The sequence below is a fragment of the Treponema bryantii NK4A124 genome, from assembly GCF_000421345.1.
Classification (GTDB): Bacteria; Spirochaetota; Spirochaetia; order Treponematales; family Treponemataceae; genus Treponema_D; species Treponema_D bryantii_B.
The window spans coordinates 1-41,955 of record NZ_ATWV01000018.1 but is presented as its reverse complement, the minus strand read 5'-3'; the positions used below and the strand labels follow the sequence as shown (position 1 = coordinate 41,955).

The 41,955-nt window shown below is 42.3% G+C and carries 35 protein-coding genes and 2 rRNA genes; 22 read left to right on the top strand and 15 right to left on the bottom strand.

Annotated elements, in window-relative coordinates:
- The 6 genes from G626_RS0113890 to G626_RS18370 form a co-directional block, all read left to right on the top strand.
- A 23S ribosomal RNA gene (locus G626_RS0113890) occupies positions 1-304 on the top strand; the annotation flags it as partial.
- Between the two features lie 101 nt (positions 305-405).
- A 5S ribosomal RNA gene (gene rrf / locus G626_RS0113885) occupies positions 406-517 on the top strand.
- Between the two features lie 465 nt (positions 518-982).
- Positions 983-2,389: an ATP-dependent 6-phosphofructokinase gene (locus G626_RS0113880; RefSeq protein ID WP_022933391.1), complete on the top strand. Its 1,407-nt coding sequence runs from the start codon at positions 983-985 to the stop codon at positions 2,387-2,389.
- A 182-nt stretch (positions 2,390-2,571) separates the two neighbouring features.
- Complete coding sequence (locus tag G626_RS0113875) at positions 2,572-3,669, top strand: glycosyl hydrolase family 8 (RefSeq protein ID WP_022933390.1); 1,098 nt, start codon at positions 2,572-2,574, stop codon at positions 3,667-3,669.
- A 104-nt stretch (positions 3,670-3,773) separates the two neighbouring features.
- A complete protein-coding gene (locus G626_RS0113870) occupies positions 3,774-6,638 on the top strand; it encodes a glycosyl hydrolase 115 family protein (protein ID WP_022933389.1) in 2,865 nt (954 codons plus the stop codon).
- Between the two features lie 29 nt (positions 6,639-6,667).
- Positions 6,668-7,255 carry a J domain-containing protein gene (locus G626_RS18370; protein WP_022933388.1) on the top strand — a complete coding sequence of 196 codons (588 nt, stop codon included), beginning with the start codon at positions 6,668-6,670 and terminating at the stop codon, positions 7,253-7,255.
- A gap of 115 nt (positions 7,256-7,370) precedes the next feature.
- Here G626_RS18370 and tyrS read toward each other — a convergent pair whose 3' ends face one another.
- Positions 7,371-8,603 carry a tyrosine--tRNA ligase gene (tyrS, locus tag G626_RS0113860; RefSeq protein WP_022933387.1) on the bottom strand — a complete coding sequence of 411 codons (1,233 nt, stop codon included), beginning with the start codon at positions 8,601-8,603 and terminating at the stop codon, positions 7,371-7,373.
- A 223-nt stretch (positions 8,604-8,826) separates the two neighbouring features.
- Positions 8,827-9,045 carry a translation initiation factor IF-1 gene (gene infA, locus G626_RS0113855; protein WP_022933386.1) on the bottom strand — a complete coding sequence of 73 codons (219 nt, stop codon included), beginning with the start codon at positions 9,043-9,045 and terminating at the stop codon, positions 8,827-8,829.
- Positions 9,046-9,194: 149 nt separating this feature from the next.
- On the opposite strand from infA, the gene G626_RS0113850 reads away from it, so the two are divergent.
- Positions 9,195-9,551, top strand: coding sequence for a TraR/DksA family transcriptional regulator (locus G626_RS0113850; protein WP_022933385.1), 357 nt, complete (start codon positions 9,195-9,197; stop codon positions 9,549-9,551).
- A gap of 90 nt (positions 9,552-9,641) precedes the next feature.
- Here the strand turns inward: G626_RS0113850 and G626_RS0113845 are convergent, their stop codons facing one another.
- Together G626_RS0113845 and G626_RS0113840 are read right to left on the bottom strand one after the other, a co-directional pair.
- Positions 9,642-10,526: a histidinol-phosphatase gene (locus G626_RS0113845; protein ID WP_022933384.1), complete on the bottom strand. Its 885-nt coding sequence runs from the start codon at positions 10,524-10,526 to the stop codon at positions 9,642-9,644.
- Positions 10,527-10,528: 2 nt separating this feature from the next.
- Positions 10,529-11,779 (bottom strand): response regulator, encoded by a 1,251-nt coding sequence (locus G626_RS0113840; protein WP_022933383.1) that lies wholly within the window; start codon positions 11,777-11,779, stop codon positions 10,529-10,531.
- Positions 11,780-11,943: 164 nt separating this feature from the next.
- Between G626_RS0113840 and groL the strand changes: the two genes are divergently transcribed.
- Positions 11,944-13,569: a chaperonin GroEL gene (groL, locus tag G626_RS0113835; protein WP_022933382.1), complete on the top strand. Its 1,626-nt coding sequence runs from the start codon at positions 11,944-11,946 to the stop codon at positions 13,567-13,569.
- Here groL and G626_RS0113830 read toward each other — a convergent pair.
- The 7 genes from G626_RS0113830 to hisG form a co-directional block, all read right to left on the bottom strand.
- Positions 13,566-14,285 carry a hypothetical protein gene (locus G626_RS0113830; protein ID WP_022933381.1) on the bottom strand — a complete coding sequence of 240 codons (720 nt, stop codon included), beginning with the start codon at positions 14,283-14,285 and terminating at the stop codon, positions 13,566-13,568. The genes groL and G626_RS0113830 overlap by 4 nt on opposite strands.
- A gap of 9 nt (positions 14,286-14,294) precedes the next feature.
- Complete coding sequence (locus tag G626_RS0113825) at positions 14,295-15,482, bottom strand: hypothetical protein (protein WP_022933380.1); 1,188 nt, start codon at positions 15,480-15,482, stop codon at positions 14,295-14,297.
- Positions 15,479-16,330: a hypothetical protein gene (locus tag G626_RS0113820; protein WP_156003361.1), complete on the bottom strand. Its 852-nt coding sequence runs from the start codon at positions 16,328-16,330 to the stop codon at positions 15,479-15,481. Before G626_RS0113820 ends, G626_RS0113825 begins: the two co-directional genes overlap by 4 nt.
- A gap of 60 nt (positions 16,331-16,390) precedes the next feature.
- Positions 16,391-16,840, bottom strand: coding sequence for a ribonuclease HI (rnhA, locus tag G626_RS0113815; RefSeq protein ID WP_022933378.1), 450 nt, complete (start codon positions 16,838-16,840; stop codon positions 16,391-16,393).
- On the bottom strand, positions 16,840-17,499 hold the full coding sequence (locus G626_RS0113810; RefSeq protein WP_022933377.1) for an SGNH/GDSL hydrolase family protein: 660 nt from the start codon (positions 17,497-17,499) through the stop codon (positions 16,840-16,842). The genes rnhA and G626_RS0113810 overlap by 1 nt, the downstream gene beginning before the upstream one ends.
- A gap of 64 nt (positions 17,500-17,563) precedes the next feature.
- Positions 17,564-18,178, bottom strand: a complete 615-nt coding sequence (gene hisB / locus G626_RS0113805) for an imidazoleglycerol-phosphate dehydratase HisB (RefSeq protein WP_022933376.1) — start codon at positions 18,176-18,178, stop codon at positions 17,564-17,566.
- 122 nt (positions 18,179-18,300) lie between these two features.
- Positions 18,301-19,173 carry an ATP phosphoribosyltransferase gene (gene hisG / locus G626_RS0113800; protein ID WP_022933375.1) on the bottom strand — a complete coding sequence of 291 codons (873 nt, stop codon included), beginning with the start codon at positions 19,171-19,173 and terminating at the stop codon, positions 18,301-18,303.
- Positions 19,174-19,380: 207 nt separating this feature from the next.
- On the opposite strand from hisG, the gene G626_RS17755 reads away from it, so the two are divergent.
- Together G626_RS17755 and G626_RS0113790 are read left to right on the top strand one after the other, a co-directional pair.
- Positions 19,381-20,814 (top strand): HD-GYP domain-containing protein, encoded by a 1,434-nt coding sequence (locus G626_RS17755; RefSeq protein ID WP_022933374.1) that lies wholly within the window; start codon positions 19,381-19,383, stop codon positions 20,812-20,814.
- Positions 20,811-21,302: a DUF456 domain-containing protein gene (locus G626_RS0113790; RefSeq protein WP_022933373.1), complete on the top strand. Its 492-nt coding sequence runs from the start codon at positions 20,811-20,813 to the stop codon at positions 21,300-21,302. The genes G626_RS17755 and G626_RS0113790 overlap by 4 nt, the downstream gene beginning before the upstream one ends.
- A gap of 122 nt (positions 21,303-21,424) precedes the next feature.
- Here the strand turns inward: G626_RS0113790 and G626_RS17985 are convergent, their stop codons facing one another.
- Together G626_RS17985 and G626_RS0113780 are read right to left on the bottom strand one after the other, a co-directional pair.
- Positions 21,425-21,583, bottom strand: a complete 159-nt coding sequence (locus G626_RS17985; RefSeq protein ID WP_022933372.1) for a rubredoxin — start codon at positions 21,581-21,583, stop codon at positions 21,425-21,427.
- 72 nt (positions 21,584-21,655) lie between these two features.
- Complete coding sequence (locus G626_RS0113780; protein WP_022933371.1) at positions 21,656-23,299, bottom strand: class I adenylate-forming enzyme family protein; 1,644 nt, start codon at positions 23,297-23,299, stop codon at positions 21,656-21,658.
- 183 nt (positions 23,300-23,482) lie between these two features.
- On the opposite strand from G626_RS0113780, the gene G626_RS0113775 reads away from it, so the two are divergent.
- From G626_RS0113775 to G626_RS0113750, 6 genes are all read left to right on the top strand, one after another.
- Positions 23,483-24,865 (top strand): TrpB-like pyridoxal phosphate-dependent enzyme, encoded by a 1,383-nt coding sequence (locus tag G626_RS0113775; RefSeq protein WP_022933370.1) that lies wholly within the window; start codon positions 23,483-23,485, stop codon positions 24,863-24,865.
- A gap of 99 nt (positions 24,866-24,964) precedes the next feature.
- Positions 24,965-26,752, top strand: coding sequence for a thiamine pyrophosphate-dependent enzyme (locus G626_RS0113770; RefSeq protein ID WP_022933369.1), 1,788 nt, complete (start codon positions 24,965-24,967; stop codon positions 26,750-26,752).
- A complete protein-coding gene (locus G626_RS0113765; protein ID WP_022933368.1) occupies positions 26,752-27,321 on the top strand; it encodes an indolepyruvate oxidoreductase subunit beta in 570 nt (189 codons plus the stop codon). The genes G626_RS0113770 and G626_RS0113765 overlap by 1 nt, the downstream gene beginning before the upstream one ends.
- A 114-nt stretch (positions 27,322-27,435) precedes the next feature.
- Positions 27,436-28,686 (top strand): SpoIIE family protein phosphatase, encoded by a 1,251-nt coding sequence (locus G626_RS0113760; RefSeq protein ID WP_022933367.1) that lies wholly within the window; start codon positions 27,436-27,438, stop codon positions 28,684-28,686.
- A 405-nt stretch (positions 28,687-29,091) separates the two neighbouring features.
- Positions 29,092-30,402, top strand: coding sequence for a phenylacetate--CoA ligase family protein (locus tag G626_RS0113755; protein WP_022933366.1), 1,311 nt, complete (start codon positions 29,092-29,094; stop codon positions 30,400-30,402).
- A 9-nt stretch (positions 30,403-30,411) separates the two neighbouring features.
- On the top strand, positions 30,412-30,843 hold the full coding sequence (locus G626_RS0113750; RefSeq protein ID WP_022933365.1) for an ACT domain-containing protein: 432 nt from the start codon (positions 30,412-30,414) through the stop codon (positions 30,841-30,843).
- Here the strand turns inward: G626_RS0113750 and G626_RS0113745 are convergent.
- Positions 30,840-31,952 carry a DUF362 domain-containing protein gene (locus G626_RS0113745; RefSeq protein WP_022933364.1) on the bottom strand — a complete coding sequence of 371 codons (1,113 nt, stop codon included), beginning with the start codon at positions 31,950-31,952 and terminating at the stop codon, positions 30,840-30,842. The two genes, G626_RS0113750 and G626_RS0113745, sit on opposite strands and share 4 nt — an antisense overlap.
- Before the next feature lie 122 nt (positions 31,953-32,074).
- On the opposite strand from G626_RS0113745, the gene fabF reads away from it, so the two are divergent.
- The 4 genes from fabF to fabV all read left to right on the top strand — a co-directional run bounded on the left by fabF (position 32,075) and on the right by fabV (position 38,204).
- Positions 32,075-33,325, top strand: a complete 1,251-nt coding sequence (gene fabF / locus G626_RS0113740; RefSeq protein ID WP_022933363.1) for a beta-ketoacyl-ACP synthase II — start codon at positions 32,075-32,077, stop codon at positions 33,323-33,325.
- Between the two features lie 77 nt (positions 33,326-33,402).
- On the top strand, positions 33,403-34,149 hold the full coding sequence (locus G626_RS0113735) for a hypothetical protein (protein ID WP_022933362.1): 747 nt from the start codon (positions 33,403-33,405) through the stop codon (positions 34,147-34,149).
- A 15-nt stretch (positions 34,150-34,164) separates the two neighbouring features.
- Positions 34,165-36,822 (top strand): hypothetical protein, encoded by a 2,658-nt coding sequence (locus G626_RS0113730; protein WP_022933361.1) that lies wholly within the window; start codon positions 34,165-34,167, stop codon positions 36,820-36,822.
- 128 nt (positions 36,823-36,950) lie between these two features.
- Entirely contained in the window at positions 36,951-38,204 is a 1,254-nt protein-coding gene (gene fabV, locus G626_RS0113725) for an enoyl-ACP reductase FabV (protein ID WP_022933360.1), read from the top strand.
- A gap of 90 nt (positions 38,205-38,294) precedes the next feature.
- On the opposite strand, the gene G626_RS17750 is transcribed toward fabV, so the two are convergent.
- Entirely contained in the window at positions 38,295-39,740 is a 1,446-nt protein-coding gene (locus G626_RS17750; protein ID WP_081647558.1) for a glycoside hydrolase family 16 protein, read from the bottom strand.
- A gap of 232 nt (positions 39,741-39,972) precedes the next feature.
- Here G626_RS17750 and G626_RS0113715 point away from each other — a divergent pair, with 232 nt between their 5' ends.
- Both G626_RS0113715 and G626_RS0113710 read left to right on the top strand, forming a co-directional pair.
- Positions 39,973-41,484, top strand: coding sequence for a hypothetical protein (locus tag G626_RS0113715; protein ID WP_022933358.1), 1,512 nt, complete (start codon positions 39,973-39,975; stop codon positions 41,482-41,484).
- A gap of 183 nt (positions 41,485-41,667) precedes the next feature.
- Positions 41,668-41,955: transposase (locus tag G626_RS0113710; protein WP_022930733.1), on the top strand; the 288-nt coding region annotated here is incomplete at its 3' end.

Genomic DNA, 41,955 nt, shown 5'->3' with positions numbered 1-41,955 from the left:
AGTTCGGTCCCTATCTGTTATGGGCGATGGAAGTTTGAGAGGAGCTGCTTTTAGTACGAGAGGACCGAAGTGGACGAACCTCTGGTTTACCAGTTATCCTGCCAAGGGTAAGTGCTGGGTATCTAAGTCCGGAAGGGATAACCGCTGAAAGCATCTAAGCGGGAAGCCCACCTCAAGATTAGACTTCCCTGGAACTTTAAGTTCCCTGAAGACTCCTGGGAGACTACCAGGTTGATAGGATGCAGGTGTAAGCGTCGTGAGGCGTTCAGCCGAGCATTACTAATAAGTCGTGAGACTTGGCCATATCATCGTTTCCGTTCATAAGAAACAAGACATCTTCTTAAATATCCGTCCTGCGTGCCTGCTTCGTGCAGCTTACGCACTTCGTTTTACTTTGTATTAAATGCTAGTGGCCATAGTGGAGAGGTAATACCCGTTCCCATTCCGAACACGGAAGTCAAGCTCTCTTACGCCGATGATACTGGGTCCGTCCCGGGAAAGTAGGTAGCTGCTAGCTTTTTTATTTAACAGCAATAATAATGTTTCGAGAAATCTTCCCGGGACGGACCGAACACTTTTAAGAGTTTATGAGCCATAGGTGAATTGAGACTTCGGGATTGTAACCGCGAGTTTTGATGCGCATAGCGCAGCAAAACTCGGTAGTGAGGGAGCCTGCGACCGAACGGAGAAAGTAGACCCTAAATCGGAGAGCCGTTAAAACGGACGCTCCAGTGGAGCGTTCGTTAGGCTCATCCGACTAATGGGGGTGGGAAGCTATGCTTCCCGCTGCCGAATTATAAGCCGATAATGCGCGCCAAGCATGGAGGGGTGCCGAAGGCAGCCACCGCAGGCGGAGCCGAGGAGGCCGAGCGAACAGCGAGCCCCGGAACGCGACCTTGGAAGATGATGCAGCGCCCATAATACCTATTGTATAAAAAACGTTTTCATTATATTCTATTATATCTATTTTTTGAGGTGTATTATGGCAGAAGAAAAATTTGATTTTACTATAGACAACTTGGGACCTTGTACTATTCCGTCTCCGATTAAGCTTTCTACAGTTCACGGAGATTATACTGCAAACTATGTAAGCGATGATTCTTATGTGCTTGCAAACGTAAATGTTTTTGACGTAAAGAAAGGCGTTGTTCTTGATTCTTCAAATCTTATGGAAAAGGCTGGTCCTCGTGAGAAGATTTATTTTGACCCAACTCACGCTAAGGCTGGTATTTGTACCTGTGGTGGTCTTTGCCCTGGTTTGAATGATGTTATCCGTGCAATTGTACGCTGTCTTAATACCCGCTATGGTGTAAAAACAATTAAGGGTTACCAGTATGGTTTCCGCGGATTCTTTGCTGAAAGCGGATATGAACCAATTGAGCTTGACCGCTATCTTATTGATGAAATCCACAAGATTGGTGGTACTTACCTCGGAACAAGCCGTGGTGGCGGACAGCGCGTTGAAGAAATCGTAGACTGCCTTGAGCGCGATGGAATCAACATGCTCTTTATTCTTGGTGGTGACGGTACTCAGCGCGGTTCTTATGATATTGCCTGCGAAGTTGAAAAGCGCGGTCTTAAATGCGCCGTTGTAGGTGTACCAAAGACTGTAGATAATGACCTTATGTTTATTGACCGCTCCTTTGGTTTTGAGACTGCTGTTCAGCGCGCTAAGGAAACTGTTGCCGCTGTTCACATGGAAGCAGCAAGCCAGATTAATGGTATTGGTCTTGTAAAACTTATGGGCCGCGAAGCTGGTTTTATTGCCGCTGCAGCAGCTCTCTCTAGCCACGAGACAAACTTCTGTCTTATTCCTGAAGTTCCTTTCGAAATGGAAGGTGAGCATGGCTTCCTTGCCTGCCTCGAGCGCCGTCTTGCAAAACGTGGACACGCCGTAATCGTAGTTTCAGAAGGTGCTGGTCAGGATCTTCTTCAGGCTACTGGTGCAACTGACGCTTCTGGAAACAAAAAGCTTTCTGATATTGGTGTATTCCTTAAGAGCGAGATTGAAAAGTACTTCAAGGCTAAGAATATCGAAATCAACCTTAAATATATTGATCCTTCATATCAGGTTCGTGCAAGCGTTACTACTGCAAGTGACTCTATTTACTGTGAGCGCCTTGGTAATAATGCAGTTCATGCTGCTATGGCCGGAAAAACAAAGTGTGTAATTGGTCTTGTTCACGACAAGTTCGTTCACCTTCCAATCAAGGCTGTAACTGCTCATCGTAACGCTGTTGATCCTGAAGGTTCACTCTGGCGTGATACTCTGGATGCTACTGGTCAGCCAATTCTTATGGTAAATGATATGGCTAAGGCTCAGGAAAAAATGGCTGCGGCTGTTGCCGGTGCTAAGAGCAAGCCTAGTGAGCAGAAAAAGTCTAAATAGATAAACAAACAGATATAAAAAAAATACCTGCGGCCCACGCGGTTAAGCTTATGCTGACAATTGGTCAGGCCAATTGCAGCATAACTTAAAGTGTGTTCCACAGGTATTTTTTTTGTGTTTTCCTATTTATTTAGGGTTTTTCTTTTATGGACGGAATAAGATAGTGGGATTATTCTGATACTATGAAAAGTATATTGGAAGAGTTTGGTTATTCGAAATTTGATATCGAAAACCGTGTGATTGAGTGCTGGAATAATATTTTCGATCAGAAAAATCCGAATCATTTTTATTTTGAAGCAGAAGATAATACCGGCTATATGGAAGACACCGGTAATGATGATGCACGTACTGAGGGCATGTCCTATGGTATGATGATGGCCCTTCAGATGAACCGAAAGGATATTTTTGACCGCATCTGGAAGTGGTCTAAGAAAAATATGTTTATGGAAAGCGGTCCTAACGCGGGATATTTCTGCTGGTCTAACAAGCCTGATGGAAGTAAGAATGCTGATGGTCCTGCTCCTGATGGTGAGGAATACTTTGCAATGGCTCTCTTCTTTGCTGCCCGACGCTGGGGTAATGGAGAGGGAATCTTCAATTATACTGAGCAGGGACGAGAGATTCTTAGAGTTGCAATTCATAGTGAAAATAAGATGTGGTTTGAAGAAAATCACCATATTCGTTTTGTACCTAACTGTCCTTTCACTGATCCTTCTTATCATCTGCCGCATTTTTATGAGCTCTTTGCTGAATATGCAGACCCATGTGACAAGGAATACTGGAAGGCTGCTGCTAAGGCCAGCCGTAAGTATCTCGTAAAGGCATGTCATCCGGAAACTGGTCTTGCATCTGAATATGCAAATGATGATGGAACTCCTCTTCCTCCTAAATATCATGGAACTTTCTTTAGTGATTCTTATCGTGTTGCTGCCAACATTGGTCTTGATGCCCTCTGGTTTGGCGGAAATGCCAGCCTGTCGAAAATAGCTACAAATATCATAAACTTTTTTGATGGTAAGGAAGCTGATGATCTTAAGGATTATATGATTGACGGTACGGAATTGAAGAAAAATGCAAGGCACCCAATCGGGCTCATAGCTACTGTGGCCGAGGCTGCGGCGGCGGTTAAGCTTGATGACAGAGAGGCTCGTGCCGCTGCAGAACGTGCTGTAAAGCGCTTCTGGGATACTCCGATGCGCACCGGCCGCCGCCGCTACTACGACAATTGTCTCTACTTTTTCGCAGTTTTAGCTTTAAGTGGTCATTATGTCGTATACTAGTGTGTAACTGTGTGCTATAATATAAATGGTTTTTGATATTTACGGTGGTTGAGTGCGCACGAAGTGCGTGTATCGAAACCACCGTTTTGTTTATTGAGGTAAATATGTTCAAAATTGATGGAAAGAATGCTTTTGTTTGTGATGAAAATGAGTTTTCTGGTGTAAAGAAAATTGCTGATAAGGTATGTCTTGATGTGGAGAGGGTGACTGGAAAGAAACCGAAGGTGCTTTCGATACAGCCTTCGGCTTATTCAAGCACCGAGGCAGAGTCAGTTCTTTTTGCAACTCTGGGGCAGGCGCCTCTCGCAGAAAAACTGGCTTCAGATAATGGACTTTCTGCTGAACTTTCAAAAATCACCAACAAGCGCGAATGCTACATCTTCGCTGTCCGCTCAGACAAAATCATCATTATTGGAAGCGACAAGCGCGGTACAATATACGGACTTTTCCATCTTTCCGAACTTATGGGAGTTTCTCCTCTTGTTGACTGGTGCGGAGTTTTACCGGCCCGCCGCGAGGTAGTTGAACTTGAAGAAGGTGTAACTGTAAGTAAAGAGCCTTCTGTTCGTTTCCGCGGATTTTTCATAAACGATGAATGGCCTGCTTACGGCAACTTTACTACCCACAATTTTGGCGGCTTTAATGCTAAAATGTACGAGCACGTTTTTGAGCTCCTTCTCCGCCTCAAGGGAAACTATCTCTGGCCTGCAATGTGGTCTGCACAGTTCAGCCTGGACGGCCCTGGCCTTGCAAATGCAGAGCTTGCTGACGAGCTTGGCGTAGTTATGGGAGCCAGCCACCACGAACCATGCTGCCGTAACGGAGAGGAATACCGCTATGTCCGCGGCCCTGGTTCTGTTTACGGTGATGCCTGGAACTTCTGGAAAAACCGTGAGGGTATTACAAAGTTCTGGGAAGACGGCTTAAAACGTAACGGCAAGTTTGAAAATGTAATTACTGTTGGTATGCGAGGTGAGGCTGATACTGCAATTATGCAGAACGCTACACTTGCAGACAACATTAATTTGTTGAGAGATGTTCTTAAAACTCAGAACCGCCTTATCCGCGAAAATGTAAATGAGGACCTGGACAAGGTTCCACGCATGCTGGCCCTTTATAAAGAGGTTGAGCCATATTTCTACGGCGACAAGCACACTAAGGGCTTGATGGGCGACCCTGAACTTGACGGTGTAACCCTCATGCTCTGTGACGATAACCACGGAAACCTTCGTACAGTGCCTACAGAAGCTATGAGAAATCACAAGGGCGGCTATGGTATGTATTATCATTTTGATTACCATGGATGGCCTTACAGCTACGAGTGGCTTAATACAAACTATCTGCCTAAGGCCCGCGAGCAGATGTCTGCCGCCTACGAGTTTGGAATCCGCGACCTCTGGATTGTAAATGTAGGTGATATTCTTACAAATGAGTTCCCTCTTTCTTACTTCCTCAATCTTGCTTACGATTACGAAAAATATAATTCTGATACTAAGGCTTATAGCGACGCCTGGTTTGCTGACCAGTTCCCATACTTTACGGCAGAGCAGCTTCAGGAGATTTCTGACATTGTTTACGAATCAAATAAAATTACCAGCATGTGCCGTACAGAAGCCCTTAAGCCGACAACCTTCCATCCGGTAAATTTTGGTGAAGCTGATTATATTATAAACCGTGCTAAGCATCTTATTGAGCGAACTGTGGAATTACGTAAGTCAGTTCCGGCAGAACAGGATGCAGGCTTCTTCAGCCAGGTTTATCTGCCGGTGGTTGGAACAATGAATGTAGAGCTTATGCAGCTTTACAGCGGAAAGAATCAGTGGTTCGCACAACACAATGCTTTGGTTGCAAATGTATATGCAGAAAAGGTTCACCAGTGCTGTCTTTTTGATAAAGAACTTGTTGATGAATGTGATAAGGTTGGAAATGGACGCTTCTTTGGCATGGCCTGGTCTGAGCATTTTGGATTCAGAAACTGGTGTGAAGCCTACAATCAGTATCCGGTTTATCAATATGTTGAACCTACAAGAAAAAATCGGGTTGTTGTATGGGTAGATGGAACAGATTTTGTTACAACAGGCCAGGACTGGACTGTACGCGATTTGTATCTTGATGCTTTCAAAAATCCTGATGTAGAGGAAGCCTGTGTAAAAATGGCCGTAAGCAGCGAAAAGGGCTGTACTCTTACTTCAAGTGTAGAAGCAGAATGGCTTTGTTTTGCTTTAATAAAGGACCTGGAAGGATTGACGGCAGATGGAACTTCTGGACTTGATACAATCCGTCTTAAGATTGACCGCGAAAAGTTTGCTAAAGCCAGCGACAAAACTGCAATTTTGAAAATTGAAGGTGATGATGGTCATGGAGCAAAAATCCTTGTAAAGGTTCATATTGATGCATCAATTCCAGATACAAACTTCCCGGCCGGAACTTTTGTTCAGACTACAAACTATGTAAGTATTGAAGCTCCGCATTTTGTTCGTTCAAGCGGTTTTGACCTCCTGCCTGGCTACGGAAAGACTCTGGGTGCTGTAAAGGCTGCGGCTACTACAAGAAGTTTTGCTCCAGCTGATGAGAATGCTCCTTTTGTAGAATATGCTTTTGCTTTATCTGAGGATTTTGTTGAAAAGACCGGCGGTGTAATGGCTTTTGACTTCTATATTAATCCTTCAAATCCGGCTTATAAGGATAACAAGCTTCAGTTTGTTGCAGAAGTAAACGGAGAAAAGATTTTGAAGGATGCAGTTGATCCTGAAAAGTTTGCAGTTGGTGATAATCAGTTCCCATGGGGCGAAGATATTCCGAATAATATCCGTATTGCAACTGTTTATGCAGACTGTCATGCTGGCTTGAACTCTGTAAAACTGAGACCGGTAACTCCAAATATTGTGCTTGAAAAAATCGTTATTCATGAGGCCAATAAGCCTATGCCGAAATCTTATCTCGGTGCTCCGGAAACTTTTTTCTTGTAACCCCGCTGTAAATTCATTATTTTATAGATATGAGCAACTATTACGATATACTTGGCGTGCCAAAAACTGCTACTGCAGATGAAATTAAAAAGGCCTATAGAACGCTTGCTTTCAAGTATCACCCTGATAGAAATCAGGGCAATCCCGAGGCTGAAGAGAAGTTTAAACAGATAAGTGCCGCTTATGATGTGCTTGGTGATGAAGCTAAGCGCAGACAGTATGATATGGGCAGTTATTCAAGCTCTTACTCTACAGCCGGCAGTCAGACTCAGCAGCAGTACCAGAGACAGTATCAGTATACTTATTCAAATCCTTTTGGTGAAGAAAATTTCTGGGAATGGTTTAATGGTCCTCAGTTCCGTTCAAGAAATCAGCAGACTCAGAATTCATACAATAATTATTCGCAGTATCATTATAATCAGGAAGAAGAACCACAGACCCGCGGTTCCTATTTTTCAACCTTAGTCCTCAAGGCTCTGCAGACCATGGTGGGTATGATGTTTTTCAGATTCTCCTGGTTTATTATTCCCTTCGGTCCGATTATCTGTATCGGAGTAATTGTGAATGGTGTAAGTGGAGTTGTTAGAGCGCTGAAGGGATTATTTAAAAGGGCATAAAGTAGGGTGGTTTCGATACGGCCTTTGGCCTACTCAACCACCGTTGATATCATAAGACTGGTGGTTGAGTGGTTGCGAAGCAACTGTATCGAAACCACGTCGTATAAAAATTTGATTATATTATTCCAATATAATACTTCTTCTTACCACGGCGGAAGATAATTATTTTACCTTCAAGCGCCATGTCCTTAGTAATAACCTTTGTCTCATCGTTTACAGTTTCACCGTTGATTGAGATTGCGTTATTTTTGATGAACTCACGTGCTTCACGCTTAGAACTAGCCATACCGTTGTTTACGAGTACATCAACGAGAGGAAGCTCTTCCTTAAACTGGAAGTTAGGAACTCCCTTAAGTCCCATGAGAATATCATTTACAGAAAGGCCTTTGAATTCGCCTTTAAAGAGCTTTTCAGAAACCATAACGGCATTATCAGCTTCTTCTTTTCCGTGGAGGTCTTTAACAACTTCCCAGGCAAGAGTTTTCTGTGCAATACGTGTTTCAGGAGCAGCCTGCTGCTGAGCGTAAACATCTTCAATCTGCTCTTTTGTAAGGAAGGTGAATACCTTGAGGTAGTCAAGAACCAGAGAATCATCTGCATTGATAAGGTACTGGTAGATTGCGTATGGAGATGTCTTGTCTTTGTCCAGCCAGAGAGCATTTCCTTCGGACTTACCAAACTTCTTACCTGTTGCATCAAGAATAAGAGGCATTGTAAAAGCATAAGCCTGTCCGTCTAGCATTTTGCGGATAAGGTCTACACCGGTTGTGATGTTACCCCACTGGTCTGAACCTGCAACCTGCATGATACATTTCTTTTCCTGGAAGAGGTGAACAAAGTCAAAGCCCTGAAGGAGCATGTATGAGAACTCTGCAAAAGTAATACCAGTTTCAAGACGGCGGCGGATAATATCCTTGTCCAGCATGTAGTTAAGGCTGATGTATTTACCAATGTCGCGCAGGGTGTCGAGGAAGGAACGGTCTTTCCACCAGTCGTAGTTGTCTACGAGTTCTGCACTTGGAACAAGGCGCTTAATCTGATTTCGGATTCCGCCAATGTTCTTGTTTACAGCTTCTTCTGAAATAATTTCGCGTTCTGCAGTTGGGCGTGGGTCTCCAATGCGTCCTGTTGCACCACCACACAAAAGAACCGGATGATGGCCTGCATTTGCAAGGCGTTTTGCCATACAAAGAGAAGAGTAGTGGCCCAGGTGAAGAGAATCTGCTGTAGGGTCTGTTCCCCAGTAAAAAGCGAATGGTGCTCCGTCCAGAACCTTCTGTAAATCAGCTTCTTCGCCGGCAACGTCTTTAATGAGTCCGCGCCATTTCAAATCTTCAAAGAGTGTCATGTTGTTTTTCTCCTATATCAATTTTATATTTTCAACCTGCAATAAAAAAGGCTTTCCTGTTACGGAAAGCCTTGTAATTACCATTTAGTAACACAGCGCAAACTACTTGCGTTTTCCGTAAGAACAGAGAGAATCTAAGCTATAATAAAGGTAAGCCAACGTAGAGGAATTGATTTTCTGTGCCCAACGGACTGTGTGTTTCATAATGCTTTTTCCTAAAAAATTAGCGCTCGCGGAATACGATGCGTCCCTTGTTCAAATCATAAGGTGAAAGTTCAACTTTAACGCTGTCACCAGGAACGATTCTGATGTAGTGTTTTCTCATTTTTCCGGAAAGGTGAGCGAGAATAATGTGTCCGCCTTCGAGTTCTACGCGGAAGGTTGTGTTAGGAAGGGCTTCTTTTACAATACCCTGTACTTCAATAGCTTCTTCTTTTGCCATAGTTATCCTTAAAAATCAAAAAATAAATTTTCGAAAAATTGCAAAAAAGAATTTGTCTTTTTGCTAATTTACATTTATATTAGTTATTATATACAAAACACCACGATTTGACAACACAAGTAAAAAATCGTTTTGGGAGGATTATAAAATTGAATAAAGAATTTCTTAAAAAAATGAAAGAATATCTGCTTGAGCAGAGAAAAACCCTCTTAGCCTCTCTGGCAGATCAGAGCGAAGATATGCGTGGCCTTATTAAAACAGTTGAATCAGGAGATGAAGCTGATGTGGCTGCAGATGTAATAGATAGAACCCTCTTAACAGCACTTGGAACTCAGGATGCAAACAGACTTCAGCAGATAGACAGCGCACTGGACCGAATTAATCAGGGAACTTATGGCCGCTGTGTAAAATGTGGAAAAGAAATTCCTCAGGAACGACTTGAGGTTCTTCCTTATGCACTTATGTGCATTACCTGTGCAAGTGCCCAGGAGAGAAAGAACCGCTAATGTCGTCACCCTGAACTTGTTTCAGGGTCTATCAAAAAGATGCTGAAATGTCATTCTGAACTTGTTTCAGAATCAGCATGACTTTTGTTTTTACAATTGTACGATAATATTTCCAGGATATACCAGTTCGGTGTATCCTGTTTTTTTTGCCTGAGCTGCGGCGCGGTCAAAGGCACCGTCGAGCATAGCGGTGGTGTGGGCATCAGAATTAATGCAGACAGGAACACCAAGCTCATAAAGAAGTTCCAGAAAATACTGAGAAGGATAGGTATCATCCATAATACCACGGCCAATTGCTCCGGTATTGATTTCTGCAATTACACCAGACTTTGCAATTTCCAGGGCAGTTGCTTTAATTTCATCCTTGTACCAGCTTTCTTCAGGATTAAAAAAGTTCAAAGGACCGTTTCTAAGCTTTATTAAATCACAGTGAGCGATAATATCAAAATTACCCTTTTTAAGCATTTGACGTTCTGCAGCAAAATAATCACATACTGCAGCTCGTCCGTCAATTTCTCCATTTGCTTTTGAATATAGACGGATAAGATTTTCTTTTACAATTTCGGGTTTATGGTCTACCGTGTAAAAGCCCTTGTCGGTGTTGATAAAATGAACAGCTCCAATCAGATAGTCTGGGGAGAATTCTTCGTAATTTTCTTTGGAAGGAATTGCAGTGCCGTAATCAGCCGAATCAAAATAATCAGCCTCAAATCCAAGGTAAATGTTGATTTTATCAGCGTATTTTTCCTTAAGACGATGGATTTCTTCTGCATAGGCCTTTATATTGTCAGAAGCAATATGCCAGAGATGGTCAAAAGGCTTGTAGAATTCCGGATTCAGAGGATGCAGGCAGTGGCTTGAGAAGCCCAAAACATCGAAGCCTTTTTCGATGGCAGATAAAACCATTTCTTCTGCAGTGTTTTTACCATCGCAGAATTGACTATGAGTATGAAAATTACATTTTCTGGCAGACATTTTTATTCCTTAACCTTAAGAATGGAAAGACATTTCTGAATGAGAACATTTGGTTTCTGCGGTTTTACAAGGAAACTTGCGGCACCGGCACTTAAAACCTTTACGATAACATCTTTTTGCAGACTCTGGGTGTAAACCACAACAGGTGGAGTATGAGGCATGCTGTGCATTCTCTGAAGCAGTGAAAGACCTGTCTGATCACTGAGAAGAACGTCTAGAATTATAAGGTCGAATTTACCGTCTTCATAGGCATTAAGGAATTCCTGTCCCTTTGTAAATGTGTGACAGGTTGCACCGGCCTGTTCAAAATAATTCTTTGTGAGCTCCATACTCTGTTCATCGCTGTCAATAATGGCAATTGTAAGTACGGTTCCTGTTTTCTTTGGAACTTCAGAATCTTCAAGACCATCAGAAGAAAAGCGGGTTGCAATCGAAGCTGTATCTTCTGCCTCATAGGATGGTGTAAGGAAGCGGTTTGTAATAAGGTCTGAGATGTCGGAAGTAACTGATGTGTCTACAAGGTCGTTGAGAACCCGGGATAGATTTGAAGACATTTCAATTCCCGAGTAGTTTGAATGACCGTTAATCATTTCACGTACAAAATTACTCAATGAAAGAATTTTAACGTTTTTAGCGTGAATTTTAGGACAGGCAAGAACATTGTCTATAAGGAATTCCAGGTTGTAGCCGTCTACAAAGGTAAGTTCCAGGTTTGTGAGCATGATTACAACCTTAGGGTTGTCGAGTTTTTCACGCTCAATCATTTCTGAAAGCTTAAACTGAAGCAGGGCAATTTTTTCACGGTTTAGACCAAGAGCAAGCTCAATAAAGATGATATTGTTGTTGCGGTGAAGGTCGAGGATGCAGGGAGTTGTATCCATTGAAAGAGGCACACGAACAACGAGTCCGATAGATTTAAAGAACATATCGAACTGAATAGGCTTTTCAAAGTATTTGATTACGCCGTATTTTGCATAGGCTGCAATATTGGAACGGTCCTGCTTTGGTCCGGTAATGATTACAGGTATATCAGCACAGTTAGTATCAGTGCGCTTTTTTTCCAGGAATTCCATTTCCATTGTATTATCTTCTTCCATATCAAGAATGATAAGATTTGGAAGAGATGTGATAACCTTGGTGTAAATATCACGGTTTTCCTGAGTTGTAATGACCTCAATCTGATCTTCAGACAATTTCTGCTTAAGAAAGTCTCGAAATAGCGGATGACTATCTGCAATCAATACCTTTTTCATTCCTATATAATAACATAGTTTTGTGTAATAGAAAAGAACGATTTTTCTTGCCGATTGGCTGATTTTTTTATATCTTTTAAATAAGATTCTGAGATGGATCCTGAAACAAGTTCAGGATGACATTGAGGGATGACATTGTAATTTATTTTTTCGAGGTATAAAAAATGGCAAAACAGTTATTGTTTAGTGAAGATGCTAGAAAAAAGCTTTTGAGCGGCGTTGAGCAGATTTCAAAGGCTGTAAAAACAACACTTGGTCCTTGTGGACGTATGGTTATGATGGATAAGAAATACGGTTCACCAGTAATTACAAAGGACGGTGTTTCTGTTGCTAAGGAAATTGAACTCCAGGATCCTTATGAGAACATGGGAGCTCAGTTTGTACGCGAAGTAGCAAGCAAAACTAACGATGATGCCGGTGATGGTACAACTACTGCAACTGTACTTTCTTACGCACTTGTTCGCGAAGGAATTAAATCTGTAGCCGCTGGTATGAGACCAATCGAAATTAAACGCGGTATGGATAAGGCTGTTAAGCTTGCCGTTGAAGAAATCAAAAAGAATGCAAAGCCTGTAAAGGGCGCTGATGATATTACAAACATCGCTACAATTTCTGCAAACAACGACCCAGAAATTGGTAAGATGCTTGCTGATGCTATCGAAAAGGTAGGAAAAGACGGTGTTATCACTGTAGAAGAATCAAAGAACATGGAAATGACTGTTGATACAGTTGAAGGTATGCAGTTTGACCGCGGCTATATTTCTTCTTACTTTGTAACAGACCGCGAGCGCATGGAAGCTGATTTTGATGACGCTTACGTTTTGATTTATGACAAGAAGATTTCTGCAATGAAGGATCTTCTCCCAATTCTTGAGAAGGTAGCAAACGCTGGTAAGGCTCTGGTAATCATCTGTGAAGATGTTGAAGGTGAAGCTCTTACAACTCTCGTTTTGAATACAATCCGTGGAACAATCAAGGTTTGTGCTGTTAAGGCTCCAGGCTTTGGTGACAGACGTAAGGATATGCTCCAGGATATCGCTATTTTGACTGGAGCTACTGTAGTTTCTGAAGAAGTTGGACTTAAACTTGAAACTTGCGGAACAGAAGTTCTTGGTAAGGCTAAGTCTATTAAGATTGACAAGGACAACACAACAATCGTTGGTGGTGCCGGAGCTTCTAAGGCTATCAAAGACCGTGTTGCAGAAATCAAGAATGCTATTGAAAAGTCTACATCAAGCTACGACAAGGAACAGCTGCAGAAGAGACTTGCTAAGCTCGCTGGTGGTGTTGCTGTAATCAACGTTGGTGCTAACACAGAAACAGAAATGAAGGAAATGAAGTTCCGCGTAGAAGATACAATTGCTGCTACACGTGCCGCTCTTGAAGAAGGTATCGTTTCTGGTGGTGGACTTGCCCTCATCGAAGCTTCAAAGGCTTTGAACGAAATCCCTGCTGACCTTACAGAAGATGAAAAGGTTGGATTTAAGATTGTACGCCGCGCTCTCGAAGAGCCAATGCGCCAGATTGCAGAAAATGCAGGTCTTGACGGAAGCGTAATTGCTGAACGCGCTAAATCAGAAAAGAAGGGAATTGGTTACAATGCCCGCACTGGTGAATGGGTAAATATGCTTGAGGCCGGAATTATCGACCCAGCTAAGGTAACATGTTCTGCTTTGAAGAACGCTGCATCTGTTGCAGGAACTCTCCTCACAACAGAATGTGCAATTACAGACATCCCAGAACCAAAGGCACCAGCTGCACCTGCAGCTGATCCATCAATGATGTATTAACGGCAAATCTTAATACCTAAAGATATCAGCATACCTTGTACATCGTGGTCAACAATAAGGCCGCCTACAGGTATGCTGATGTTTATTACAGGCCCTGCACGCAGCTGCGGGGTCAAATCATATAACCAGCTTCCACCGGCAGTTAAATAAAACCAGCGTGGTTGTTTCCAGAAATAATCATTAATCAAACTTACATCTTCTCCGGCAGAGCCAGACCAGCCCGAATCAGAATCTTTTACTCCATGGGCGCGGATTCCAAAGCGCATGAAAATTCCCAGACCTGCAGTAATCTGAAAACGGCTTTTTTCCAGAAATATAGAATAAACAGCAGGAATATTAAGAAGAAATGAAAGTGTAGTGCTTGTACGGTTTTCAATTTCTGCAGGCAGAGCTCTGTCTTCGTAATAGAGGTGCTGCATCATAAAGAAACTGATGGTCGGTTGAACCGAAAGAACTGTAGAATTCGGCCAGATAAATCCGACAGAAATAGGATAAACAATTGGTGAAGGAGCGCTTACAAGAACGCTTTCAGTATTAATGTAAACTCCAGGTTCAAACTGCAGGATAAAGTCTGCAGTGTAATGAGCCTTTGATGTTTCTTCATCAGAACTTTCAGTAAGGAACTCTTCAGATTCAGCAGCTTCAATATCTTCTCCCTGACAAAAAAGCGGCATGAGGAAAAAAAATGTTGCAAAAATCAGAAATAGTTTTTTCACCGGCAGCCCCTATATCATTCTGCTGTAAAGAGTACGTTCAAGATTAACCTGAAGAAATCCTGCACGACCAGTTTTATAGAATGAAGATTCTTCCCAGGCGGCATAAAGAGTTGTGCCGGAAATTACAAAATCAGAATATACAAAACCTACAGGCAGCTTTGGCAGCCTTATAGCAACAGGCTTACCGCTTCGTAAAATATGTTTACCCGGAAGAGCTCCTTCAAGGAAGAGGGTTCCGTCTTCAAAAAGAGCTGCAGACCAGCTTGCAGAAAGAATGGCCTTTGCGTTTAATTCTTTTTCTGTGCTGCCGGAAATGTTGTTTTCAAAAATACGGGGAGAAGAACCGCCTGCATTTTTTACTTCGATAATAAAAGGAAGCTTTGTATCAAAACCTGCAAGAAGCTTTTTAATTCTGTCAGGCGAGTCGGAATAGTTATAGTGAACGCGGCAGTTTCTGAAAAAATCTGCATCGCATTCTGTAATTTCAAGTTTATTGTCTGCAGTAGAAGGTGAAAGCGAAAGAAGAGGATTAAGAGGCTTAAAGCGGACATAGGAGAATTCGTTTCTGGTATCAGAAATTGTCTTGATGCTGCAGCACCATTCAAGGCCGTTCCAGTAAAAATCAGTTATTTCTGAATTACTTTTGTCTGTAATATTATTGCAGTTAATTACAGGGTAAGAGATTTTTGCAGTTGAATCAAATTGAAGAAGAAAAAGATGAGCAGATTTGTCGGCCTTATAATCTGGAGCCAGAATTGTATCATTAAAAAAGGCACTCTTATAAACAGAGAAAACCGGAACATTATTAAGAAATACAAGGTTTCCGGCAGTTCTGTCTGTAAAAAGGCTGGTGTCAGGTGAAAGAGAAATTACATCATCATTAAAAGAAAGAATGCCCAGCCGGTTTACAACAGCAAAGGCCTTTGAGTCTGAATTTTGAGTACAGGCCTCATTATTTGCAGATGAAATACGAATGCTTTCTGTCCAAGGTTTTTCAGCCTGAACAGGAGTGTTCTGTGGACGGTCAACAAGATGATAATTAGTATTTGAAAAATAATACCAGGCATGATTTGCTTTTGTAATTTCAACGGCAATGGCATTTTGAACAGGTATCTGTTCCTGCTTTTTTTTACAGCTGCAAAATAGGACTAAAGTAAAAGAGAGAAAAAGTATTAGGGCCTGTTTAAAAATTTTCATATATCTTCAATGTATATCGGAAGAAAAATAAACTCAAGTGATATATTTTTTGAAGATTTCCAGGTAATGAATATGCCGTATTTTTTCCCGTCTCCAATTAAAAGAGGTGTATTTTTTAATACCGTAAACTGATTCTTTTGTGCGAAAAATTGATTTTCAGGAATAAAGGTGGAAAAAAAGAGTCCAGAAGGCAGAGTTGCTGCATCCATTGGATTTGCGCCGGAAAGAGATAGCATTCCCGCCTTAAAAGAAAGGGCAGAAATTCCTTCAAGAATTTTTGATTTAGAAAGCAGCCAGGGATTATAAAAATATTTTTCGCTTTCAGAGATTTTTTTATCAATAGATTCCTGGGCTTTTCTCCAGTTAAAGCAGCTTACGAGGTATTCTATATCTGCGGGGGAGAGTGATTCGGAAAGCCCTTCATTAAAAAAGGTTTTCATGCCATCTGCAAGAAAGCCCTGCTCCCAGCTGATTTTATTTTCTGTTTGATTGCGGCTGAATGAAAAGGGGTAAAGAAAACCGGCCGGCTTAAAAAAAGCGCATTCACTTCCATCTGAAAGAAGGGTTATTGGCTGGGCTAAAAGGCAGAAAGGCCGGTTCTTTTTTACGGAGAGGGTAAGAGTCTGGCTTGTGGTGTAAAAAGATTGCTCTTCTTCCCCACCGCGGATGCAGATTTGCCAGCGGGAAAGCCTGGGGTAGCTGGATGAGAAGGAATCTTCCGGCGGCCAGCAGGGCAGAGTCAGGCAGATACTTTCTTCTGCCGGACTGTTGTTTGCCATGGCACAAGCGGTCAGCAGGGGAAGCAGCGCGAAAAAGCATAGGGTAAGTAATTTAACAATAAATCTCATACTATATAAATAGTATGAGATTTATCATTTAAGGAAGTTTTCTGGATTTTTTTTGAAAAATTATTCGAATTTTGCGATTTCTGTCTGACAAAGCTGATCACAAAGCTCGTTGTATTCAACTCCGGCGTGGCCCTTTACCCAGTTCCAGGTTACATTGAGGCCGGCATTAAGGCTGTCTAATTGTACCCAGAGATCCTGGTTTTTTACCGGTTTTTTGTCGGCAGTTTTCCAGCCCTTGGCCTTCCAGCTTTTTATCCAGGTGGTAATTCCGTTTTTAACGTACTGGCTGTCGATGTTTACGGTTACGTGGCTGCCTGCAAAATCCGGGGTGTTATGTACAACTGTAAGTGCTGTAATGGCTGCCATGAGCTCCATGCGGTTATTTGTGGTCATTTTCTCGCCGCCCGAAAGCTGCTTTGCAACTCCGTCTGCAATTACAACAATAGCCCAGCCACCGGGACCAGGATTTCCGTGGCAGCCGCCATCTGTGTATATAGTAATTTCTTTCATTAAAATTCCTTTTTTACTTCTGATAAAAACTTAATCCAGGCTTGTGAAAGCAGTTTATAGCCTTCTTCGTTTGGATGGATACCATCGTAGCACATAAACTCTTTGTGGCCTTCGAAAATAGTCCATGGGTCTAAGAACTGAACCTTGTTTTTCTGAACAAAGTCTGCCTGGGCATTTTTGTAGATAAGCTGATTTTTCCCCAGGGTCTCTGCTGTGCCACCAAGGAAGTTTAGAATAGCAACTTGGTCCTGGCCTTTTATGATTGTTTTAAACCAGTCATCGCAGACATAAGGAATAAGGCCCATCATAAGAGGGGTTACCTTATTGTCGCGGCAGAGCTTTACCATGGCAGACAGGTTTTCGAGGTATTCTGCAAGAGGTACTTTCTGTACCAGAGTGCCCCAGTCGTAGTCGCAGTCGTTTGAGCCAAACTCAATAATACAAAAATCAGCTTCTCCGCCTTTTTCAAAAAACTTCTGAAGTTTTACAAGGCCCTTGCTGGTGATGTTGCCGTAAATTGAGCGGTTATCCAGTTCAAAACCAAGTTCTTTTTGTGCCAGTGAAAGCGAATCGTTTTCTGTAACATCAAAGAGCTTGTCTGAATTTGGAATTGTGATAACGCCTTTGAGAATTGAATCGCCGAATACAACTAATTTCACGTGGACCTCCTGAAGGTGGTTTCGATACACGCCGCTTTGCGGCGTACTCAACCACCGTGAAGTGTTAAACGATAACGCCCTTTGTGCTTGGAACGGTGCCGCCGCGGCGGGCATCTATTTCTGTTGCGGCGCGGATGGCGCGGCTTACGGCCTTAAAGCAGGCCTCGATTTTGTGGTGGTCGCTGCGGCCGCGGATTACGTCTATGTGTAAGTTGCAAAGTGCTGCGTTAGCAAAGCCCTGCCAGAAGTCTTCAAAGCAGTCTGTCTGGAAAGTACCCTGCTTGCCGTCCTGTACGCTTACAAGAGGCATTCCCGAAAGCTGTGAGTTGCAAACGAGGAATGGACGGCCGCCGAAGTCTACGGCTGCCTGGGCCAGTGTCTCGTCCATAGGGTAAATGAAGAAACCGCTGCGGTAGATGCCGGCGCAATCTCCCAGAGCCTTCTTAAAGCATTCTCCGAGTACGATTCCTGTATCTTCAATTGTGTGGTGCTGGTCTACGTTGAGGTCGCCTTTGATTGTACCGCTGAGGTCAAAAAGCCCGTGCTTGCAGAAGCTGCGGAGCATGTGGTCGAAAAAGCCGATCGGGTTTTCAACATCATACTTACCTGTACCATCGAGGTTGAGTGTGAGTTCGATTTGTGTTTCGCCGGTTACGCGTTTTACAGTTGCAGTTCTCATTAAAGTCCTCCGTTATGGGGCGTTGCGGGGTGTCCCCGCAGAGGGGGTAGCGAGCAACGCAGTGCGAGCGAGGGGGTATTCGCCCACAGCATGAATATGCTGTGGTTCAAGCGGACTTCCCCCTACAGCATTACCTTTCTAAGTTCATATTCCACGATATCTGTAGCACCCAGACTCTGCAGTTTTGGAAGCAGGGTAGGTACTTCAGATTTTTTTACGGCAATTTTGATTGCATAGCCGTTTCCGCCGAAAAGTGGAGAAACAGTAGGGCTCTTCATGCTTGGAATACCCTTAATAAGAGTTTCGAACTTGTCTTCTGCGCAGTTCATTTCAAGCATTACACGGCTGCGGGCATTCAAAACTGTTTCAAAGAGCATTTTGAGCTCCATGATTTTCTGCTTTTTAGCAGGATCTGCCATAGCGGCCTTGCTTGCATACATTCTTGTAGAAGATTCCATAAGAGTGTCTACAATCTTGAGGCGGTTTGCCTTGAGTGAAGAGCCTGTAGAAGTGTTATCAATCAAAATCTGTGCGATAGAATCTTCGTTGTCCTGTACGAAACCTTCTGAAGTTCCCCAGGTACGGAAGATTGTTCCGTCTATTTTCTTTTCTTCAACCCACTTTTTACTTAGTGCCTGATATTCTGTTGCAATTGTAACCGGTGATTTTAAGAGTTTATCAAAATCACGTGCTTCCGGAATTGCGGCTACAATGCGTACCGGGTCAAAGCCCAGGTCCATAATTTCTACAACATCGTCCTGGCAGCCGTTTTCGTAAATCCAGTCTTTGCCGGAAAAACCCATGTCAGCCTTGTTGTTTGCAAGAAGAAGACTTACAATCTGTGGCTTTACAACCTGGAATGCAAGATCTTCCTGATTTGTTGTAGGAAAGTAAGTGCGGTCTGGAAGATGGATTGAAATACCTACGTCGCTCAAAAGTTCATAAACTGACTCGTAGATTCTGCCCTTTGCAAGTAAGATTTTAAGTTTGTCCATTTCCATACTCCTTTTCATGACTATTTTGGTTTACAGTATATAGAAGTATCTGCAATAATTCAATGACAGTGTAAATATTTATTAATTGTTAATAATTTGCGAAAACGTTTTACTCATGCTATAATTAAATAATATTTAAAAAAAGTAATAGACAGGTTTTCCAGCTTGAAAAAAAGAGGCCTGGACGTTCATACACAGGAGATAGAAATGCCTATTACTGAAGAAGATTCTTTCTTTATTGAAAATATTGTTAATATCAACAAGAGAATCTATGTCATTCTTTTTTGGGCACTCATAGTTCCAGTTTCATTTGTTGCCCTTACCTATGTGGGGGTCTGGTATGTACCAACCCTTTATGCAGTAATGGTCTTTTTATATACCCTTGTGATGGCTTCTATTTGCTGTATACTGAATAAAACGGGAAAAAAGACTCTTCAGCATGTTACTATGTATCTTGGCCTTATTGCTATTTCGGGCTTTGTTTTTTTGCTGGGCTTTAAGGGTGTTATTGTTCTTACTATTTCCTGGGCATTTGCTCCATTCATCAGTTGTCTTTATTATAACCGCCGTCTCACAAGAATAACCACAATTATCAATTTTATTCTTACAGTATTTGCCTACTGGCTGAAATCTGCAACCGTTACTCTGGTTTTAAGTGGCGTAAAAACTCCTATGCGCTGGTTTGTAGAAAATGTTCCGGGTGTAATTATTGAGTTTATTTTTGTATTTTTGGTTACGGACTTTCTTTCCAGAAGAACTTACGAAACCTTCCGCCGTCTTATGTCTATCAATGCAGATAAGGATGGTGCTTACAAGCGACTGAACGAAAAAACGCTGGAGCAGTTCAATACAAATAAAGAGCTTCAGGAAAAGAATGAATATATTGAAAAACTGAACAAGGAACTTAATTCCCGCAACGAAAGCCTTAGTGAAAATCAGCATAAGATTGTTGAATTTGTTGTAAAAAGCTTTGGTTCTTTTGATATATTTGGTGTTACTCATAATTATCATGTTGGAAAATATGTACAGGAAATCTGTAAAAAACTGGCTAACAGCGGTTATTATGAAGAAGAACTGACAGAGGAAAAAATAGAGTGCTATATGCTGGCGGCCCTTTTGCACGATGCCGGTAAAATCAGAATTCCTCAGAGAATTGTAAACAAGGTTGGAAAGTATACAGAAGAAGAATACGAGATTATGAAAACTCATCCTATGGAAGGAAGAAAAATACTTGAAGGTATGCCTCTTATAGATGATGGTTCTTTCAATATAATCGCTAAAGAAATGGCTCTTTATCATCATGAAAGATGGGATGGAAGCGGATATCCTTATGGAGTTGCAGGAAATACCATTCCTCTTTGTGCCCGTATTCTTGCAGCTGCTGATGTTCTGGATGCTTTAATCAGTCCGAGACTTTATAAAGAACCTAAGTCTATTGATGAAGCAATTAAGGTTTTTGAAGAAGAAAAGGGTAAATCTTTTGAGCCTTGCATTGCAGATGCCGTAATTGGTCTTAAAAATGAGATTGTTTCAATTGATCTTGATTTTAAAACCATGGAAGGGGCAAAATTTGATGATGAACTTGCAAGATGGAAAAAATTCTATCCTGAATTAGAAGTTTTAGGGAAGGCTGGAAAATGAGTACAGGAATTAGTGTAATTTTGTGCCTTGTAGCAGGCGTTCTGCTCCTGGTTGGATTTTTAGGAACCTTTGTACCGGTTTTACCAGGTGCACCACTTGCCTGGGCGGGCCTGCTGGCTGCATATTTTTCTGATTTTAATGATATTTCGCTGGCCTGTCTCATTATTACTGCAGTAATTGCAGTTGTAGTTTCTATAGCTGATAATTTTTTTCCGGTTACGATGACTAAGAAATTTGGCGGCAGTAAGTATGCTACAAGAGGCGCCACTATTGGCCTGATTGTAGGATTTTTTACCGGACCATGGGGAATTATTCTTGGTCCTTTCTTTGGAGCCCTGATTGGAGAATGGATAAATAAAGAAGGAAAACAAGAGGGTGTGCTTAAGGCTGCTTTTGGAGCATTTATGGGCTTTTTGCTTGGAACTGGACTTAAAATGATTACGGTTCTTGGCTTTATCTGGGTATTTGTAATCAGTTTCTTCAGATAATAGAAGTCCTGTATGACGATTTGTAAAAAAAAGAGCGCTCCTTACGGAACGCTCTTTCCCCCTAATTTATATAAATCAAAAGATTTATTCTATTTTGTCATGTTCGGGCTTGACCCGGACATCTATTCAATGATGAACTTATCCTTTCCGGCACCACATTCTGGACACTTGTAATCAGCCGGTACATCAGCCCAAGAAGTTCCTGGTGCTACGTTGTTTTTTGGATCGCCTTCATCTTTATCGTAAACATGTCCACAGTTATCACATTGCATTCTTTCCATATCAGGTCACCTCGTAAAACAAATTTAATATAGTTAATTATAACACGGATTCCCCGTTTGTAAAGTTTTATTTTACGAGTCTGCCTGCATTACCTTAAACGGATCTTCTGTTCTGTACATTTCACGCAGCTTTGGCTTCTCAATTTTACCTGTAGGGTTACGAGGAACCGGTGCAAAGATGATTTTGCGTGGGCGTTTGTACTTTGGAAGTTCCAGACAGAAGTTGTTTACATCTTCTTCTGTGCAGGTGTAGCCCTGTTTTACCTCGATGATTGCGGCTGCGATTTCTCCCAGGCGCTTGTCTGCAAGGCCGATAACAGCAACGTCCTTAATTGCTTCCATTTTATGGAGGAAGTCTTCAATCTGAACAGGGTAGAGGTTTTCACCACCTGTGATGATAACGTCCTTCTTGCGGTCTACAAGGTAGATAAAGCCGTCCGGGTCCATCATTGCCATATCTCCGGTGTAGAGCCAGCCTTCATCGTCCATAACTTCTTTAGTTGCTTCCGGATTTTTATAGTAGCAGACCATAACGCCAGGTCCGAATACGGCAAGCTCGCCTACATCGCCCTGTTTTACTTCCTTGCGGTGCTCGTCTACAATCTTAACCTTCCAGCCGTAGCCCGGAATACCGATTGCTCCGATTTTGTGGTCGTTGCCAACGCCAAGGTGAACACAACCAGGTCCGATAGATTCTGAAAGTCCGTAGTTTGTGTCGTAGTCATGGTGAGGGAAGTATTTTTTCCAGTCTTCAATAAGCTTTTTTGGAACCGGCTGGGCACCAATGTGCATAAGGCGCCACTGGTCAAGCTTGTAGTCGGAGATTTTGAGGTCGCCGCGGTCGAGGCTGTCGAGAATATCCTGTGCCCATGGAACGAGAAGCCATACAATTGTACAAAGCTCGTCAGAAACTGCCTTGAGAATTACTTCCGGCTTGGTTCCGCGGAGAAGGACTGCCTTGCTGCCCGAAATAAGGGAGCCGAACCAGTGCATTTTTGCACCTGTGTGGTAAAGCGGCGGAATACAGAGGAATACATCGTCCTTTGTCTGACCGTGGTGCTTCTGTTCTACGGCAGCAGAGTGCATGAGGGCGCGGTGCTTATGAAGAATAGCCTTAGGGAAGCCTGTTGTTCCCGAGCTGAAGTAGATTGCGGCTTCATCATCATCTGTGAGCTCTATGTTAAGGTTTTCTGACGAATAGTTCATTACAGATGAAATGTAGTTTTCTGAGAAGGTAGGTGTGAGGCCTTCGCCAACGTAAATAAGAAGGCGGCGGTTCATTATTTTTTCGGAAATTGATTCGAGACGGCCGATAAACTCAGGGCCAAAGAAAAGCACTGAAATGTCGGCAAGGTTGAGACAGTAGTCAATTTCGTCTGAGGCATAGCGGAAGTTGAGTGGTACGGCCAGAGCTCCGGTTTTAAGAATACCAAAATAGATTGGAAGCCATTCAAGGCAGTTCATGAGTAAGATACCAACCTTGTCGCCTTTGCGAACGCCGCGTTCCAAAAGGTAGTGGGCACAGCGGTTAGCCTTTTCGTTAAAAATGCGCCAGCTGATTTCGCGGCGGTAAGGAAGATTAGGCTCCGGCTGGGTAAGGTCGAATTCCTTCCAGGTCATGCGGCGGGTGTCTTTTACTTCCGGGTTTAATTCTACAAGTGCGCAGTCGTTTCCATATTTTTCTGCGTTTGATTCAAGATATTTGGTGATTGGCATTTTATTCCTCGATTCTTTAATAATACTTCAGAAAATTATAAATCATAAAGAAGAAAAATTAAAGGGAAAAAAGTTCTTATGTTGACAGAAATAACTGCGTGTTATATATTACAACTTGTTATTTGTTTCTGTAAAAAGAAACGTACTATTTTCTCAAAAAGAAGTGCCAACGGAGGTTATATTATGGCAAAGGAAATTCCATACAAAATTTATCTTGAAGAATCGGAGATGCCTAAAGCCTGGTATAATGTCCGCGCAGATATGAAAAAGAAGCCGGCTCCGCTTTTGAATCCACAGACTCACAAGCCTTGTACTTCAGAAGAGCTGGAAAAGGTTTTCTGTAAGGAGCTGGTTGCCCAGGAACTCAACGAAACAGACGCTTACATCGAAATCCCTGAAGAAATCAGAAACTTCTATAAAATGTACCGCCCGGCACCACTTGTCCGCGCTTACTGTCTTGAAAAGAAGCTTGGGACTCCGGCTCACATTTACTACAAGTTTGAAGGCAATAATACTTCGGGCAGCCATAAGCTGAACTCGGCCATTGCCCAGGCCTACTACGCAAAAAAACAGGGGCTCAAGGGTGTTACTACCGAGACTGGTGCCGGCCAGTGGGGAACAGCCCTTTCTATGGCAAGCTCTTACTTCGGCTTGGACTGCGTTGTTTATATGGTAAAGTGCTCTTATGAGCAGAAGCCTTTCCGCCGTGAGGTAATCCGCACTTATGGTGCAAATGTAACTCCTTCTCCTTCTATGAATACCGAGGTAGGCCGCCGTATAAATGCCGAGTTCCCGGGAACTAACGGCTCTCTCGGCTGTGCAATTTCCGAGGCGGTTGAGCATGCTACAACTCATGAAGGCTACCGCTATGTGCTTGGTTCAGTTTTGAATCAGGTTTTGCTGCACCAGAGTGTAATTGGTCTTGAAACAAAAACAGCCCTCGATAAATACGGTGTTAAAGCTGATATTATTATTGGCTGTGCGGGTGGTGGAAGTAACCTGGGCGGTTTGATTTCTCCATTTGCAGGAGAGATGCTCCGCGGTGAGGCTGATTATAAGATTATCGCAGTTGAGCCTGCTTCGTGTCCTAGCCTGACCCGCGGTGTTTACGCTTATGACTATTGTGATACTGGAAAGGTTTGTCCTCTTCAGAAAATGTATACACTTGGTAGCGGCTTTATGCCTTCTGCAAGTCATGCCGGCGGTCTGCGTTACCACGGAATGAGCAGCATTGTAAGTGAACTTTATGACCAGGGCTTGCTTGAGGCCCGCTCTGTAGAACAGACTGCGGTTTTCCAGGCTGCTGAAGATTTTGCCCGCATCGAAGGCATTTTACCTGCTCCGGAAAGCAGCCATGCAATCCGCGTTGCAATTGACGAAGCAATGAAGTGCAAGGAGACCGGCGAGGCTAAGAACATCGTATTCGGTCTTACAGGAACCGGCTATTTTGATATGTATGCTTACAAGGCCTTTAACGACGGCGAAATGAGCGATTATATACCAAGTGATGCAGAAATCAAAAAAGCCACAGATATGATTCCTCGTTTCCCGGGAAATGAGTTTTAAGCTTTATGGGGGGTGCGTCCCCCTGCTCATCTTTACCATTCCTTAAAATCGCTGTAAAATTATAGTCTCACTAAAAATCAATTTTATAAGGGAAAAAAGATGAAACAACTTATGTTGGGTAACGCTGCGGCGGCTCGTGGTTTGTTTGAGGCTGGCTGCGAGGTTATTTCGAGTTATCCGGGAACTCCTAGTACGGAGATTACTGAGGAAGCTGCAAAGTTTAAAGAAATCTATTGTGAATGGGCACCGAACGAAAAGGTTGCTCTTGAGTCGGCTTTTGGTGCCTGTCTGGCTGGCCGCCGTGCCTTCTGTGGTATGAAGCACGTTGGTCTCAATGTTGCTGCCGACCCTCTTTATACAATGAGTTATACTGGCGTTAATGCCGGTCTTGTTATTGGTGTAGCTGATGATCCTGGAATGCATTCGAGTCAGAACGAGCAGGATTCAAGACATCATGCTATTGCTTCAAAGGTTCCTATGCTTGAACCTTCTGATGCTGATGAAGCCCGCCGCTTTGCCGCAATGGCTTTTGAAATCAGTGAGAAATTTGATACTCCGGTTTTGTACAAGATGTGTACCCGCGTTGCTCACAGTCAGAGCATTACTGAGCCTGCAGAACGCGTCGTCCCAGAGCACAAGGCTTACGAAAAGACAATTTCAAAATATGTAATGGCTCCTGCAAACGCAATCAAGCGCCATCCTTTTGTTGAACAGAGAATGAAGGATCTGGAGAAGTGGAGTGAGACAAGTGGTGTGAATAGAATTGAGAAGTCTACTGAGGTGGTTTCGATACGCCCTGCGGGCTACTCAACCACCGATACCACCGTACAGTCTGATAAGGTTGGTATCATCACTTCGTCAACATCATATCAGTATGTGAAGGAAGTGCTTGGCGACAGCGTAAATATTTTGAAGCTTGGAATGGTAAATCCTCTTCCTGCTGATATGATCCGCAAGTTTGCTGAAGGCCTTGAAAAGCTGATTGTTGTGGAAGAGCTGGATCCTATTATTGAAACTTTTGTCCGCGGACTTGGCCTTAAGTGTGAGATTCACGGAAAAGATATGTTCCCGATTTGCGGCGAGTTCAGCCAGAATCTTGTGGCTGCCGCTTTTGGAAAGGATGTTCCACAGGGTAAAAAACTTGACGGAGTTCAGATTCCTGTTCGCCCTCCAATCATGTGTGCAGGTTGTCCTCACCGCGGTATGTTCTATGCACTCAACAAACTTAAGGTAACTGTATTTGGTGATATCGGATGTTATACTTTGGGCTCGGTTGCGCCTCTGTCTGCTATGGATGTTACTTTGTGTATGGGAGCAAGCTTCAGCGGACTTCACGGCTGGAACAAGGCTGGCGGCGCAGACAACGAGAAAAAGTCTGTTGCTGTAATTGGTGACTCTACATTCATGCATTCAGGTATGACAGGTCTTGCAACAATTGCTTACAATCAGTCTAACTCAACTGTAATCGTGCTTGATAACTCAATTACTGGTATGACTGGCCATCAGCAGAATCCTACTACAGGAAAGAACCTTTATGGCGACCCTGCCGGCCGTGTAGACCTTGAAGCTCTGGCCCGCGCTATGGGAATTAATAGAGTTCGTGTAGTTGACCCTTACAACATTGCTGAGTGTGAGACAGCTGTTCGCGAAGAGCTCGAAGTTGCAGAGCCAAGCCTGATTATCAGCCGCAGACCATGTGCACTTCTTAAGGAAGTAAAGCACAATCCTCCGCTGGTAGTTGACCAGGATAAGTGTAAGAGCTGCAAAATGTGTATGAAGATTGGCTGTCCGGCAATTTCTATGAAGGGCGGAAAGGCTAAGATTGATGCGACACTTTGTGTTGGCTGTGGTGTTTGTAGTCAGATGTGTAAATTCGGAGCGCTATAATGGTAAAAAATATAATGATAGTTGGCGTGGGCGGACAGGGTGCTTTGCTTGCGTCTAAAACTTTGGGACAGGTTCTGCTTGATGCGGGCTATGATGTAAAGGTTAGCGAGGTTCACGGAATGAGCCAGCGCGGCGGTTCGGTTGTTACTTATGTTCGCTACGGCGACAAGGTTTATTCACCAATCGTTGATAAGGGAGAGGCTGATTTTATTGTTTCTTTTGAGCTGCTTGAGGCTGCCCGCTACACTGAATGGCTTAAGACTGACGGACAGATTGTTGTAAATACTCAGAAGATTGATCCTATGCCTGTAATTACCGGCGCGGCTGAGTATCCTGAGGATCTGGTTGGCAAGATGGGGGAGGCAGGAATTAAGGTTGATGCCCTTGATTGTCTCACTCTTGCTGAGCAGGCCGGAACTGCAAAATCAGTAAATATCGTTTTGATGGGACGTCTTTCCCGCTACATGGACTTCCCGGTAGATGCCTGGATGGCTGCTATTGAAAAGCTGGTTAAGCCACAGTTCCTTGAGATGAACAAAAAAGCATTTATGCTTGGTCGTGGTGAATAGATTGCCACGTCGCCTTTCGGCTCCTCGCAATGACGAGCCCGAAGGGCGTGGCAATCCATAATTTCCTTTACAATTTGATTATTGGGTGTATAATTATAGTAGGGGAAATTACCTATGGAAGAAGAAATAATTGATAGTTCTTTCTTTTCAGAGGATCTTGAAGAAAAAAGTTCAATTGATGTAAGAAAGACAGGTTTTGAAAATTCATTTAATGAAAGACAGATTGGTTCAATTGTAATGACCATTGAACCGGTTAGCAGTCGTGCCAGCCTGGATGTAGTGCTGGAAATGTTTGAGCAGCAGCCGGACCTTACTGCCGTTCCAATAGAAAGAGATGATGCAGTAGTCGGAGTTGTAGAACGAGATGTAATCGAAAAGAACAAGGCCTCGGGCTTTAAGCTCTTTGCTTCAAAGACTTGTGGAGATTATCTTAAAGAAAGTCCTTTCACATTAAACTGCAGCGACTTTATAGAAAAGGTTGCCGCAAAAGTTAATGATGCTGCAATTAAATCAGAATTCAAACATCTTGTAGTTCTTCTCAATAACCGAAGTTTTTACGGAATTGTTTCAATTGCAAAAATGAATGCAAAACTGGAAGAACTCCGCGCCCAGGATATGGAAAAGGCAGCGGCAATTCAGCAGAACATGCTTAAAAAGAATTCAGATGCTAAGAAGTTTCCTTTTGATGTATGCATCTGGAACCGCATGGCCAATGCTGTTGGCGGCGACTATTATGTTGCAAAGGAGCTTTGCGAAGGCCGCTATGTAATCGGCTGCTTTGATGTTTCAGGAAAAAATGTTTCGGCCTCTCTTCTTACCGTAACTCTTGGTTCAATTTTCTCTATGCTTTCTTTGCAGGATTCTTCAAATCTTGCACCATCCCAGCTGGTTGTAATGCTGGATAACTTCTTAAAAGAGATTGTTCCGGTTGGAAACTTTATTACCGGTGCTGTCTGCTATGTTGATTATAAGGCAAAGTCGGTAAGCGTTTATAACTGCGGTCATACAAATGTTTTTGCATACCTGAAGGATGATGCGGGTAAGGGCCGCGTTGCAACTCTTGCTCCGACCTTACCTCCTTTTGGAATGGGCGCGGTAGCAGATGCAATTACCGGCGAAAAGAAAGGTGCCTACAAAATGCCTATGAAGCCAGGTCTGCAGATAGATTTATATTCAGACGGATTTACTGATATGCAGAGTGATGACGGCGAGCGCTACGACGAGCCTCGTACAAAAGCCTTCTTTGGCGAACTTTTCAACACAGATGTCTACTCCGCAGAAAAGACAATTGAAAAGACTGTTACGGATTGGATCGGTCAGGCCCTCCTTCCAGATGACATAACGGTTATGAATGTGAGATTCTAGAAATATGTCATTCCCTGGCTTGACCAGGGAATCTAGACAGGATAGTGATGCCTAGATTGTCCGGTCAAGCCGGACAATGACAAGCATTTATAATTTTTTGTTTTAGTCTTTACATTCTGACTATGTAGTGATAATATTAAGTATATGTTAAGAAATTTAGGCTCGCTTAAGAGCTTTGTCTTTTCCTTTAATACTTTCTTTTTCGCCTAAGGGCGAACTTCTCTTATCTTTTTGTGCAATGCGTTCATTGAACAGTGCACGGTAACGAATCCATAACATTATAAATAAAAACAGACGGTGGTTTCGATACACCCGCTTTGCGGGCACTCAACCACCGGTAAAACTGTGAATACGGTGGTTGAGTGTCCGAAGGACGTATCGAAACCACCGTTGAACGAGGAACATATGAATTTAAAATATTATCAGAAAGAATCAGAATGTATGCCATTGGAGCAGCTTCGTAAGCTTCAGGGCGAGAGACTGGCAAAAAACTTCCGCCATGTTTATGAAAATGTTGAATACTACAGAAAGCGCTGCGAAGAAGCGGGCGTTACTCCGGATGATATTAAGGGGCTTGATGACCTTGATAAAATCCCATTCACCTGCAAGGATGACCTTCGCGCAACATATCCTTATGGGCTTTTCGCAGTTCCAATGAGCAAGGTTGTGCGCATCCACGCTTCATCGGGTACAACCGGAAAGCAGATTGTTGTAGGCTACACAAAAGAAGACCTGGACATCTGGGATGATTGTACTGCCCGTCAGCTGGTAGCAATCGGCTGTGATGAAAATGACATTGCCCAGAATGCTTACGGTTACGGACTTTTCACAGGTGGCTTTGGTGTTCACGGTGGTGCGACAAAGCTTGGTATTCAGGTTATTCCAATTTCGAGCGGTAACACTCAGCGCCAGATTACCTTCATGCAGGATTTGAAATCAACTATTCTTTTCTGTACACCTAGCTACGCCGCTTACCTTGGCGAAACTCTTAAAGAGATGGGACTCACTCCGGATGATATTCACCTTAAAGCCGGTATTTTTGGTGCTGAGCCTTGGACAGAAGAAATGCGCCGCGACATCGAAAAATCCCTTGGAATCAAGGCCTACGATATTTACGGTCTTACCGAGGTTATGGGGCCTGGTGTTGCTTATGAATGTTCTGAGCAGGCCGGTATGCACGTAAACGAAGACCACTTTATTATAGAAACAATTGATCCGAAAACCGGAAAGCGCCTGCCAGACGGCGAGAAGGGAGAACTTGTATTCACTGCAATCACAAAGCAGGCTTTCCCTCTTATGCGTTTCCGTACAAAGGATATCGGCGTTCTCAACCGTGCTCCTTGTGCCTGCGGTCGTACCTTTGTGCGCATGAGTAAGCCAATGGGACGAACTGATGATATGCTTATCATCCGCGGAGTTAACGTATTCCCAAGCCAGATTGAGGGTGTTCTTATGCAGAACGGTTATCCTGCAAACTACGAGATTCACGTTGGCCGCGTAAACAACACAGATACCTTCGAAATCAAGGTTGAAATGACAGCAGAAAAGTTCAGCGATGTGGTTTCTGAAGTAAACAAGGCAGAAAAGCAGCTTGAGGCCGCATTGCTCAGCGTTCTTCAGATTAAGGCTAAGGTTACTCTGGTGGCACCAAAGAGCATTGCCCGCTCAGAAGGAAAGGCTAAGCGAGTAATTGATACTCGTAAATTACACGACTAGGAGACTCATATGACAATAGAACAGATTTCAATTTTTATCGAAAACAGAAAGAATGCACTGGCAGAATTTACAAACGTTCTGGCAACACATAACATCAATATGCGGGCAATGAGCCTTGCAGATACAAGCGACTTTGGAATTGCGCGAATCATCGTGGACGATGCCGCTGCGGTGCAGGGAGCTCTTGAGCGCTCTCATTACATTGTAAAGGTAACTTCTGTAATTGCGATTGAGATTCCAGATGAAGCAGGCAGCCTCAACCGCATTCTTAAGATTCTTGCAGATAACGGCCGCAACGTTGAGTACATGTACGGCTTTACCGGACGCAAGTCCGGCTCGGCTTATATGATTATCCGCTGTACTGATGTGCCGGAAACAGAGAAGGTGCTGGAGAAGGCAGGAATCAGAATGATTGGTCAGAAGGATCTGGCTGAGATTTAAAATCTTTTTAAAACAATAGCATCTGCGGGGCAGATTTCGTGGCAGCAGAAGCAGTGCAGGCATTTTGATTTGTCTGCAAGGCGGGCCGTGGAGTCTGTCCCGTTCATTTTTATGATGTGGGCCGGGCAGATCTGTTCGCAGCGGCGGCACTTTTTGCACTTTCTGGCATTAAAGTGCGGCGTTTTCATAAGAAGCTTTTTGGCCAGAAAGTTTATTACCCCCGGCATCTGATTAGACAGAGCTTTAGAGTCCCTTACAATGCGGAAGCTTGTAGAACGGCAGGCCTCTTCCGCCGCGCCGCTCGTTGTAATTTCCGCCGGCGAGTTCAACCAGATGCCGCGCCTCAGCGCATCCTCGAGATTCAAAACATTGTGGGGGTTGTAACCAACGAGTTCCGCACACTTCCAGTCGAGCGCCAGAATATTATCCGAGGCGGCGAGAAAACCGAGTTGAATAGGATCTCCGCTTCCCGGTCCTCCCGGCCCGTCCATTCCTACAATTGCGTCCATAATTGCGTAGCCGGGCTTTGCGGCTACAACAAGGTCTGTGAGGAAGGCCGCAAAATCTTCCTTCTTTGAAAAGCGGTAATGACAGCCGGCTTTTTCAAGACCAATCATCAGCCCAAAAAGATTTTTCATGGCGCCGGTGTAGGCCATAAGCTGATGGCTTTTGAGCTTTGAAAGGGAAACTACAATATCAGCTTCCAGAAACTGCCTGGCAAAATCAAGATTTTTTACGACTTTTCCGTCCGGGCAGGGCACACTCACGTGCTCCTTAAAATCAGCCCATTCTCCGCCGTTATTAATTACCTGCTCGTACATGCCTGTAGCCTTAGCGGCAGTAGCAGAGCCCGCAATGGCAGGCGACTCTCCCGCAATTACGCGGGCCGCACCCAATTCCTTAAAGGCACGCACAGCGGCCCCTACAACTACGGGGTGAGTACAAACGGCAAGCTCAGGCGCTTTAGGATAAAGAATGTTAGGCTTAAGCAGAACGGTTTTTCCGCGTACATCCGGCGGCGGTACCAGCTCCAGCAGCTTTTTTACGCAGGTGAGAACTTTTTCAAAATCATATTCATCGCACTTTTGCAGCGCAACGGTTTTGGTCATAAGAATAATTATAAAACGACAAGTTCAATAATGCAACGTCAATGAGATGGATTGCCACGGCCTTTTGCCTCGCAATGACAAGGGCAGTCTTTTTTGTTATACTTAGACTTAAGGAGTTTTTAATGCGCAAAGTTGTAGTTACCGGATTGGGTTGCGTTTCTTCTGTTGGAAACGATGTAAAAACTGCATGGGAAAATGTAAAAAACGGAAAGAGTGGAATCACAAAAATCACACTGTTTGATGCATCTCAGCATCAGGTTCAGATTGCAGGCGAAGTTAAAGATTTTGATATAAACAATTATGGAGTAGACCGCAAACTGGCCCGCAAAATGAGCCGCATGAGCAAGTTCCTGCTTGGTGCCAGCATCGAAGCTGCAAACGACTCGGGACTTACCCCTGAAAATCTTAAAGATGAAAAAGCCGGAATTGTAACAGGTGTTGGAATCGGACTTTCTGATGACCTGGAAACTGCCTATAAAAAATATCTGGACCCGGCAAGCGGAGTAGACCGCATTCCTCCTCTTACAGCACCTTTTGTTTTGAATAACGAGGCTTCTGCCGGTGTTGCAATGCACTTTGGAATTATGGGCCCTTCATGGACCCTTTCTACAGCCTGTGCTTCCGGTACAGATGCCCTGGGACTTTCGCTTGATATGATTCGCAGCGGCCGCCTCGACCTTTGTTTTGCCGGCGGTGTAGATGCAAATCTTACCGGTTTTAATATCGGCTGTTACCAGGCTCTGGGTGCCCTTACAAATAAGTTTAATGATGCACCGGAAAAGGCCAGCCGTCCTTTTGACAAAGACCGCTCAGGCTTTGTAATGGCAGAAGGTTCTGCTGTTCTGATTCTGGAAGAGTACGAGCATGCAAAGGCCCGCGGTGCAAAGATTTATGCCGAACTTGCAGGTTATGGTTCAAGCTCAGATGCTTATCACATCACAGCCCCTCGCGAGGATGGAAGTGGTGGTGCTCTTGCAATGAAGCGTGCTTTCGAAGATGCTGGCATGCAGCCAGCTGATGTTCAGTACTACAATGCCCACGGAACTTCTACAGCAGCAAACGACACAGCAGAAACTGCAATGATTAAATCAGTTTTTGGCGAGGCTGCAAAGTCGCTTCACATCTCTTCTACTAAGAGTGAGATTGGTCACATGGTTGGCGCGGCTGGTTCCATTGAAGCAATTATGTGCATTAAGGCAATGGAAGATTCTTTTGTTCCGCCTACAATCAATCTGGAAAACCCAGACCTGGAACACGGCTGCGATCTGGACTACACTCCAAACAAGGGAGTTGCCTGCGAAATTAAAGCAAGTGCCAGCTGTTCACTCGGCTTTGGCGGACACAATGGCTGTGTAATTCTCAAAAAACTGTAATTAGAAAAATCATTTGACTTCTATATAAAATCTGAGACAATTATTATGAGTAATTAATTTGTCTGATGGAGGTCAATATGAAGTTTTTCTATAAGCATTACAGACTTTTTATTTTCATTCTTTTTTCTTTCTTATTAATTTCATGTAATGCAAATTCCAGATATAGTGTCGGCGATATTGTTCTGGATGACGGCACTGTTTTAGCTCCTTCGGATTTTGATGCCTATAAAGGTAATTCAAAACCGATGGCCGTAATTTTTTCTACAAGCGGCGGACATGAGGAAAACTCTTCCAGGGTATTAGGAGTGGGATTAAATCCTTCTGAGCCGCTTAAATTTACTCCTACAACTTCAAAAGGATATATCACAAATATTCTTGCGAATCAGACTATTATTGTTGCCCAGGAATATAGTATAGCTGAAGGCCAGTATAATAACGGTGGCTTTTTTGGTTTGATAGACGGTCGAAAAGCCTGGAAGAATATTGGCCTTTATGATGATAATGCAAAAAAATCCTTTGCTGATTATCCGGCTTATGACTATGCAGTAAATTACGGAATAAATAATAATCTTAAAAAATACAAAAATGGCTGGTATCTTCCAACCGCTTCGGAAGCTTATGAACTTGCAGAAACTCTTGAGGCAGTTCAGCCTTCAGTAAAAAAATGTGGAGCGGCAGAGTTGAAGTCAATTATCTGGACTTCATCACAAAACTATGGCGCACAAGAAAATGAGTTTGTAGTTGATTTGCATGATGCAAGCGTGGACATCGGATTCAAAGAAATGGAATATGCTGTCTACAGTATTTATTGTTTTGCGGATTAAGGAAGGAGGAATCTTATGAGAAAGCACTGTTTGTTTCTTTTCTTTGTGTCAGTTTTATTTTTTAGTTGTGATTTATTGGTTGGATTACCTGATCGTGATGATGATGATTCTGCTCTCGCCTCTGTTAGAAGTATCCGTTCAATAATGAACCGTTCTGATGTAGAGAGAATGATGTTTATGGGCGGCTCAATGTTGTATAGTCCTAAGGATTCAAATGCAAATCAACTTGGAAAGGGTGTTATAGTTTCTGTACGAATCGGTGAAGTTGAAAAGTATGATCTTGGAAATGGAGAATATGGATATAGAAATTCAAAACTCAACTACGAACTTGGTTTTATAGAAATAGATTCAATCTCCAGATCAGAAATTTCATTCAGCTATTACAAGTTTCCTTCTAATGAATCTGGTCATTATGTTTCTGCCGGAGGATTTACCCTTGAAGCTGGTGATACAGCAGATCTAAATGGAGATGGTTTTGCTGATATTAAATATTCAAAACCAGATCCAGGCCGTAATGGATATAAGGAAAATATGTGGCTTACTTTTTTAAGTGATGTTGAAAGAGCAAACTCTTCCACAATGTTCTCTGTTATTCCAATTCAGTATTCCAGAGGTGTATATCCGAATGGACTTCTTGGTATAAATCCAGATGGTCAGTTTATTATTAATAAGTATGATGTTGGTACTAACAACCGTTCGTTAGTATCAGATGTTTCGTATGGAGATTATGTCCTTGATACAGAGGAGAATACTATAGCTAGATTTATTGGAGGAAATAGAAGTTCCCGTTCTGCTGCCCGAAGTATTATAGATGGTGAGTTGGAAGAAGTAGAACAGATTTCTTCTAATTCTACACCAGAGGAATTTGAATTTAAGGCAAATGAATTTACTGATGAGTTTAATATTAATACTCTGCTTTCTGTTATGCCTTCAAGTATTGTAAAGGAAAACTATTCTGGTCGCAGTATTGCCGAAAATGTTGTGTATTTGAATCACTTGATTCGTGAATCATCTTTCCTTGAAAGGCTTGTAGCTGCTAATTCTGGCCATGCTGTAGATGAAATTCGTAATGAATTACTGGGAGCACCAATTGCGGGTGAGGTTGAAAGAGTTCTTTTTTGCCGACATGCCTTGGCTCTTATTTACCCAGACAGCTGTCCTGATGTGAATCTTTTTTCTCAGACTTTGAGTAATATAATTCCATGGCTCTACATTGATTTTGGAGATGTAATTCAGCAGGCTACTCAAGAAGATGAAGAAGCTGAAAGAACTGCCGCAAGATCTGTAGTAAGAAGCGTTTCGCCAGCCCCAGCGCCTGTTCCGGCACCAGTTCCAACTTCCGGCAGGCCAACAAATGGTGGCCTTAGTGATGGAAGAGGACAAGATTATGAAATAGGTGATTTGAACCTTCCATCCTGGTCAGATAATCTGGAAATCAGAAGCTATCAGAGAGAAGCTGCGCTAAAACATGCAAAAGAAAGAGAAACAAAAGTAGATTCTTATGTAGACTACGAGATAAAGCGTGATGCAATTGAGAAATATTTCTCTCAGCTTTACAGTTATAATTTTGCTCCTTTGCTTGCAACTCTTACAGGACAGCAGTGGATTAAGGATATCGTTAAAAGCACAAAGACAGACTTAAGCATTGGAATTGGTGGTGGAATTAGTTTTGCAAATTCCAATCCTAGTGTAAATATTAAGATGGGAGTTTTGATTAAGTTTGAGCTTGAGAATAAAATTACTTTCAATGTTTCTTCAACATCCTTTTTTGCCGATAGTGCTCCGGAAAAGAAAAGCGTAAGAGAACTTCAGGAAAAGTTTAATGAGAAATTCCCAGACGGACATTACAGCACAGAAGAGGTAAAAGACTATCTTGATACAATGAGCAAGATGGACCTTAAGGATGAGCTTGGACTTGACAGCTGGGTATTTGATGCTTCTGATAAACTTCAAAAATCATCTTATAAAAATGGTATCAGGCCTTCCAAAGATGCTAAGGCTACTCACCAGCGTATACAGCCGGTTCCGGCATTGCCACTTGTTCTTACCATTGATGCCCGTTTTGATATTTTGTTTAAGACTGCTGCCGTGGTTGAACTTGATAACCTTTCTGTATGTGGAATCTACATGACTGTGTTTGACTGTAAGGCCGGCATAAACTGGGGCTTTAGAAAAAAGTATTCTGGTATTCCTGATCCGACAACTTTCTATTGTAATACTTATGCATCAGCAGAAACTATCAGCGAGAATGCGGGCTTTGCAGGAATTACAAGCCGAGACCCTAAGCAGTTTAAGATTGGTGGAGGCGTAAAGTTTACAATTGTACCAACGGCTGAGTTCCGTTTGGGGGGCGGAATCGGTTATGACGTTCTTGGTGCAGGGGCCGATGTTACTTTAGGTGGAAAGGTTGATTTCTTTGCTCCTCTTAGTGCTTATTTAGGCTTGGCTTATACATTGCTTCTGGATCCGGTGATTATTCTTGATATGGATATGGATGCAGGCTTCAGTTACAGTGGGGACGTTCAGTTCTGTCTGGATCCGCCGCTACTTTCAAAGAAGTACTGGAATTATGATATTCCAGGATTAAAAGACCAGAAGGTATGGCAGATTTTCCGATTAAGGCTTGAGAATGGTGAAATTGTAAAGAGTGAAGGACCGAAACTGAAGGGCTGACAGGGCATCCTTGTTTTAAATGACACTTTTTGATAAAATGTAAAATAGATATTCGGGTCAAGCCCGAATATGACAAACAATGTCATTGTCGGGCTTGACCCGACAATCTATTTAAAGGAGTTATCACTATGATTATCAAACCAATGGTTCGTTCGAACATGTGTCTTAACGCTCACCCTATTGGATGCGCTAAAGAAGTTGAAAATCAGATTGCATACGTAAAGGCTCAGAAGGCTAAGCGCGGAACAAAGAGCTTGAAAGAGGGCGGAAATGGTCCTAAGTTCGTACTCGTGCTCGGCTGTTCTACAGGCTACGGATTGGCTAGCCGCATTTCTGCTGCATTCGAATACGGCGCAGATACAATCGGTGTTTCTTTTGAAAAGGCCGGAACTGAAACTAAGGGTGGAACTCCTGGCTGGTATAACAACCTCGCATTTGACCGCGCTGCAAAGGCAGAAGGGCTTTTTACAGAAACTTTCTCTGCTGACGCTTTCAGCCACGAAACACGCAAAATGATTATCGAAGAAGCAAAGAAGGCCGGTAAGAAGTTTGACCTTATTGTTTACTCACTCGCTTCTCCTGTTCGCTCTGACCCGGACAAGATTGACCCTAACAGCCCAACTGGTGCTCACGTTTTGTATAAGTCTGTCATTAAGCCAATTGGTAAAACTTATGCTGGTCTTGGTATTGATATTTTGACAGACTCTCTTAAGGAGAGTGCCGCAGAGCCTGCTAACGAAGAAGAAATTGCAAACACTGTGAAGGTTATGGGCGGTGAAGACTGGAAGCTCTGGATTGACCAGTTGAGCGCTGCAGGCGTTCTTGCAGAAGGTTGCCGTACAGTTGCTTATTCGTACATCGGACCAGAGTTGAGCCACGCTATTTACCGCGACGGAACAATCGGTCAGGCTAAAAAGCACCTTGAAGCAACAGCTCATGAATTGAATGACAAACTTGCTAAGGAGCTCGGCGGTGCCGCTTACGTTTCTGTAAACAAGGGACTTGTTACACGCTCAAGCGCAGTTATCCCAATCATCTCTCTCTACCTTTCAATCCTCTTCAAGGTTATGAAGGCTAAAGGAACTCACGAAGGTTGTATCGAACAGATGGAACGCCTTTTTGCAGAACGCCTTTACACAGGCGAAAACAACGCCGCAGGCAAGGTTCCTGTTGATGAAGAAAACCGCATCCGTGTAGACGACCTGGAAATGCAGCCGGATGTTCAGGCAGAAGTTGATAAGCTTATGGCTAAGGTAAACAACGACAACATCAAGGAAATCTGCGACCTCGCAGGTTACAAGCACGACTTCTACGCAACAAACGGATTTGACGTTGCAGGCGTAGATTACACTGCAGATGTTGCAAGAATGGACCAGATTTAGACATAAATAAATTGTCATGCTGAACTTGTTTCAGCATCTGCCAGAAAATCCCCCTTTTCAGTATGGAGAGGGGGATCTTTTTTTAATCTACTATTGATACCATCTTACATAATCAACTTCAAACTGTGCATCTGTTAAACTTGCAGCATGTTCTGTATTACCCAAATCTCCACCAATTGCTAAATTTAACAAAATGTAAAAATTCTGATTATACGGCCAGTTTTCTGTTGTTCCATCACTGTTGTATGAATCCTTTTTAACTCCATCAATGTACAGTGTGATTCTTTCTTCTGTCCAAAGAACTGCACAGGTATGCCATTCAGAAGATAAGTTTTCAATTGTTTTAGAACCGATACTAATACCAGCATCTGCATGATGTCCTCTGGCATGTAAAGTTCCAAAAACTTTACCATCACCAAATGTTGATGGAGCATTTTCCATAATATCTATTTCTCCACAAGCAGGCCAAGTTACATTACCAAAATTTTCACCAAGCATCCAGAATGCTGGCCATGCACCTTTCTTATCTGTAATCTTCATTCTTGCTTCTATATAGCCATATTTCAGATTTGTTTTAGAATTAATACGTGCACTTTTCCATTCATCGTTTTCCTTAAAAGCTTTTATTTTTAAGGTACCATCGCTGACAACTGTAGTTCTGCCATCATCAATATAATTCTGAAGCTCATGATTTCCCCAGCCTGAAGCGCCTGTCTCATACTTCCATTTTGATGTATCAAGAGAAGTTCCGTCAAATTCATCTTGCCAAACTATCTCAAAATCATTCAGGTTAATTGTCTCTATTACAGGTTCATGTGGAACTATATAAATATGATCTATATAGAAGACCTGATTTGAATCTGAAGAAAAAGCAATGCTGTTCATAGAACTTTCACCCGTCATAGTCTTGAAAACCGAATACCAGTCCCATAAATCTGGCCACTTAACTGTCTGAGGAATGTCGCCATTTGCTCCAGGATGATGAGCAAATTTAAAATTATTATTTGCATAAACACTCAAATAGATAATTGATGCCTCTGGGAAATTAAAAGTTTCTGTTAAATTCCCCACAAACGCTTTATCGTTACCCGAGCCTAATTCATATTTTTTTACAGTCTTTCCATCTACCGTTACATTTGATAAAGTTGCATTTCCCCATACTGCTGTATTATTAATTTTATCTATGCCCTTATCAGAATCAAAAATAACCAATGCATTCTCGGGAATATTAACGGTAGTACGAGTTACTGGAAAAGCCGGGTTATCAGCTGGTTCACTGTCGCTGTCGTCGTTTGAACCATCGTCAGTTACGCTGTCATTGTCCGTGTTCGACCCACTGTCTGTTCCACTATCATTTCCCTTGTTAGAATCACCCTTATCGGTATCGTTAGGAATATCAATACTTTCTGAATTTGTTTCATCAGCTGTAGTAGAGGCAATATCACAAGAAACGTATGTGAAAGAAAACAAAAGAGAAGCCACAATTAAAATGAATAGTAATTTAGTTTTTTTCAAAGTTATATTCTTTAATTTCATGGCTGTAGTATAAACGGGGGGTGATAGTTAGAAAAGTTTGATAATTTTCTAAATGGTGCATATTTTTCGGGTAGGGGAGCTTATCTCCTTCCAAATAAGCTTTATTGCCCCATGCGATTTTTGTTAAATTGACTTATTTGTCATTTAATTTTTTTGTTATAAGTTATTTTTATGTTGCTAATTTCTATCTAATAAGTGATAATTAAATATCATTTAAAGTAGGAGTATAAAAATGATAAAGAAATTCAAAAAGACAATGGCCTTTTTTCTTATTGCTTCGTTTTTCGCAGGCTTTGCAACAGCTGCTTCTAAAACAGCAACGATATATTCAAGTTTAGAGGAAGCAACTTCAGATGCTTCAATAAAAGAAGTTTCGGTTGGAAAAACTGTCAAAAGTGAATTTAACTCAAAAAAATGCATAATCGTACATGATGAAAAACTTGATAAGGATATTCCCGTTATTCTCTATAAGGTAAAGTTTGAGGAAGGAAAAACTTATTCTATAGTTTTTAAATCTAATCCAAATGGTGTTGTAGGATTAAATCCGGAAAAAAAATCGGTTGTTATTCCAGAAATCTTTCTTTTTGATGAAAATAAAAATCAGATCAAAAATGTAAATTATGTTGGAGAAGCAAAAGCTCCGACAAACCTTGAAGCGGTTTTATACAAGGTTACTACTGACTGGGAAATCCAGACAAGCGGAACTTATTATCTTGGAGTAAAACCAGATTTGTCGGAAGATGTAGGTTTTGAATTTGATTATGGTGGAGGTAATGTTTTACCTTTCCGTACCACAACAGAGGGAAAGTTTAGTTTTGTAGTTCAGAATGGACCTTCTAAAAATACCGGTGCCGCAATCCCTAAGCCTGCAAATCCAAAATTGAAGAAAGCTGTTGCTGAAATACAAAAAGCGCAGCCTGCCAAAGGTGACACCTGGTATATGGATATTGAAGACGAGGTTGAAAGTAAGTATTCAGCATCTGCCTTCTATGCAAGTTCAATCTTCCTTATGCTGGATGAAAGACTTAATTTGAGTTCTGTAATGAATGATGAGCAGAAAGTTCAGTTTACCAGAGCTCTTGTAAAAGACCTTCCTGCTCTTGAAAAAGATACTGATGTTCGTGCAATTGTTGTCGGTGACAGATTTGCTGAACAGGGTGAACTTAGAAATCTTATAATTCTTATTTCAAAAGTTCAGCTTAAAAAAGGTGTAATTCCTGGTGTTGATTTTGGATATCTTTTCCAGACAAATGCAATGCTTACAACAAATAAAACAACTGGTGAAACAAATGCTATTTCAACTGGCTTTATGATTAACAGCAGCATTGATTATAATTTTATTGCTGTTCCTTTTGAAAATGGAATGCTTGTTACTTCCGGTAATTTGAATCTTGGAAAAGAAAGTTATAATGCTGAAATGTCTTTGATTGATAAGGGCAATCTGATTGATACTTTTGTTAAAGATGAAGTAATTGAAAATGATGCTGAAATTGAAGCAATTTATAAGGAGATTATTTCTTCAAAAGAAAATGAGCCTGTTACAAAGCTTGTTCTTGCTCCATTAAATTACGGTCTTTATCTTGCAAAAGAAGGAAAAGTCGCTGAGGCTGAGAAGCTCTGGAAGGGAATTGATGTTTCTAAACTTCCATCTGAAACAGATAAGGACAAAAATTCAATAGAATCATTAAAGACTATTTTTGATCGCGATATTCCGGATTTATTAACAATTCTTAAGAATTATTAATATTGCTTCTTTAAGCATATTTGGAAATTTGACGCCATAATTCTTTTGTGGTATATTTATGAAAAGGAAATGCCCGATTCAATTGGGTGTCTCCGCGTTATGGTTATAAAGCCGCCCGCTTTAGACACTTGAAGTGCACCCCAAAAGTTAGACATAAAGTTTAATTTTGGAGGTGCATTTTTTATGTCCAAATACACAGAAGCTTTTAAGATGTCAGTTATAAAAAAACATCTTGAAGAAGAAATACCTGTAAGGCAATTATCAAGAGATTTAGAAATTAATATCAGTTTGATAAAATTATGGGTAAAGAAATACAACACGAACGGATTCATTAATAAAAAATCAAAAACTACAGTTTTTAGTTCAGAATTCAAGCTAAAAGTATTAAACTATCAACAAGAATATAGTCTATCTGACAGAGAGACAGCAATAAAATTTGGAATAGCTGAACATGGAACTGTAGGTGCCTGG

Coding starts and splice junctions, on each gene's coding strand:
- G626_RS0113880 (WP_022933391.1), top strand. CDS start 983: ATGGCAGAAGAAAAATTTGATTTTACTATAGACAACTTGGGACCTTGT.
- G626_RS0113875 (WP_022933390.1), top strand. CDS start 2,572: ATGAAAAGTATATTGGAAGAGTTTGGTTATTCGAAATTTGATATCGAA.
- G626_RS0113870 (WP_022933389.1), top strand. CDS start 3,774: ATGTTCAAAATTGATGGAAAGAATGCTTTTGTTTGTGATGAAAATGAG.
- G626_RS18370 (WP_022933388.1), top strand. CDS start 6,668: ATGAGCAACTATTACGATATACTTGGCGTGCCAAAAACTGCTACTGCA.
- tyrS (WP_022933387.1), bottom strand. CDS start 8,603: ATGACACTCTTTGAAGATTTGAAATGGCGCGGACTCATTAAAGACGTT.
- infA (WP_022933386.1), bottom strand. CDS start 9,045: ATGGCAAAAGAAGAAGCTATTGAAGTACAGGGTATTGTAAAAGAAGCC.
- G626_RS0113845 (WP_022933384.1), bottom strand. CDS start 10,526: ATGTCTGCCAGAAAATGTAATTTTCATACTCATAGTCAATTCTGCGAT.
- G626_RS0113840 (WP_022933383.1), bottom strand. CDS start 11,779: ATGAAAAAGGTATTGATTGCAGATAGTCATCCGCTATTTCGAGACTTT.
- groL (WP_022933382.1), top strand. CDS start 11,944: ATGGCAAAACAGTTATTGTTTAGTGAAGATGCTAGAAAAAAGCTTTTG.
- G626_RS0113825 (WP_022933380.1), bottom strand. CDS start 15,482: ATGAAAATTTTTAAACAGGCCCTAATACTTTTTCTCTCTTTTACTTTA.
- G626_RS0113820 (WP_156003361.1), bottom strand. CDS start 16,330: ATGAGATTTATTGTTAAATTACTTACCCTATGCTTTTTCGCGCTGCTT.
- rnhA (WP_022933378.1), bottom strand. CDS start 16,840: ATGAAAGAAATTACTATATACACAGATGGCGGCTGCCACGGAAATCCT.
- hisB (WP_022933376.1), bottom strand. CDS start 18,178: ATGAGAACTGCAACTGTAAAACGCGTAACCGGCGAAACACAAATCGAA.
- hisG (WP_022933375.1), bottom strand. CDS start 19,173: ATGGACAAACTTAAAATCTTACTTGCAAAGGGCAGAATCTACGAGTCA.
- G626_RS17755 (WP_022933374.1), top strand. CDS start 19,381: ATGCCTATTACTGAAGAAGATTCTTTCTTTATTGAAAATATTGTTAAT.
- G626_RS0113790 (WP_022933373.1), top strand. CDS start 20,811: ATGAGTACAGGAATTAGTGTAATTTTGTGCCTTGTAGCAGGCGTTCTG.
- G626_RS17985 (WP_022933372.1), bottom strand. CDS start 21,583: ATGGAAAGAATGCAATGTGATAACTGTGGACATGTTTACGATAAAGAT.
- G626_RS0113780 (WP_022933371.1), bottom strand. CDS start 23,299: ATGCCAATCACCAAATATCTTGAATCAAACGCAGAAAAATATGGAAAC.
- G626_RS0113775 (WP_022933370.1), top strand. CDS start 23,483: ATGGCAAAGGAAATTCCATACAAAATTTATCTTGAAGAATCGGAGATG.
- G626_RS0113770 (WP_022933369.1), top strand. CDS start 24,965: ATGAAACAACTTATGTTGGGTAACGCTGCGGCGGCTCGTGGTTTGTTT.
- G626_RS0113765 (WP_022933368.1), top strand. CDS start 26,752: ATGGTAAAAAATATAATGATAGTTGGCGTGGGCGGACAGGGTGCTTTG.
- G626_RS0113760 (WP_022933367.1), top strand. CDS start 27,436: ATGGAAGAAGAAATAATTGATAGTTCTTTCTTTTCAGAGGATCTTGAA.
- G626_RS0113755 (WP_022933366.1), top strand. CDS start 29,092: ATGAATTTAAAATATTATCAGAAAGAATCAGAATGTATGCCATTGGAG.
- G626_RS0113750 (WP_022933365.1), top strand. CDS start 30,412: ATGACAATAGAACAGATTTCAATTTTTATCGAAAACAGAAAGAATGCA.
- G626_RS0113745 (WP_022933364.1), bottom strand. CDS start 31,952: ATGACCAAAACCGTTGCGCTGCAAAAGTGCGATGAATATGATTTTGAA.
- fabF (WP_022933363.1), top strand. CDS start 32,075: ATGCGCAAAGTTGTAGTTACCGGATTGGGTTGCGTTTCTTCTGTTGGA.
- G626_RS0113735 (WP_022933362.1), top strand. CDS start 33,403: ATGAAGTTTTTCTATAAGCATTACAGACTTTTTATTTTCATTCTTTTT.
- G626_RS0113730 (WP_022933361.1), top strand. CDS start 34,165: ATGAGAAAGCACTGTTTGTTTCTTTTCTTTGTGTCAGTTTTATTTTTT.
- fabV (WP_022933360.1), top strand. CDS start 36,951: ATGATTATCAAACCAATGGTTCGTTCGAACATGTGTCTTAACGCTCAC.
- G626_RS17750 (WP_081647558.1), bottom strand. CDS start 39,740: ATGAAATTAAAGAATATAACTTTGAAAAAAACTAAATTACTATTCATT.
- G626_RS0113715 (WP_022933358.1), top strand. CDS start 39,973: ATGATAAAGAAATTCAAAAAGACAATGGCCTTTTTTCTTATTGCTTCG.